General features: G+C 70.2%; 35 protein-coding genes and 3 tRNA genes. 16 read left to right on the forward strand and 22 right to left on the reverse strand.

What is annotated here, in order from left to right; translation table 11 throughout:
- Both J7E97_RS02445 and J7E97_RS02450 read right to left on the reverse strand, forming a co-directional pair.
- On the reverse strand, positions 1–633 hold a 633-nt coding region (locus tag J7E97_RS02445), incomplete at its 3' end, for a DUF2142 domain-containing protein (protein WP_215021674.1).
- 13 nt (positions 634–646) lie between these two features.
- The gene (locus J7E97_RS02450; RefSeq protein WP_215021676.1) at positions 647–2320 is read right to left on the reverse strand and encodes a hypothetical protein; all 1674 of its coding nucleotides are present in this window, start codon (positions 2318–2320) and stop codon (positions 647–649) included.
- 543 nt (positions 2321–2863) lie between these two features.
- Here J7E97_RS02450 and J7E97_RS02455 point away from each other — a divergent pair.
- Positions 2864–3598, forward strand: a complete 735-nt coding sequence (locus tag J7E97_RS02455) for a class I SAM-dependent methyltransferase (protein ID WP_215021678.1) — start codon at positions 2864–2866, stop codon at positions 3596–3598.
- Positions 3599–3670: 72 nt separating this feature from the next.
- On the opposite strand, the gene J7E97_RS02460 is transcribed toward J7E97_RS02455, so the two are convergent.
- On the reverse strand, positions 3671–4018 hold the full coding sequence (locus J7E97_RS02460; protein ID WP_215021680.1) for a helix-turn-helix domain-containing protein: 348 nt from the start codon (positions 4016–4018) through the stop codon (positions 3671–3673).
- Between the two features lie 96 nt (positions 4019–4114).
- Here J7E97_RS02460 and J7E97_RS02465 point away from each other — a divergent pair, with 96 nt between their 5' ends.
- A complete protein-coding gene (locus J7E97_RS02465) occupies positions 4115–5002 on the forward strand; it encodes an NAD(P)-dependent oxidoreductase (protein WP_215021682.1) in 888 nt (295 codons plus the stop codon).
- Positions 5003–5101: 99 nt separating this feature from the next.
- On the opposite strand, the gene J7E97_RS02470 is transcribed toward J7E97_RS02465, so the two are convergent.
- The 3 genes from J7E97_RS02470 to J7E97_RS02480 form a co-directional block, all read right to left on the reverse strand.
- Entirely contained in the window at positions 5102–5935 is an 834-nt protein-coding gene (locus J7E97_RS02470) for an EI24 domain-containing protein (RefSeq protein ID WP_215021684.1), read from the reverse strand.
- A gap of 161 nt (positions 5936–6096) precedes the next feature.
- Positions 6097–6519: an organic hydroperoxide resistance protein gene (locus tag J7E97_RS02475; RefSeq protein ID WP_215021685.1), complete on the reverse strand. Its 423-nt coding sequence runs from the start codon at positions 6517–6519 to the stop codon at positions 6097–6099.
- Positions 6520–6585: 66 nt separating this feature from the next.
- Positions 6586–7608, reverse strand: a complete 1023-nt coding sequence (locus tag J7E97_RS02480) for an NADP-dependent oxidoreductase (RefSeq protein WP_215021687.1) — start codon at positions 7606–7608, stop codon at positions 6586–6588.
- A gap of 96 nt (positions 7609–7704) precedes the next feature.
- Here J7E97_RS02480 and J7E97_RS02485 point away from each other — a divergent pair, with 96 nt between their 5' ends.
- A complete protein-coding gene (locus J7E97_RS02485) occupies positions 7705–8127 on the forward strand; it encodes a MarR family winged helix-turn-helix transcriptional regulator (protein WP_215021689.1) in 423 nt (140 codons plus the stop codon).
- Positions 8128–8136: 9 nt separating this feature from the next.
- Here the strand turns inward: J7E97_RS02485 and J7E97_RS02490 are convergent, their stop codons facing one another.
- Positions 8137–8895: a hypothetical protein gene (locus tag J7E97_RS02490; protein ID WP_215021690.1), complete on the reverse strand. Its 759-nt coding sequence runs from the start codon at positions 8893–8895 to the stop codon at positions 8137–8139.
- Positions 8896–8970: 75 nt separating this feature from the next.
- Here J7E97_RS02490 and J7E97_RS02495 point away from each other — a divergent pair, with 75 nt between their 5' ends.
- Positions 8971–9612, forward strand: coding sequence for a hypothetical protein (locus J7E97_RS02495; protein ID WP_215021691.1), 642 nt, complete (start codon positions 8971–8973; stop codon positions 9610–9612).
- On the opposite strand, the gene J7E97_RS02500 is transcribed toward J7E97_RS02495, so the two are convergent.
- Positions 9609–10349 carry a triacylglycerol lipase gene (locus tag J7E97_RS02500; protein WP_215021692.1) on the reverse strand — a complete coding sequence of 247 codons (741 nt, stop codon included), beginning with the start codon at positions 10347–10349 and terminating at the stop codon, positions 9609–9611. The two genes, J7E97_RS02495 and J7E97_RS02500, sit on opposite strands and share 4 nt — an antisense overlap.
- A 242-nt stretch (positions 10350–10591) precedes the next feature.
- Here J7E97_RS02500 and J7E97_RS02505 point away from each other — a divergent pair, with 242 nt between their 5' ends.
- The 4 genes from J7E97_RS02505 (at position 10592) to J7E97_RS02520 (ending at position 16603) form a co-directional block, all read left to right on the forward strand.
- Positions 10592–11629 carry a rod shape-determining protein gene (locus J7E97_RS02505; RefSeq protein ID WP_215021695.1) on the forward strand — a complete coding sequence of 346 codons (1038 nt, stop codon included), beginning with the start codon at positions 10592–10594 and terminating at the stop codon, positions 11627–11629.
- Positions 11626–13167, forward strand: coding sequence for a GAF domain-containing protein (locus J7E97_RS02510; RefSeq protein ID WP_215021696.1), 1542 nt, complete (start codon positions 11626–11628; stop codon positions 13165–13167). Before J7E97_RS02505 ends, J7E97_RS02510 begins: the two co-directional genes overlap by 4 nt.
- A 197-nt stretch (positions 13168–13364) precedes the next feature.
- Entirely contained in the window at positions 13365–15122 is a 1758-nt protein-coding gene (locus J7E97_RS02515) for a VCBS repeat-containing protein (RefSeq protein ID WP_215021698.1), read from the forward strand.
- Between the two features lie 104 nt (positions 15123–15226).
- Positions 15227–16603 (forward strand): carboxyl transferase domain-containing protein, encoded by a 1377-nt coding sequence (locus J7E97_RS02520; RefSeq protein ID WP_215021700.1) that lies wholly within the window; start codon positions 15227–15229, stop codon positions 16601–16603.
- A gap of 113 nt (positions 16604–16716) precedes the next feature.
- On the opposite strand, the gene J7E97_RS02525 is transcribed toward J7E97_RS02520, so the two are convergent.
- Positions 16717–17988 (reverse strand): MFS transporter, encoded by a 1272-nt coding sequence (locus J7E97_RS02525; protein WP_215021702.1) that lies wholly within the window; start codon positions 17986–17988, stop codon positions 16717–16719.
- A 227-nt stretch (positions 17989–18215) separates the two neighbouring features.
- Between J7E97_RS02525 and J7E97_RS02530 the strand changes: the two genes are divergently transcribed.
- Positions 18216–19463: a glutamate--cysteine ligase gene (locus J7E97_RS02530; RefSeq protein WP_215021704.1), complete on the forward strand. Its 1248-nt coding sequence runs from the start codon at positions 18216–18218 to the stop codon at positions 19461–19463.
- Between the two features lie 1132 nt (positions 19464–20595).
- On the opposite strand, the gene J7E97_RS02535 is transcribed toward J7E97_RS02530, so the two are convergent.
- The 4 genes from J7E97_RS02535 to J7E97_RS02550 all read right to left on the reverse strand — a co-directional run bounded on the left by J7E97_RS02535 (position 20596) and on the right by J7E97_RS02550 (position 30064).
- Complete coding sequence (locus tag J7E97_RS02535) at positions 20596–21141, reverse strand: RNA polymerase sigma factor (protein ID WP_215021707.1); 546 nt, start codon at positions 21139–21141, stop codon at positions 20596–20598.
- Between the two features lie 47 nt (positions 21142–21188).
- A complete protein-coding gene (locus J7E97_RS02540) occupies positions 21189–21635 on the reverse strand; it encodes a hypothetical protein (protein ID WP_251053658.1) in 447 nt (148 codons plus the stop codon).
- Between the two features lie 168 nt (positions 21636–21803).
- The gene (locus tag J7E97_RS02545; protein WP_215021714.1) at positions 21804–22289 is read right to left on the reverse strand and encodes a hypothetical protein; all 486 of its coding nucleotides are present in this window, start codon (positions 22287–22289) and stop codon (positions 21804–21806) included.
- Between the two features lie 119 nt (positions 22290–22408).
- Positions 22409–30064: a DNRLRE domain-containing protein gene (locus tag J7E97_RS02550; RefSeq protein WP_251053669.1), complete on the reverse strand. Its 7656-nt coding sequence runs from the start codon at positions 30062–30064 to the stop codon at positions 22409–22411.
- 1348 nt (positions 30065–31412) lie between these two features.
- Between J7E97_RS02550 and J7E97_RS02555 the strand changes: the two genes are divergently transcribed.
- The 3 genes from J7E97_RS02555 (at position 31413) to J7E97_RS02565 (ending at position 37684) form a co-directional block, all read left to right on the forward strand.
- Positions 31413–31847, forward strand: coding sequence for a hypothetical protein (locus J7E97_RS02555; protein WP_215021717.1), 435 nt, complete (start codon positions 31413–31415; stop codon positions 31845–31847).
- Positions 31848–32028: 181 nt separating this feature from the next.
- Positions 32029–32973, forward strand: a complete 945-nt coding sequence (locus J7E97_RS02560; protein WP_215021720.1) for a L,D-transpeptidase family protein — start codon at positions 32029–32031, stop codon at positions 32971–32973.
- Between the two features lie 1255 nt (positions 32974–34228).
- Positions 34229–37684, forward strand: a complete 3456-nt coding sequence (locus J7E97_RS02565; RefSeq protein WP_308346253.1) for an NACHT domain-containing protein — start codon at positions 34229–34231, stop codon at positions 37682–37684.
- Between the two features lie 254 nt (positions 37685–37938).
- On the opposite strand, the gene J7E97_RS02570 is transcribed toward J7E97_RS02565, so the two are convergent.
- The 5 genes from J7E97_RS02570 to J7E97_RS02590 form a co-directional block, all read right to left on the reverse strand.
- Complete coding sequence (locus J7E97_RS02570; protein ID WP_215021722.1) at positions 37939–38346, reverse strand: PIN domain nuclease; 408 nt, start codon at positions 38344–38346, stop codon at positions 37939–37941.
- Positions 38343–38576 (reverse strand): type II toxin-antitoxin system VapB family antitoxin, encoded by a 234-nt coding sequence (locus J7E97_RS02575; RefSeq protein WP_215021724.1) that lies wholly within the window; start codon positions 38574–38576, stop codon positions 38343–38345. Before J7E97_RS02575 ends, J7E97_RS02570 begins: the two co-directional genes overlap by 4 nt.
- Positions 38577–39006: 430 nt before the next feature.
- A tRNA-Ile gene (locus J7E97_RS02580) sits at positions 39007–39083 on the reverse strand.
- Positions 39084–39270: 187 nt separating this feature from the next.
- Positions 39271–39343: transfer RNA gene (locus tag J7E97_RS02585), tRNA-Asn, on the reverse strand.
- 5 nt (positions 39344–39348) lie between these two features.
- A tRNA-Asn gene (locus J7E97_RS02590) sits at positions 39349–39421 on the reverse strand.
- A gap of 145 nt (positions 39422–39566) precedes the next feature.
- On the opposite strand from J7E97_RS02590, the gene J7E97_RS02595 reads away from it, so the two are divergent.
- Positions 39567–39875: a YtxH domain-containing protein gene (locus J7E97_RS02595; RefSeq protein ID WP_215021726.1), complete on the forward strand. Its 309-nt coding sequence runs from the start codon at positions 39567–39569 to the stop codon at positions 39873–39875.
- A gap of 117 nt (positions 39876–39992) precedes the next feature.
- Positions 39993–41432, forward strand: a complete 1440-nt coding sequence (locus J7E97_RS02600) for an FGGY family carbohydrate kinase (RefSeq protein WP_215021729.1) — start codon at positions 39993–39995, stop codon at positions 41430–41432.
- Positions 41433–41580: 148 nt separating this feature from the next.
- Here J7E97_RS02600 and J7E97_RS02605 read toward each other — a convergent pair whose 3' ends face one another.
- Entirely contained in the window at positions 41581–41946 is a 366-nt protein-coding gene (locus J7E97_RS02605; RefSeq protein ID WP_215021731.1) for a hypothetical protein, read from the reverse strand.
- Between the two features lie 293 nt (positions 41947–42239).
- Between J7E97_RS02605 and J7E97_RS02610 the strand changes: the two genes are divergently transcribed.
- Complete coding sequence (locus J7E97_RS02610; RefSeq protein WP_215021733.1) at positions 42240–43973, forward strand: ABC transporter ATP-binding protein; 1734 nt, start codon at positions 42240–42242, stop codon at positions 43971–43973.
- Complete coding sequence (locus tag J7E97_RS02615; RefSeq protein WP_308346254.1) at positions 43970–45907, forward strand: ABC transporter ATP-binding protein; 1938 nt, start codon at positions 43970–43972, stop codon at positions 45905–45907. The genes J7E97_RS02610 and J7E97_RS02615 overlap by 4 nt, the downstream gene beginning before the upstream one ends.
- Positions 45908–46004: 97 nt before the next feature.
- Here J7E97_RS02615 and J7E97_RS02620 read toward each other — a convergent pair whose 3' ends face one another.
- From J7E97_RS02620 to J7E97_RS02630, 3 genes are all read right to left on the reverse strand, one after another.
- Positions 46005–47189 carry an RNA polymerase sigma factor gene (locus tag J7E97_RS02620; protein ID WP_374224103.1) on the reverse strand — a complete coding sequence of 395 codons (1185 nt, stop codon included), beginning with the start codon at positions 47187–47189 and terminating at the stop codon, positions 46005–46007.
- Positions 47190–47282: 93 nt separating this feature from the next.
- On the reverse strand, positions 47283–49481 hold the full coding sequence (locus tag J7E97_RS02625) for a molybdopterin oxidoreductase family protein (RefSeq protein ID WP_215021739.1): 2199 nt from the start codon (positions 49479–49481) through the stop codon (positions 47283–47285).
- Between the two features lie 111 nt (positions 49482–49592).
- Positions 49593–50113: SDR family oxidoreductase (locus J7E97_RS02630; protein WP_215021742.1), on the reverse strand; the 521-nt coding region annotated here is incomplete at its 5' end.

The raw sequence follows: 50113 nt of genomic DNA on the forward strand, positions 1-50113 counted from the left end.
CCCGGCCGCGATCTCGCCGCCGCTGGGGTTGACCATGCCCGCCATGAACAGCGCCATCGGGGTGGCCGCCGTGAACACGCCGAGCAGCGCCAGCGAGCGCCGCCGCCATTCCGCGGCGGTGACCACGGCGCTGGCCAGCAGCGCCGAGCAGAACAGTGCCGCCGCCAGACGCATGAGGTAGAGCCCGTCCGGGCCCTTGACCAGCAGGCTCGGCCAGCCGACGGCCAGGTAGTAGCCCGGGTGGTAGCGGCCGGCCGCGGTGGTGACCTGGGCGGTCTTCTCGGAGGACCCGAGCTCCGGCGAACAGGACGCCGGCACGTGGTAGTGCCCGGAGTAGCAGGTGTGCAGCGTGCGCAGCTCCCCGTACCACTGGGGCAGTTGGGCCCCCGTCTCGGCGGACTTGACCTCGGCGCCCGCCACCCTGCGCGGGACCATCACCTCGGGGCCGTTGAACTGGCCCCGGGCGACGGCCGCGGCGCGGATGTAGTGGGCGTGCTCGTCGGCGGAACCGCTGAGCGGAGTGGCGACGGACCACGAGGCGGCGAGCGTGAAGAACAGGAGGAACGCGACGGCCCAGAGCCGCTTGGGCGTCCGGGCCGACCAATCCGCCAGCCGCGTCAGTGCGGAGATCATCTTTTCCCTCTGGTCATCGGATCGAGCTCAGCCAGCTCTGGTCGCCGTCCTTGGAGCACACGTGCTCGGGAGCGAACTTGGGGCACTTCCCGTCCTGCTTGCGGATGGTGTGCGACACCCAGGGCAGAACCCGGTAGGTGCCGTCCTTGGCCGGCATGTAGCGGTCGGCCATCGAGGAGGAGGCCGTACCGAGCAGCAGCAGGAGGGCGCACAGGGCGCCGATCACGGCGCCCTCGCGGCCGGGGAATCCGGAACGGACCGCGGTCGGGGACGGGGAGGTGGGCACGGACACGGAGGCGGACGCGGAGGGGATCACGGACGGCGCGTCCTCGCCCGCGGACGCCTCGGCGCCGCGTGCGGCCAGCCGCTGCGCGACCAGGTGCGCCACCAGCGCGCACAGGATCATGCCGCAGTAGAGCAGTTGGTTGTTGGTGCGCGTGTAGAGCTGGACGGTCTGCGTCTCGTACATGTGCGAGGCGATGTACATGCGCATCAGCCACGCGCTGATGAACATCGCGGCGATGGTGACCACCATCGGCTTGCGCAGGCCCAGCCAGATCGCGATGCCCAGGCACACGAAGGTCACCACGGCGAACAGCCCGACACCGGCGTACTCGCCGGGCAGCGGCCATTCGCCCACCTTGCCCGGCATGTCGGTGCGCCACATCAGGTAGTAGGCCGGGTCGGTGAAGTTGTCGAAGCGGAAGACGTAGTCCTTGGTGTTCTGCCCGTCGACCAGCATGACCTTCAGGTAGCTGCCGGCCACCACGAGGAACCCGGCCAGCGTGGCGCCCAGGAAGGACAGCCCCTTGAGCGGGCCGGTCTTCCACGGGAAGTACAGGAGCACCGCGAACAGCACGCCCGCCGCACTCCACAGGAACCAGCCCGAGTAGGTGAGGAAGAGGACGCCCAGCGCCACGCCCAGCCCGGCCCCCTTGAGGAGCAGCAGCCTCCAGCTGCCCTTGGCGCTGCGGCGCAGTGCCACCACCATGGCGGCCAGCACCGGCACGAGCAGCACCAGCACGGTCTGGCTGTACGGCTTGTAGGCGTCGATCAGCGCGAACGCCGGTACGACGCCGAAGGCGAGCGCCCGCATCGGACTGAGCAGCAGGCGCCAGGCGAAGTAGACCAGCGGTCCGAAGGCGGCGGCGCCGAGGATCTGGAGGTCCTTGAAGGCGTACGCGGTGTTGCCGCCGTGGAACCATTCGGCGTAGTAGCCGAGCGTGTACAGCGGCATCGGCGGGTACACCGGCGAGCCCGAGGGCTGACCGTTGGCGACCGCGTGGGCCCACTCGACGATCCGGCCGCTGTCGCCGTTGAGGCCGAACATCGGCCACGGCGTGCCCAGCAGCGAGACCACGGCGCCCGCGGCGACGAAGCCGCTGGCCAGGCCGGCGACGGCGGCGCAGGCTATCCGGGTGGCCAGGTCGAAGTGGCGGCCGCCGCGCAGCCGCATCGCCAGCACCACGGCGCCGACGCACACCAGGCCGAGCAGCGCGAACCGCAGCTGGATCGCGGCCAGGCCGCTGACCTGGGCGATCCGGTCCAGCGGGTTGAGCTTGAAGCCGCGTGCCAGATAAGGGAGGACCAGCGCGGCGCCGAACGCCACGACACCTTCGAGCAGCAGCAGCCCCCCGCGGGAACGCAGGGCGCGACCCGGGGCGGAACGCTCCGACCGGTCGGGCACGGCTGATCCGCTCGCAGGGCCCGGGCGCACGGCTGCCGACCCCTCGGTACTGACTGTCACTGAAGATGTCCCTACTGCTGGTCGGTGCCCGGCGCCGCGGCCGGTCGCTGCTCAGCAAGTCACTGTCCGGCTCGGGCCCCGGATGACCGGTTGCTCCGGACAAGGACGCGGACTCAAGGACGGCACGGGACAGCTTCGACTCTTGCCGCGCTCATACTATCGGGTGGCCCAGAGGCCGAACGGGTCCCGATCGCTCCCCCGGCCTTCGGCCGCCAGGTCGCCGGACCGCCGGCCGCCCGGGCAGCCGCGGACACCGTACGGCTCCTGTAACTGCCCCCGAAAGTCAGCCCGGCGCGGCCGTGGAAGGCCCCGCCGCGGCCTTCCATGGGGGCTGCGGGCGCCCGGCACGCAGGCCCGCGAGGGGTCGGGCCGACCGGTGTGCCGCAGCCCGCCAGCCGACCGCCCACCCCTCCCCGCACCCATCCTGACCTGGGGTTTCATCATTTCTGCCGGTAAGATCGGGACCACGGGAAAGGGGTTCGGATGGACCGGAACATACGCAGTGTCGACGATGTGCTCGCCCTCATGGACGGGCTCTTCGCCCCCGAGGCCGACCGCTGGACGACCGGCGGCGCCTCTTGGTGGGACGGCTTCTACGCGGACCGCGACCGGCCGGTGCCGTTCTTCGCGGCGAAGCCCGACGAGAACCTCGTCTCCTACCTCGACCGCGGCCTGATCACCCCCGGCGGCCGCGCCCTCGACCTGGGCTGCGGTCCCGGCCGCAACGCCCTGCACCTCGCCTCGGCGGGCTTCGAGGTGGACGCCGTCGACCTCTCCCCCGCCGCCCTCGCCTGGGCCGGGGAGCGCGCCCGCGCGGCGGGCGCGGCCGTCCGCTTCCACCACGGGGACGCCTTCGGCGAAGCGGGCGCCGCGCTCGTGGGCCCGTACGACCTGATCTACGACTCCGGCTGCTTCCACCACCTGCCGCCGCACCGCCGCATCAGCTACCTGGCCCTGCTGGAGCGGCTCCTGGCGCCCGGCGGCCGCTTCGCCCTGACCTGTTTCGCCTCGGGCGCGATGGGGTCGGAACTGTCCGACGCCGACTTCTACGGCCGGGCCCGCCTCGAAGGCGGTCTCGCGTACACCCCGGAATCGCTGCGGTGGATCTTCTCCGGTCTCGCGGAGGTCGAGCTGCGCCGGATGAACGACGAACCGCCCGCGTCCGCCTCCTTCGGCGAAGCGTTCCTCTGGACGGGGCTGTTCCGCCGCCCGGCGTGATCCGGGACAGGGGCCAGGATCGGGATCGGGCCGGGACCGGCTCCGCCGGCCCGGTCCCGGCTTCCCGCGCCCTCAGGCCGGCTGCCTCGATTCATCGGAGAGCAGGTGTTTCGTCCCCCACGCACCGAGTGCGGCCAGGGCGCCGCTCAGGTCCTGGCCCAGCGGGGTCAGGGAGTACTCGACGCGCGGCGGGACCTCGTCGTAGACCTCGCGGTGGACGATGCCGTCCACCTCCAGTTCGCGCAGCTGGGCCGCGAGCACCTTCTCCGAGACGCCCGGGACCAGCCGGCGCAGTTCGCCGAAGCGGCGCGGGCGCTGCTCCAGCTCCCACAGGATCGATACCTTCCACTTGCCGTCGATCACGGACATCGCCGCGGCGATCCCGCAGTGATCCGCCCCCGGCCGCTGTGCCACCGCCATCACGCACCCCTCCCACCTGTTCCCTCACCTCGGGGTAACCACCCACTCCGAAGTGCGTACTTGAGTACCTGTCAGCCTGCCACCAGGCTAAACGGCATGACCGACACCAGCACGAAGACCCCGCTCACCCTCCTCGGCCTCGGCTCGATGGGGACCGCCCTCGCCCGCACCTGGCTCGCCGCCGGGCACCCCCTCACCGTCTGGAACCGCACCCCCGCCAAGGCCGAGGCCCTCGCGGCCGAAGGCGCCGTCGTCGCCGCGAGCCCCGCCGAGGCGGTGGCCGCGAACGGCCTGGTCGTCCTGTGCCTGCTGGACGACGCCAGCGTCGGCTCGGCCCTGGAGGGCCTGGACCTCGCCGGCAAGGACCTCGTCGACCTGACCACCGGCACCCCCGCCGACGGCCGCGCCCGGGCCGCGTGGGCCAAGGAGCGCGGGGCCCGTTTCCTGGACGGCGGGATCATGGCCACCCCGTCGATGATCGGCGTCCCCGAAGCCGGCGGGTACGTCTTCTACAGCGGCTCCCCCGACCTCTTCGAGGCCCACCGGAGCGCGCTGGAGGCCCCGGCCGGCGCCCGCTTCGTCGGCGCGGACCCCGGGCACGCGGCCCTGTACGACGTGGCCCTGCTGAGCGCGATGACCGGTCTCTTCGCCGGGATCTCGCACGCCTACGCCCTGATCGAGGGCGAGGACGTCTCCCCGAAGGAGCTGGCTCCGCTGCTGACCGAGTGGCTGGGGGCGATGGGCTTCTTCGCGGGCGCCGCCGCCGAACGGCTGGTCTCGGGGGACTTCACCACGGGGGTCGAGTCGAACCTGGCCATGCAGGTCACGGCGAGCGGCACCCTGCTGCGGACGGCCGCGGAGCAAGGGGTCAGCACCGAGCTGATCAGCCCGTACCTGGACCTGATGCGGGAGCGGCTGACGGCCGATCCGGCGGCCCACGGCGCCGAGGACACGGCCGGGGCGATCACCCTGCTGAGGCGTTGAAGCCACCGCCGCGAGGTCTCCGGCCACGGGGTGGCCGAGTTCGACGAGTTCCTGCGAAGTTCATACGAGCGCTACGAGTCCTACGAGCGCCACGCGTTGCTACGCGTACGAGGGCGGCGGGCCGAAGCTGCCGGCCGGGCTCTCCCCCGGGGTCACGGCGCCGCCGTCCCGGTCCTCGGCCCCGTCCTGCTCCTCGTCCGCGCCCACCAGGTCCCTGGCCATGAGCGTCGCCCCGGCCACCGCGCCCGGCATCAGGAACACGGCGACGAGCGGCACCAGGAAGGCGAGCACCAGCGGCACGCCGAAGCCCAGCGCGAGCATCCGCCGCGAGCGCAGCAGCCCCAGCTGCTCGGTGAGCCGCACCCGGCGCCGCATCAGGGCGACGGAGGTGAGCTCCTGGGTCAGGAAGTAGCCGGAGACGCAGAACCCGACGGCCGGGACCACGGTCTGGCCGACCACCGGAACGAAGCCGAGGGCGAAGAGCAGGATCCCGTAGAGCAGTACCCGGCCGAGGATCTTCAGGCTGTCCCGGGCGGAGATCCAGAGCTCCTGCCAGAGCGTGAGGCCCGACTCGGGGACCTCTCCGCCCTCGCTCCGGTCGACCTGCTCCGAGAGCGACTCGTAGAACGGCTGGCCCACGAGCAGGGTCACGGCGGTGAAGGTGATCACCGCGACGAAGAGCCCGAAGGCGTAGAGCAGGGCGGTCAGGAAGCCCCGGAAGAGGCCGAGCCACGGGGAAGACCACCCGTCGGCGAAGGGGGTCGCCCAGGCGGTCAGGTCGTCGGCGCCGTAGCCGAGGCCGATGAGGGCGCCGGCGTAGAGCACCAGGGAGACCAGTCCCGGCAGCAGTCCGAAGCCCAGCCACCGGCCGTGCCGGAACACCCACCGCTGGCCGGCCAGCAGATAGCCGAATCCCCCCGCAAGATCACGCATGCGGCCAGTCTAGTGCCGTGCCCGGTGAACCTTCCCGGTCACGGCACTGGCCGGGCCCCGCGGACGGCGAAGGCCGCACCCCGGTCCCGGGGTGCGGCCTTCGGCGCTCACTCCGGATCCGGGATCCGAAGATCCGGGATCCGGGATCCGGGATCCGGGGATCAGACCGCGAGCTCGACGGTGATGTTGCCGCGGGTCGCCTTGGAGTACGGGCAGACCTGGTGGGCCTTCTCGAGGAGGTCCTTGGCGGTGGCGGCGTCCACGTTCGGGATGGAGGCCGAGATCTTGACGATGATGCCGAAACCGTCGTCGTTCTTGCCGATGCCGACCTCGGCGGTGACGGTGGAGCCGGAGATGTCGGCGTTCTCATTGCGGGCGACGACGCCGAGCGCACCCTGGAAGCAGGCGCTGTAGCCGGCGGCGAAGAGCTGCTCCGGGTTGGTGCCCTCACCGCTGCCTCCGAGCGCCTTCGGCGGGTTCACGACGACGTCGAGCTGGCCGTCGTCGGTGGCGACGCGGCCGTCACGGCCGTTCTCGGCGGTGGCAACGGCGGTGTACGCGACATCGGAATACTGGATGGACATGTAAGGAGATCCTCCTGGTGAATCGCCGCGACTCGCGCCCACGCGTCGCGGCGGTGTGGAGTGAGCCTAACCGGTGAAAGAAACGATCATCTTTCCGGTGTTCTCACCGCGCAGCATTCCCAGGAAGGCCTCGGTGGCGTTCTCCACGCCCTCGACGACCGTTTCGTCGGCGACGAGCTGCCCCGAGCGCAGCCAGCCGGCCACGTCCTGGACGAACTGCGGCTGCAGCGCGGCGTGGTCGCTGACGAGGACGCCCTGCAGGCGCAGGCGCTTGCCGATGACGTTCATCAGGTTGCGCGGGCCGGGGGCGGCCTCGGTGTCGTTGTAGTGCGCGATCGCGCCGCACAGGGTGGCCCGGCCGAACGGGTTGAGGGCGGTGATGGCCGCCTCCAGGTGGTCGCCGCCGACGTTGTCGAAGTAGACGTCGATGCCGTCGGGGGCCGCCTTCGGCAGCTGCTCGCCGACGGGGGCGTTCTTGTAGTTGAAGGCGGTGTCGAAACCGTACTTCTCCGTGAGGAGCGTCACCTTCTCGTCGGAGCCGGCGGAGCCGATGACGCGCGAGGCGCCCTTGATCTTCGCGAACTGGCCGACGAGGCTGCCGACGGCGCCGGCCGCGCCGGAGACGAAGACGGAGTCGCCCTCCTTGAAGGAGGCGACCTCGAAGAGGCCGGCGTAGGCGGTCAGGCCGGGCATGCCGAGCACGCCGAGGTAGGCGGAGAGCGGGGCGAGCGAGGCGTCGACCTTGGTGGCGTGCGCGGCGTCGAGCTCCGCGTACTCGCGCCAGCCGAGCGGGTGCAGGACGTGGTCGCCCACGGCGAAGCCCTCGGCGGCGGAGGCGACGATCTCGCCGACCGCACCGCCCTGCATGGGCTGGTCGAGCTGGAAGGGCGGCACGTACGACTTCGCGTCGTTCATCCGGCCGCGCATGTACGGGTCCACGGACATGTGGAGGTTGCGCACCAGAATCCGGCCGACGGCGGGCTCGGCGTTCACGGGGGCTTCGCGCAGGGCGAAGTCCTCGGCGACGGGCCAGCCCTGCGGGCGGCGGACGAGGTGCCACTCGCGGCTCACGGCGGGGATCTCAGACATGCGGCGCTCCTGAAAAGGGGAGAGGATGCTTCACAACGTGAAACAACCATGCGCCTAGATATTTCATGTTGTCAAGTAAATGGGTACGCTGGATTCATGCCCAGTCGTCGCGTAGACCCCCTGACCCTCGAGGTCGTCGAGCTCATCGGCACCGTCGTGGCCCGCTACCACGAGGAGTACGAGCACGCGGCCGCCAGCCACCAGCTCACGGGGGCCCAGGCCCGTGTACTGAACCTGCTCTCCCTGGAGCCGACGGCGATGCGGAAGATCGCGCAGAAGCTGAAGTGCGAGCCGTCGAACGTCACCGGCATCGTGGACCGCCTGGAGGCCCGGGGGCTCGTCGAGCGCCGCCCCGACCCGGCCGACCGCCGGGTGAAACTGGCCGCGACCACCGAGGAGGGCCTGCGGACAGCGGACCGGCTGCGCGCATCGCTGGACTTCGCGCGCGAACCGCTGGCCGGACTCTCCACCGAGGAGCGGACGGCCCTGCGGGACCTGCTCAAGCGCATGCTGGACTGAGCGGGCGCCTCACTCCCAGCAGAGCAGGTTCCACCACGGGCAGGCCGGGCGCTTCGGCGGGGTCGGCTGCGGAGCCGGACCCGTGGGCGTGACGGACCCGCTGGGGGTCGGCGCGCCGCTGGAGGCCGCAGTGGCCGGACCCGACGGCGTGGGCTGTACGCCGCCTCCTGTCGCGGTGGCGCTCCGCGTCGGCCCCGCCGCCTGCGAGCCGGAGGCCGACGCCGCCGGTCCGGGCACCGCGCTCCCCCCGGCGGTGCGGCCGGGCCCTGCCTGCTTCGTCCCCCCGGCGGTGGCCTTCGCGGAGCCGGCGGCAACGGTCGCGGTCCTGCCCGAAGGCACCGCCGACGGCTGAGCCGGAGCACCCGTCAGGCCCGGGAGCGGAGCCGGTTCCTCGGGACCCGCGTCGTCGGTCAGCACCACCGTGGCCGCCCGGTCGGTGCGCTCGCCGTCCGTCACCATCCGGGCCAGCCCCAGCATGGTCCCGACGGCGAGCAGGAACCCCGCGCCAACGGCGAGCAGGGTCCGCCGCCGTCTGCGGTGCGTGGTGCGGCGGCGGGCACCGGCCCGGCCCTGCCGCCCGGCTCCGGACAGCACGACGAGCGAGTCGGCGTACACGTCGGCGAGCGCGGCCGGGCCGCTCTCCGGAGCGGAGGAGGCGGCGGCCGGTCGGGGAGGCGCGCCCGGTATCAGGTGCTCGGCCGGAGTTCCGCACCCGGCGCACGCGAGCGCGCCGTTGAGGTGCCTGTGACAGGCGATGCAATAGTCCATGGCGCCCCGCAGGTTACGCGTTCACCTGCAACATCCGGATCGCGAGATGGTAAGGATCCTGTGTGGAATGGTGGAATGCGTGACAGGACGCCGAGGAACGCAGTGACACCGCCGCCCGCCCGTAGCCCCTTCGGCCCCGAGGCCTTCCAGCTGGTGCTGCTGCGCCGGATGGCCGATTTCCAGCCGGGCCTGGCCGAGGAGGCCCGCCACCGGCTCGGCGCCTCGCTCGCGCAGCAACGGGAGGCGAACAAGCGCTGGCAGGCCATGGTCCGCTCGCCCCGCTCCCGGGGCGCGCTGGCCCGCTACCGCTCGGCGCTCGGCCCACCGGAGTCCACCGGGTCCCGCGCGATCGGCGACCTGCGGTGCGAGGCCCTGCTGTGGCCGGTGCCGCTCTGGCCCGATCTGCGCTTCGAGGTGCTCGCCGCGCCGGACGGGGCCGTCTGGAACGAATGGCTGGTGCGGGCTCCGGGGGCGCGGGGCCCCGTACTGGAGTCGCCGCGGGACCTGCGGCCCTGGTCGGCGACGGTGGACGAGGTGGCGCGGGCCTTCGCGCCGGTGCGCCCGATGGAGGGGACCGCGCCGACGCGGTGGCGCCTCGCGTTCACCGCGTCGGGGCGGGCCTGCGTCGCGGAGTTCACGTACGGCCTGCTCCAGCGCGTGGAGCAGGCCGCCGAGAACGGCGACTTGAACGACGACGGGAACGACGGCGTGAACTAGGACCGCAGGAAGGTCCGGACGCCCGCCGAGGTCGGGTCGTCGCCGAGCAGGTCGTTGTGCTTGAGGCAGCCGACCGGGGTGTTGGCGGCCCCGGCGAGCGGGACGCTGGAGTCGGGGTTGATGACCTCGTCGCAGTTCGACCAGAAGGTCGCGTACTTCGCCGCGCCGGGGGTCTCGTCGCCGGAGTTCAGGTTCGAGACGACGTACGAGCCGGGGGTCATGTCGCGGCAGGCCTGGTCCCACATGGCGCAGGCCCACGCGGTGGAGGTGCCGTGGTTCGGGCCGGCCAGGGAGACCCAGTGGTCCACGGTGGCGCCGCCGCCGCCGAACTTCACGTACCAGCGGGTGACGAGCGAGCCGAAGGAGTGGGCGACCAGGTCCACGCGGGCCGCGCCGGTCTGGCGGCGGACGTCCTCGACGTAGGCGGCGAGCCTTCCGGAGAGGACCTCGTTGACGGACTGGTGCGTGTCGTAGCCGAAGGAGAAGAGCTCGGAGTCGGCGTACCCGTCGGCGCGCAGGTCCTCGCGCAGGGAGCCCCAGACGCCGGGGTCGGCGTTGTAGCCGTGCACGAAGACCACCGGATTGCGCGCGGACACGGCGGCGGGGACCTCGCCCGCGGCCCGGGCCCCATCCGCCGCCGGGGCTCCACCGGCGGCCCGGGCCGGGAGCGTGGGCGCCACGAGGAGCGCCATGCAGAGCGTCAGAAGCGCGAGCAGTCCCTGTCGGGCCGTCAGCATCGGGTCCCCTTTACCTTGTTACGCACCAGTAGCGCGATCGGTGCGGGCATGGTCGCGCCTGGCGTCGCAGAATTCCACCCCCGTGCAGCACCCACCGGCGCCCCTCGCACCCCTCCCGTACCTCATGGCACCCCCCAGCCGGAGCATCAAATCGGGCAATACGAGCAATTCACCCGAGAAGATACGAAGTGTGACCGGCACCCGCCGGCCTTCTTGCGCCAGTGCTCTCGGGAGGATCTGCCATGACCGTCAGTCTTGAGCAGTTGCGCCGCTGCCACGTCGCCGTCGACCTCGGAGCGGCCCGGACCCGCGTGTACGTCAAGGGCGCCGGGCTGGTCGTGGACGAACCGAGCGTCGCCGCGGTGAACACGCGGACCGGTGCCCTCATCGCCGTCGGTACCTTCGCCGAGCGGATGACCGGCCGCACGCCCGACTACATCCGGGTCGTCCGCCCCGTCTCCGGCGGCACCGTCGTGGACATCGAGATGGCCCAGCGCATGCTGCGCCACCTCCTCGGCGAGAAGCTGCGGCGCGCCCTGCGCCGCAAGCCCCGGCTGCGGGCCGCCGCCTGCACCCCGCACGACGCCGACCCGCTCGCCCAGCGGGCCACCGTCGAAACCCTCGTCGGGCTCGGCGCCCGCCGCGTCGAACTCGTCGACACCCTGATCGCGGCGGCCGTCGGCTGCGGACTGCCCGTGGAGCAGCCGACCGCGACGATGATCATGGTGTGCGGGGCCGCCGCCACCCAGGTCGCCGTCCTCTCCCTCGGCTCGATCGTCACCGCCGTACGGATCCCGGTCGGCGGCGAGGCCATCGACCACGCGGTGGTCCAGCACCTGCGCCACGCGCACGAGCTGATGCTGCCCAGCCAGGCCGTGCGCCCGCTCCAGCTGGCCCTGCACGGGAACGGCATCACCGCCGAGGGCCCGGCCTCCACCCTGATCCACGGCCGGGACGTGTCCACCGGACTGGCCCGCTCCGTCCACGTGGACACCGCCGCCGTCCGGGACGCCATCTACACCCCGCTGACCGCCGTGCTCGACGGCATCGGCAAGGTCCTGCGCGACTGCCCGCCGGACCTGGTCGCCGATCTGACGGACCGGGGGATCATGATGGTGGGTGGCAGCGCCCTGCTGCCGGGCCTGGACCAGATGCTCCGCGACGCGACCGGCATGCCCGTGGCCATCGCGGAACGGCCGGACGTCTGCGCCGTACTGGGCCTCGGCATGATGCTCGAAGGGAAGATCTCCCCCATGGTGTTGAACCCGCTGGCCGGATGACGGAGCCCTCCAGCCTGCCCGTCCTCCTGGAGGCGGTCCTCAACGTCGGCTCCGATCTGGAGCTGCGGACCACCCTCCAGCACATCGTGAAGTCCGCGACCGGACTGTGCTCGGCCCGGTACGGTGCGCTCGGGGTCGTCGACCCCGAGCGCAAGCGGCTGACCGGACTGTTCACCGCCGGCCTGACCGAGGCCGAGCGGGCCGCGATCCCCCACCTGCCCGACGGCCGGTCCGGCCTGCTCGGCGCCCTGATCACCGACCCGCGCCCGCTCGTACTGGAGGACCTCTCCCAGGACCCCCGCAGGGCCGGCTTCCCACCGGGCCACCCGCCGATGCGCAGCTTCCTCGGCGTCCCGATCCGGGTCCACACCGAGGTCTTCGGCAACCTCTACCTCACGGAGAAGCGGGGCGGCGGACCCTTCACGGACGAGGACCTCGCACTGCTGCGGGTCCTGGCCGCGCAGGCGGGGATAGCGATCGGCAACGCCCGGCTGTACGAGACCGCGCGCCGCCGGGAGCGCTGGATCGAGGGCGCCGCCGCCGTGACCACCACCCTGCTGGCGGGCCGGCCGGCGGCGGACGCGCTGATGTGCGTGGCCGAACGGGCCCGGCTGCTCGCGGACGCGGCGGCCGGGGTGGTCCTCCAGCCGACCCCGGCGGGCGGGATGGAAATCGTGGCCGCCTCCACCCAGGGGGATCCCGGGGACCTGGTCGGCACGGCCATCGAGCCGGGTTCGCCGGTCCTGGAACAACTCCTCGGCGGCGAACCGGTCTTCATCGAGGACTCGGCGACGGATCCCCGGATGACCACGCACGTACGGGAGCGCTTCGGCCCCAGCATGATGCTCCCACTGCAGAGCGGCGGCCAGCTCATCGGCACCCTCGCCCTGCCGCGCCCCCACGGCGGTCCCCCGTACGACGCGGTGGACCGGCTGCTGGCCTCGCAGTTCGCCTCGCAGGCCGCGCTGGCGCTGGTCCTCGCGGACGCGCAGCACGACCGCGAGCAGCTGGCCGTCTACGAGGACCGCGACCGCATCGCGCGGGACCTGCACGACCTGGTGGTGCAGCGGCTGTTCGCGACCGAGATGATGCTGGAGAGCACGAAGAAGCGTTCCGCGGCGTCTGCGGCGGACGCCACGGTCGGCGAGGAACTGGGCCGGGCGGTGGACGAGCTCGACTCCACCATCCAGGAGGTCCGCACGGCCATCTTCGCCCTCCAGCAACCTCCGACGGACGCCCCGACCACCTTCCGCGGCCGGGTCCTGCGGGAGACCGGCGGCGCGGCGGTCCTGCTGGGCTTCCAGCCGTCGGTCCACTTCGCGGGCCCGGTGGACGCGCTGCTCCCGGAGCCGGTGGCGGCCGACCTCCTCGCCGCGCTGCGCGGCGCACTGGCGGCCGCACACCGCCGCAGCGAGGTCACCTCCATCGAGGTCGACGTGAACGCGGACCCGGACCGCGTGCGCCTGACGGTGGTGGACGACGGCCGCACGGAGTCGGGCACCCGCGGCACGACACTGACCTGGCAATCGGCCCTCTGACGACGCCGCGGATCAGCGCGTCTGAACATGATCAAAATCGCCGGGGAAATCACTTCTGCAACCCATGCCCCAGGGGTACTCTTCGGGGACACCCGGGGGGGTACCGGCAGCCTCAGTGCACCATGCCGCGCATCAGCGCGCCGTGCGCGAGCGCCTTCAACCCGGTTTCGCACGCATTTCTCACAGGGGGACCTCTCTTGTCTTTCACGCGCTCCCAGCGCTCCGGCCGCATCGCGGCCTGCACCGCCGTCGCCGTTGCGGCCGGCATGCTCCTCGCCGGCCCGGCCGCGGCCGACGGTGCCCCGAAGCCGCCGACGAAGGTGGTGAAGCCCGCGGACAAGCGGGCCGGCGGGACCCTGCCGAAGTCCGCACCCGTGGCAGGCACCCAGAAGCTGCAGCGCAGCGGCCAGGCCACCGAGGGCTCGGCCGCCGTCAACCGGCCCCGCTTCGACGTGGACAGTGACGGCGCCGACGACATCCTCTACCGGGGGAACAGCGGCAGCTACTACCTCAAGGCATCGTCGGCCACGGGCGCCGACACGGACTTCTTCATGGAGCGGTCCGACCCGAACGAGGACTTCAAGGACGTCATCCCGGCGGGCGACCTGAACGGCAACGGTCGTCCGGAGCTGCTCCAGCTCTCGATCACCGGCAAGCTGTCCATGGTCGAGGCCACCAGCGCCTATTACACGAGCACCGCCCAGTGGTCGAGCGGTGGCTGGAACGCGTACAACAAGCTGATCGCCGCGGGCGACTTGAACGGTGACGGCCGACCCGACCTGCTGGCGCGCGCTCACAACGGCACCCTGTACCTGTACCCGGGCAATGGCCGCGCCGGCGCGGACACCCCGTACGGCGACCGGATCGAGATCGGCACCGGCTGGGCCAAGTTCGACCAGATCACGGCCGGCGCCGACTTCAGCGGCGACGGCATCCCGGACGTCATGGCCACGCTGCCGAACGGCGAGCTCTACATCTACAACGGCACGGGCGGCGTCAACAGCTTTCTGTACGATGGCGAGCACATCGGCAACGGCTGGACGACGTACAACCAGATCAGCACGCTGGTCTCCAACAACGGCAGCTCCTACGTCTTCGGACGCGACCTGAGCGGTCAGGCCTACCTCTACCAGGGCCTCGGCGCCGGCCGGCTGGCCGACCGTTTCGACTTCGGCAAGAACTGGAACCACCAGGCGCTGATCGTCGGCCAGGGCGGTATCCCCGCCCACGGCAAGAGCGAGCTGTGGGGCCGCACCGGTGAGGGCACCCTGTTCGCCTACGCGGGCCAGAACAACGGCAACTTCACCGACCGCCAGCAGATCAGCGACGACGGCGGCTTCCCGGCGAACGAGGTCGGCATCTCCCTCGCCTCGTCGGTGAACACCTCGTCGTTCCCGAGCATGCTGTGGACGTACGGCGGCGGCCTGTACCAGGAGGGCAACTACGTCGGCGGCGGCTGGGGCATCTACAAGTCCCTCGTCGGAGTGGGCGACCTCAACAACGACGGCTACGGCGACCTGCTGGCCCTCGACGGGTCGAACGTCCTGTGGTTCTACGAGAGCAAGGGCACGGTGGTCGGATTCTTCGACCGTGTCCGTGTCGGTGGCGGCTGGGGCATCTACAACAAGCTCCTCGGCGCCGGTGACATCACCGGTGACGGCCGCGCGGACCTGGTGGCCCGCGGCACCGACGGCGCCCTGTACGTCTACCCCGGCACCGGATCCGGCACCGCACCGTTCTCGAACCGCGTGCAGATCGGCAGCGGCGGCTGGAACGGCTTCACCAAGCTCGCCGCGCCGGGTGACATCACCGGTGACGGCCTGGGTGACATCGTCGGCACCGACTCCTCCGGTACCGCATACCGCTACGAGCCGACCGGCCTTCAGGGCCTGAACACCTTCTCCGGCCGCGGCACCATCGGCACCGGCTGGAACACGTACAAGGAACTCTTCTAGCCGGATCGGATCCGGCGCCGCGATCATGCGCCGCCGGATCCGTCACCGCTGCGAACACAAGACATCGCCGCTTCGGCCAAGGGAGCGGGGTCTAGGGTGACGGCGTGACGACGACCCGCCTTTCGGCCCGCGCGGCCCTCGCCTCCGTGACCGACCCCGGCAGCTTCGCCGAACTCCCCGCCCCCCGCCGGCAGTCACCGGCCGACGGCCCCCTGGGCTGGACCGGCTACGACGACTCCCGCGACCGGGCCCGCGACCGGACCGGCGAGCAGGAGTCCGTCGTCATCGGGACCGCCCTGATCGGCGGCCGCGAAGCCACCCTGATCTCCTTCGAGTTCGGATTCCTCGGCGGTTCGCTGGGCGAGCGCACCGGAGACCGGCTCGAAGCCGCGTACACGCACGCGCGCGAGCACCGCCTCCCCCTGGTCTCCCTGATCGCCACCGGCGGCTCCCGCATGCAGGAGGGCATGCCGGCGCTCACCCAGCTCCAGCGGGTGGCCCGCCAGTGCGTGCTGACCCGGGCCGCCGGGCTGCCGCAGATCGCCGTGCTGCGCGACCCCGCCACCGGCGGCGGCTGGGCCACCCTCGGGGCGGGGGCCGACGTGGTCCTCGCGCTGCCCGGGGCGCAGGTCGGGTTCGCCGGGTCCCGGGTGCGGCCGCCGGACGCGGATCCGGCCGCCTACACCGCCGAGGGGCAGTGCGCCGCCGGACACGTGGACGCCGTCGTCGCCGCCGCGGAACTTCCCGCGACCCTGGCGGCCTGGCTCCGGGTGCTCGCCGCGCCCCGCTCCGCCGGGCACGTGGCACCTCCCGCCGCACTGGCCGCCGACGTAGAGCTGCCACCCACCGGGTGGCACGCCGTCCGCCGGGCCCGCCGCCCCGAGCGGCCTCGCGCCCCGCAGTACCTCGACGCGTACTTCGACCTCCGCCTCCCCCTCAGCGGCGACCGCGCCGGCGGCACCGACCCGGGCATGCTGTGCGGATTCGGGCTCCGGGAGGGCCAGGCCGTGGCCTACGCCGCCCAGTGCGGCACCGCCACCCGACCGGCGGGCTACCGTACGGCGGCCCGTGTCATCCGGCTCGCGGACCGGCTCGGCATCCCGGTGCTCACCCTGGTGGACACCCCGGGCGCGGCCAACGACGCCGCCGCCGAGCACGCGGGCGCCGGCGCAGCCATCGCCGACACCTTCGTGGCGCTCGCCTCCGTCACGGTTCCCGTGACCACCCTCCTCATCGGCGAGGGCGGTTCGGGCGGCGCCCTCGCCCTGGCCGCGCCGGGCCACACCTGGGTCACCCCGGACAGCTACTTCTCGGTGATCGCCCCCGAACTGGCGGCGGCCATCCTCAAGCGGCCCCCGGAGGCCGCCCCGGCGACGGCGGACCAGCTGCGCATCCGCCCCCAGGACCTGGTCTCCCTCGGCGTCGCCCGCGGGATCGTTTCCCCGCCGACGCCGAAGACGCCGGAGGAGCCGAAGCCCTAGCCGGTCGAGGGAGTCCGATTAACCGGCGACGGACAACGAACCCGCCGCCCCCCCTCTCGCCCGACCGGACCGCGGCGGACTCCGCCGTCGGCCCGATCGCCCCGGCCCCCGGCTCAGGCCTGCGGCGACAGGGCGTCGTACCGGGCGAACCCCCGCCACCGCAGGGCGAGCAGTACCAGGACGAGTACGCACGCGAGCCCGCCGCCCGCGATCGCCACGCCCGGAGAGGTGAGGTCGGCGGCGGCACCGGCGACGAAGTCCCCGAGCCGGGGGCCGCCCGCGACCACCACGATGAACACGCCCTGGAGCCGGCCCCGCATGTCGTCGGGGGTCGCTGCCTGGAGCATGGTGGTGCGGAACACCATCGAGGTGGCGTCCGAGGCACCGGCCAGGGCGAGGAAGAACAGCCCGGCCCAAAGGTTGCGGCTCAGCCCGAACGCCGCGATGGCCGCCCCCCATCCGCCCACGGAGAGCAGGATCGCCACCCCGTGCCGGCGGATCCGGCTCTGCCAGCCGGAGAACAGTCCGCCGAGCAGCGCGCCCACGGCGGGAGCGGCCACGAGCAGGCCGACCGTCTTCGCGTCGCCGCCGTACCAGAGCACGGCGATGGCCGGGAACAGCGCCTTCGGCGAGGCCAGCACCATGGCGGCCATGTCGGTGAAGAAGGTCATCCGGATGTTGGGCCGGGTCCCGAGGAAGCGCAGTCCGTCGAGTACGGACGCCCGCCCCTTCGCGCCCTCCTCCCGGTCGGGCTTCATCGACGGCAGCCGCCACATCGCGTAGAGGGCGGCGCTGAAGGTGACGGCGTCGATCAGGTAGGCGGCCTGGTAGCCCCACCAGCCGACGATGACCCCGCCCAGCATCGGGCCGGCCGTCATGCCGAAGGTCATGGTCACGGTGTTCAGCGCGTTGGCGGCGGGCAGCTGCCCGACGGGAAGCAGCCGCGGGATCATCGCGGAGCGGGCCGGGCCGTTGAGCGCCGCGCACACGGCCTGGAGCGCGACGACGCAGTACAGCAGCCAGACCCGGTGGTAGTCGAGGAGCGCGGCGCCGGCCAGCCCGATCGACAGGGCGGCCAGGCCGAGCGAGCTGAACAGCCCGAGCTTGCGGCGGTCGACGGTGTCGGCGATGGCGCCGCCGTAGAGGCCGAAGACGACGAGCGGCACGAGCGAGAAGAGCCCGACCAGTCCGACGGAGAAGGTGGAGCCGGTGATCTCGTAAACCTGGAGTGAGATCGCGAGGGCCGTCATCGCCTGGCCGAGCCAGGAAATGGTTCCGCCGACCCAGAGCCGCCGGTAGTCGGCGGAGCTCCTCAGCGGGGTGAGGTCGGCGAATATGCGGCGCTTGAGGGGAGTGGTCGGTGATGGAGCCGTCGTACGAGTCACATCGGATCTTAACCAGCCGCCCCCCGAGACCCGATCGGATTTTCGGCGGACCGGACTCCCTCTGCCCGCACCCGCAACAGTCTCCCCACCGGAATCCGGGGTCCCCGCGGCCGGTCGCGCCCTACCGCTAACTCGCCACCCGCACCGGACATTTGACCGAATAGACGTGCGCTCCTCGCCTTGAGTTCGGCTCATGATGAAAAGACTCGTATGTCCAGGGAGGCGCAGTGATCGAACCTGGCACCAGCACCACGAGCACCGGTACCGGCACCGCGGACACAAACACCGACACCGGCACCGACACCGCGAGGACGAGTACCGGCGCCACGAGAACGAGCACCGGCACGGGCACGGGCACCGCGAGCGCGACCGGTACCGTCCTCCCGCTCACCGTGGGGGTCGAGGAGGAGTTCCTCCTCGTCGACGCCCGCACCCTGCGGGTGGTCCCGGCCGCCCCGCTCGTCCTCTCCACCGCCGCCGGACTGCCCCACGAACTGCACCCCGAGGGCACCCGGTACCAGGTGGAGATCTCCACCCCGGTCGCCCACTCGGCCGTGACCCTGCGCAGGGAACTCGCCGGCTTGCGGCGCACCCTCGCGCGGGCGGCCCGCGCGCACGGCTGCCGGCTGCTGGCGGCGCCCTCGCCGGTGATCGCCGTGGAGGGCCCGCTCCACCTGACCGACGACGAGCCGCGTCAGCGCGAGCAGCACCGGCGCTTCGGCGCGCTCACCGACACCCTCGTCAGCTGCGGCCGGCACATCCACATCGGCACCCTCGACGTGGACACGGCGGTCGCGGTGTCGAACCGGGTCAGACCCTGGCTGCCCACGCTGATCGCGCTGGCCGCCAACTCGCCGTTCTGGGGCGGCCGTGACACCGGCCACGCCAGCTGGCGTGCGATGGCCTGGTCGGGCTGGCCGTCGGCCGGCCTCCCTCCGCACTTCACCTCGACGGCCCACTTCCACCGCTCGGTGCAGACCCTGCTCGGCTCCGGCGCGGCCCTCGACACCAAGATGGTCTATTGGGACCTCCGCCCGTCCGGGAACTGGCCGACGCTCGAATTCCGGGCGCCCGACATGTCACCGGACATCGACACGGCCGTCCTACAGGCCGAATTGGCCCGCGCCCTCGTCACGACGGCCCTGCACGAGATCGCCGAGCGGCGGCCCGATCCGCCCGTACGGGAGGACGTACTGCGCCTCGCGCGCTGGCGGGCGGCCCACGACGGCCTGGAGGGCTTCGGCCTGGACCCGTACACGGGCACCGAACTCCCCGCCGCCGACCTGGCGGAGGCCCTGCTCGATCTGGTGGCTCCCGAACTGGCTGCCTCCGGCGACCTCGACCACGCGGCGAAGACCATGGCCGGTCTGCTGCGCGACGGCTCGGGCGCCCACCGCCAGCGCGCGGCCTTCGCCCGCCGCGGGGACCTCATGGACGTCCTGCGTCACCTGGCGGACGAAACGGAGGCCTTCTAACCGGCGCCGCCCCGAACCCACCCGGCCCGCAGGTGCGAGCGCACGCGCACCTGCGGCCACCGGGTCCGCACACGTACCGCGCCCCAGCCGCCCATCCGGAACTCCCGGGCCCAGAACACGAACACGCCCAGAACACGCCCAGAACACGCCAAAGCCGCAGGCGCTATCGTTTCTGCACCTGCGGCTCGCAGTGGGGCGGGTGGGACTCAAACCCATTTCAGTGACGCGTCTCACCTGCGAAGACGCCGAAGAAACGGACATATCCGCCTGTTTCCGTCTGGCTGCATCCCACTCGATCCTGCTCGATCGGGGGTCGTTAGGCGTTCGCCACACCGCTTCTTCTGCGTGGCCCATGTTCGCCCCTCATCTCCACTGCCGAACTGCGGTCAGCGACCGCGCCCGTCAGCCGTCGCATCCCCAACAGGCGCAGGCGGCTGGTGGGCCGAATTACCCGCTTCGGGCTTTGAGTGGGTACCGAAGGGACTCTTGGCGGGGGCGGAGTGTCCGTTCCCGAAGGCCGGGGGCGAGTCTGCGGCTGCGGGCGCCAGGAGGGAGTCACAGTAGGCCGCGGCATCCTTGCCATCAGCCGCAGCGACCAGACGCTCCCAGGCTGCGGCTTCCATGGCTTTGCCCTTGTCCAGGGATTTCTCATACGCATGGCAGAGGGACTCGCTCGTCAAGGGCAGGGGGGCCGGATTGCCGGGAATACGCGGCGTGGTGGGGACTCCGTGAGGAGCCGGCGAACTTGGGCCCGGGGACTCGAACGACGAGATCGCGGGTCCCCGTGGCGGTAGCGGAGCAGAGGTGCTGCGGCGGGGTTCAGGTTCGCGGGCCTCAGTCTCGTCGAAGGGGTCATGCGACGCAGCTGCGGCGAACGCCACGCCGCCCAGGGTCAGGCTCGCGGCCAGGGCTGCGAGTGCGGTTTTCAGCGAGCGTCCCATGCCGCGTTCCGGTTCGGGACGCCAGTCCTCGCGACGTCTGGTGCGCCGAGGGGTGTGCAGACCTGCGTCGCGGGCCACACGGAACGCGACGACGGCCGCTCGGGCCGAGGCATCGTCCACCTCCCTGGGGCGCAGGGCAGCGGCCAGGGCTGCCTCGACGTCGTCAGGTTTCCACATACCGCCTTCACCACTCATCCCAGCATTTCCTTCGCGAGTCGCTTCAGTCCGCGGTGCGCGGCGGAGCGTACCGCTCCTACCCGCTTGCCCAGCACCCGGGCTGCCACGGGTCCGTCCAGCCCGACAACCACCCGCAGCAGCACCGCCTCGGCCTGGTCCGGGGGGAGCCCGGCGACCAGGGCCAAGGCCTTGGCGGTGGATATCGCCTCCAGAGCCTCGCGTGCCGTCTCCCGCGGCGAGGGCAGGTCGAGAATCTCCTGCTCGAACGGGGCCGTCTGCGGTCGGGAGCGCAGGCGCCGCAGGTGGTCCAGCGCGCGGTGGCGGGCAATGGTCGCGGTCCAGCCGCGGAACCCCGCACCGTCTCCGCGGAACCGCGCCAGGTCACGGGCTATCTCGAGCCACGCGTCGGAGGCCACGTCCTCGGCGGACTCGCCGACGAGCCCCCTCAGATATCCCAGAAGCCCAGGCTGCACGATCCGGTACGCATCGGCGAACGCCTCGTCGTCACCGTTCTGCGCACGTTCCACCGCATGCTGCAGAGTGGCGTCGTCCGCCCTCAAATGATCTTCCCTTGGTCTTCCCGCGTCACGCTGTCCAACGCATCACCCTACGCGGCTGTCAGTCGCCGGCTGTCAGTCGCCGGCTGTGACAGCGGCAGGGGCTTCGCACGACGCGGAACCAGCAGGAAGAGCTCGTAGACGGATTCGTCGGGGCCCAGCTTGAAACGGTTGACCACCTTGCCGAGCGGGTTCCACGCCTGTCCGTCGGGTGTCCGGACGCCGACCGGCTGCCGGAACAGTTCGGACGTCACGCCGTCGAAGTCGACCCAACGGGCTCGGGCCTGCCGGACGAGTACTTCGCCGACGTACGCACCGAGCTCTTGGAGGATCGGTGCGACGCCGGCCGGGTCGCCGGCCCCCTGCCGCAGACCGTCCACCACGCGGTCGACGATGCGCAGGCTGGCCGCGGAGAAGTCGAGGGGGAGCCGCGCTTTCGCGGTCGTGCGGGATGCGAACGCGGAGGCATGCCGGCTCATGTCGGCGGCCTGCAGCATGCGGCTGACTCGGTCCATCGGTCCACCCCTCGTGAATGAACCGGTGCGGCTGCCCCGGTCCCCCTGGGGGCCGCAGGTTTCCCACGCCCCCCAGGAACCCAGCGGAACCTGGCGCCGGATCATCACGGGTTCGTACTGTGATCACCGTCACATTTTCAAGCAGGCCCGCTATCGCCCGAAGTCGGGGTCGGCAGAAGTGCGCTTGTAGTGACACGGGTAGGAATGGCCGGGCTCCCCATCCACCGGGACACTCCGACTCATCCACAGCTCTCCATTCTCCAAATAGAATGGCAGGAACTTGCTGTCTTTCTCATTCTCGAAATTAAGCACCAGATAGGGTGTCAGGCCAGGGTCCTTGTTGACCGCATGCCATTTCCCGTCGGTTGAACGGCGTGTCACCTGCGCGTCCGGCACGGGGCCGTCCCACCCGACCGGAAAATCCTTGACGGAAAAGGTGTAATCGTCACGCAATCGAATGACCGGAAGCGGCGATCTACATTCCCGCCCACCGTCCCATCGACCGACCAATTCGGAATGTTGCACGGCCTCCGGATAGACGTGGGCCGGTTTGCTTGTCCCGCAAGCGGTCGAGGCGAGTAGCGTCAAGGTGGCAGTCGCAAGGCTTGCGCTGATGCGAAATACGTCGAATCTCACGCCATCTACTTCCAGTCGTTCCGGGCGGCGGGGCCGCCCCCAGGGATCCCTGGGGGCGGCCCCGCCGTTTTTCAAGGCGCATCCCGACCGGACAACCGGCGGGAGCACGCCAGACTGCATCAGAAGAGGCTACTCACCCAATCCGTGATGCTGTCCAGTAGGCCGCTCGACGAGCCCGAAGACCCCGATGACGCCGACGGAGCCTTGGGATCGTCGAGATCCACCGTCTCCGTCCACGTTATGTCCTGCGTTTTCTTGCTGAAACGCCCCGCACCGTAATACTCATTGAGGGGTTGGGCGATGTTTTCATCCCACCACGGGCTGTACCCGCCGGCCCCCGGGCCAATATGCGTTCCAGAGTTCATGGTGCTGTTGTTGTGCACATGGAATTGGATGGTCGCCGTCCCAGCCTTCTTGTCGATCGAATTGACCGTGTAGTCCATGGTGTAGGAACCGAGGAACGCCGCGGACATGTTCGACGTGAAGTCTTTCACGAGAGTCTTGGTGTTCAGCGACTGATCCAGGCCGTTGTTGTATGTGATACCTGTATCGTCGTCTGTCCACTGGCCAATCTTTTGGCCCATCTTGATGTTTCCGCTGTTGATGTTATCGGCCGCGATCTCCCGCACGCGCTGGACGTGGTAATGGTCCATGAGCGTCTGCGTGAAGGCGTCGTTTCCGCCGAAGTCTCGATCCTTGGGGCCGCTTCCTGTGACCCATTCGAATCCCAGATCCACTCCATTGGGATTACCGGGAGTTCCGAAGCATGAGGGGCACTTCTCTCGAAGGATCGGCTCTGCGGCAATCGCGGGGCTGGCAAGTGTGTCGGCGACAGTCGTAACGGTGCCGACCCAGGCAGAGGCGAAGGTGTCGTTGTAGGGGCAGAAGCCCCCGTCTTCGCACCAGTTGTGCCCATCGATTTCGACGTTGCTGATCGGGTTGCCGCCGGTGAAGGCGTAGCGGTTCCCTGTGAAGGGATCCGATCCCAGCCGCATGTCGGCGAGGGCGCCGTTGTACATGTCCCGGCTGGTGAAGCGGTTCAGGCCGGGGTCGTAGTCACGGAAGCCCATGTCGTAGGTGCCGCTGGCGGCATCCCAGCGCTTGGCGCTGAAGCGGTAGGGGTTGTACGCCTCTTTGTCGGGCTGGGCGGCGTCGGGCTTGTCGATGCCGGTGAATTCGGCGTCGTTGTTGGTGCCGTAGGCGGTGTAGCCGTAGGTGGACTTGGTGTCGCCGCTGGTGTCGGTGAGGGTTTCGACGTCGGTGTGGCCGTTGTAGCCGTAGACGCCGAGTTCCTCGGTGCCGTCGGTGTTGTGCTTCAGCTGCGTCAGCCGTTCGCCCCACGGGCTGTACTGGTAGGACTTGGTGACCGCGCCGGCAACGGCCTCGTTGAGAACCTCGCTGGAGGTACCGAGGTAGTTGAAGTCGGTGGTCTTGCCGGCCTCCGTCTTGGATGCCGTGCGGTCCAGGGGGTCGAAGATGTAGGTGCTGGTCTTCGTCGTGACCCCGTCAGCCTGCAGCTTGGCGTTCTTGACCACGTGGTCGAAGCCGTCGTAGTCCCTGTCCTCGACCACCTTGCCGCCCGCGGTGACCGTGTCCAGTCGGCCGTACGGGTCGTAGTTGTAACTGTTGCTCGCGGCGCCGATGCTTGAGCTGAGGAGCCGGTTGCGGTCGTAGGTGTAGTTGGTGGTGACGTTCTTGATGGTCTGGGTGACGACGTTGGCGTTGTCGTCGTGGACGTAGGTCTCGGTGCCCGCGGCGGTTCCCGTCTTCACGGACTTGGCGAGCCGGTTGACCGGGTCGTAGGTGTAGTCGGTGGTGGAGGGCAGGTACGCGCCGTGGTTGTCGGCGTTCATCTTGGACGCGACGTCCTGCGCCTTGTTGCCGTTGGCGTCGTAGGCGTAGGTGTGCGAGGAGACCAGGGTGGCGTTCGGCTTCTTCTCGCTCTGGGTCTTCAGCGCTCCGTTCAGGTAGTAGGCGTAGTCGACCGTGTTGCCGTTGGCCTTGGTCTCCTTCAGCCGCTGGCCGCGGTCGGTGTAGGTGAATGCGGTGGTCTCCGGCGAGGCGTCCGAGGCGGACTTGCCGACCTTCACCGTCTTGGTCAGCTCACGCAGGTCGTAGAAGTACTGGGAGTACTGGTCGGGGTGGGTCACCGTCTCCGGCTGGCCGTTGGCGTCGTAGGTGAACGACGTGGCCTTCTTCTCGGTGCCGGAAAGCGACTCGCTGGCCTTCTGGAGCTGGTTCAGCGCCGTGTAGGTCATCGTGTACGCGTCGATCTTGGCACCCGAGGAAGTGTCCGTGATCGAGGTGAGGTTGCCGTTGAGGTCGTAGGAGTACGTGAAGTTCTTCTTCTCGTTGTCCGTCTCGGTGACCTGGCGGACGATCTTCACCGCGTCGGCGACGACCTTGCCGGAGGCATCGGTCGCCAGGGTGATCTTGGACGTGTTCCCCTGCTTGAAGGTGAATGAGCCCAGCGAGACCCAGCTGCCGCCACCGGTGGTCTGGTTGACCGCCTTGTCGGTGGTGCCACCGTCGTGGGTGACGGTGTACTTCGCCGCCGTGGAGGCACCCGAGGTCGTCGGGTACTTCGCGTAGGCGGTGTAGGTGCCGTCCTGCGGAACGTTCAGGGTCCAGGTGAACGTGTCCGTCGACGTCCCCGCCGCGTGGGTGCGGTGGTTGTAGCCCTGCTGGCCGGTGGCCGAAGCGGTGTCCCAGGTGCCGGTGGCCGCGGTGCTCTGGGTGTCGGAGTTGTCCGCCACCACCACGTGGGCGCCCACCGGCACGCCGTCATCGGAGCGGGCCTGGAGGCTGCCGTCGGGGTAGTAAGCCCAGCCCATGGTCCGCGAGCTGGAGCCGCCTGCGGAGGTGAGGGTGCGCGATACCTGCTGGCCGCTCTGGTTGTAGCCGTAGGAGGTGACGATGTCCCACGGGTCGGTGACCGTCTTGGTCCAACCGTTGTCGAAGTAGGTGTTCTCGCTGTCGTTGCGGACCGTCTGCCCCTCCGACGGCGGCGCGGAGACCCGCGAGGTGCGGCCGACCGCGTCGTAGATCGTCTGGGTGTAGACGTTGGGGTTGTTGTAGCGGGCGTCCGCCGGGTCGTAGGGCTGGAACTGCTTGACCGGCCGGTTGAGCTTGTCGTACTCGGTGCGGCTGGTGAAGTCGTCCGCGGCCGCGGTGGCGGTGCCGCGCGGGCTGATCACCTTGGTGGTGTTGCCCATCTGGTCGTACTCGATCTTGGTCGACCGGACCGTGGTGCCCTCATAGGGAACCTTCTGCTCGGTGACTTTGCCGCGCTCGTCGTAGACGACCTGGGACTTGTTGCCCTCCTTGTCGGTGGTCTCAAGGACCAGGGAGTCCTTGTCGTAGGTGGTGGTGGTGTACTTGCCGGCCGCGTCGGTGGCCTTGGTCACACGGTGGTTGAGGTCGTAGGCGGTCTTGCTGGTGTAGTCGGTGGTGTCGGCGGTGGCGTTCTTCTTCGGGTCGATGACCGTGACCGCGTTGCCGACGTTGTCGTACTCGTAGGAGACCTTGTCACCCTTGGCGTTCACCACCGACATGAGCTGGTAGATCTCGTTGTAGGTGTTGGTGGTGACGTAGTCGTCCGGGACGGAGGTCGTCGCTGCGCCCTTGGGCTCGGTCGTGGTCTTGAGGTTGCCGACCTTGTCGTAGGCGTAGGTGGACTTGCGTCCGCTCAGGTTGTTGTCCGGGCCGGTCGCCTCCGTCACCTGGTCCGCCGAGTCATAGACCGCGGTGGACACCGCGCCGTTCGGGACGGTGCTGGAGGTGACGTTGTCGTTGGCGTCGTACACCGGGGCCGGGGTGGTGATGAACACCCCCTGCGCCTGGTCCTTGGGCATCTTGTTGACCAGCGGACGCTTGAAGGCGTCGTAGGTCTGGGTGGTGGTGGTGCCCAGCGCGTCGGTCACCGAGGTGACCTGGCCGCGCTCGTCGTAGACGAACGAGGTGGCGTGGCTCTCCGCGTCGGTGATCGTCTTGGGGTAGCCCATGACCTCGAAGTCGGAGTTGACGGTGGCATTGCCGTTGGCGTCGGTGGCCTTGGTCAACTGCCCGTAGGCGTCGTAGTCGTACTTGGTGGTGTAGTCGTCGGGCACCGACGTGGTGGCGACGCCCTTGGGGTCGGTCGTGGTCTTGAGGTTGCCGAAGGCGTCATAGCCGAACTGCCACTTTCGGCCCTCCGCAGAGGCCTTGGTGAACAGATCGGCCGAGTAGCCGTCCAGGCGGGTCTGATACGTGTAGACCGACGCCGCGGTGCCGTTCTTGTTGGCCTCCGCGTCCTTCATCGTCAGCGGGTAGCCGGTCTTCTGGTCATACGTCCAGGTGGTCTGGGCGCCGTTCGCGTCCTTCAGGAGCGTGACGTTGTTGTCCGCGTCCCAGGAAATGTCCGTGGACTGGGACTTGGCGTCGGTGGCCTTCACCTGGCGGGCGAAGTCGTCCAGGACGTAGTCCGTGGCGTGCGACTCGGCGTCGGTGACCTTGGTGTCGGTGAACTTCGTGTTCGTCGTGTTCGCCTTGTAGGCGAACGTCGTGTTGCTGTTCAGCCGGTCCGTGATGGTCTTGGTCCACCAGTGGTACTTCGGGTCGTCGCCGGTCTGCGGGGCGTAGTAGTCCAGCTTGGTGGCATTGCCCCGGGGGTCGGTGGCCGTCACCAGCTTGACGTTCTTGTTGCCCTGCGTGGCGTCGTAGGCGAACTTGAACACCTTCGGCTGCGAAGAGCCCACGCCGTCGGTGAACTGGCCGAGCAGACCCTTGTCGGTGTACCAGAAGTTGATCTTACGGCCGGAGACGTCGGTGACCGACTTGATGTGGTCGTAGATCTTGGAGTTGGTCAGGTTCGAGCCCGTGGCGATGGTGCCGGTGCTCGAGACGTACTCGTAGGAGGCGTCGCCCTTCTTGAAGTAGTCCACCGTCAGCGTCTGCCGCGACGCCGGGTCGGTGATGTACGTCAGGAACTTGGTCGGCTTGTTGTTGGACTTCCGCTCCTCGTAGGTGAACAGCATGGTGTTGCCGTTCTTGTCCACCGTGGAGGTCAGGTAGCCGTCACAGCCGAACAGGAAGCGGGTACCGTCCGGCCGGGTCATGGTCCAGGCGTCCGGGACCGGGTCCTTGGTGGGCTTGCAGTCCAGGGCCGCCTTCATCGTCAGCTTGTAGTGGACACCGGCCGGCGCCTTCCACGAGCTCGTGGCCGAGTCCCAACGGAACACGTGGGTGGTGCCGTCGCCATCGGGCAGGCGCACCTCGGTGGGGTTGGGGTTGGGGTGGAAGTCCAGCGGTGCCCCGAGCCGGATCGGCCCTGATGCCTGCATGGACCAGCCGTGACCGGAGACCGTGTCGGAGGTGTCCAGGCTGTTGTAGGCCAGCCGGAAGAACGTGTTCAGACCCCGACCCGGGTTGTTGAACGCGTTGTACGACCACACCGAGTTACCGGAGGCCAGGTTGTTCATCACGCTGGCGCCGGCGCCGGTGTTCTTGCCGGTGTAGCCGTAGAACTTCTCCAGACCGATCTGGTTGGAGGTCGGGTCCTCCACCGCCACGTTCTGCTTCAGCGACGGGATGGCGCCCGTGCCGACGGACAGCCAGGTGCCGTCGGCGACCTTCTTGATGTCCCAGCCGAGCACGTAGTCCAGGCGCTTGTTGCCCTCATCGGAGTTGATGGGGGTCTTGACCTGCGCCTGGATGGTGGCCGACTTGCCCGGCAGGAGGGCCGGGATAGCGGTGGACAGCTGGTTGCCGCCCGTGGTGACGTCCGTGCCGTCAGGCAGCTTCCAGGTGTAGGAGAGCACCCGCTCACCGGCCGCCCACGCCGTGGACGTGGTGTTGGTGACCGTGAACTCGACCGCGTACTGCGAGTTCGGCGTCATACGGGCCGGAGTCGTCGGCGCGTAGTACGTGTCCTCGGTCGTCGAGTCGACGTAGATGACCTGCATGTACGGCCGCAGTTGCGGGTCGGACGCCTCGGACGACAGGAACAGCGTGCGCTCCTGCGGGCCGGTGGTGGTCTCGTCCTTCAGCTTGACCAGGACGCCCTTGTTGTTGGTGGGCGTCTTGACCCAGGACTGCATCAGTCCGGTGGCGTCCCACCAATGACGGCCGACCTCGTCGGTGATCTGCGGAACGGTGTCGGAGACGGTGGCGGAGAAGTCACCGCCGGCAGTGGTCCACGGGGTCGTGGAGTTCGCGTTGTTCCACGTGGCCTGGGTCTCGGTGAAGTCCCGGGTCAATGAGTGGAGTTCGTAGATCGCGCCGTTGGTGGTGCTGGTGGTCTCCGCGCCCCACATGTACATCTTGTTCTCCAGCACCGTGGCGGTGGTGGGGATGTCCGTGGTGGGGAACTTGATGGCCGCGCGGGTCTTGCCGTACGTGCCGGAGTTGTTGCCGACGCTCAGCCAGGTCTGCGCCTTGCCGGAGACGAGACCGTCGTGGTTGACGGTCGGCTGCTGCGAGGAGAGCGTGGTGTCGGTCTGGCCCGCCTGGATGATCTTCATCGTCCGGCCGGCCTTGGGGATGCCCACGATGCGGGTCGGCGACCCGAGCAGCTGCCCGTTCTTGGCCTTGACCGCGAGCTGGTAGTAGTACGACTTCCCGATCTCGCTGGAGCTGGAGTCCGGAGTCGGCACCGTCGTGGTGTCCGTGTACGTCGTCGCGGTCGAGGCGATCGGGGCGATCAGCGTCGCCGCGGACGGCGTGAAGACCTGCTGCGTGGAGCGGTGCAGCTGGTACTCCACGATGTCCAGACCGGTGTCACCGCTGCCGTTGGCGTACGCCGGCCACGAAAGCTCCGGGCCGGTGGAGTGGACCACGGTCGGCGAGTTCAGCGAGGTGCCGACAGCGCCGTAGGTCACCGTCAGGCGCGGGTAGGTGGACGTCTCGTCGCCGTAGGTGTTGCCGTCGGCCGCCTCATAGCGCGGGCCGCCGGTCGGCGCGGTGCCCGACTCGTCCTTGGCCTTGAGCACGAAGCCGTAGTTGGTCGCCGTACCGGAGACCCACTTCTGGACCGTGTCGGCGACCGGGAAGTCGTGCCACTGGTTGTAGTCCCAGGCGGCCTTGGTGATCTCGGACGGGTTCACCAGCCGAACCGAGTCGGCGAGGGTGCGGGTCGTTGCCGAGCCCGTGTCGCCGAGGGCGATCTTCCCGGCGTTGCCCTTGGCGAAGCTCAGCTCCGCCGCGTCGAGGGTCTTCCAGACGCCGCCGGTGCCGGTCTGGTTGACCGTGTAGTTCTTGGTGCCGCCGTTGTGGGTGACGGTGTACGGGGCGGCCGTGGCCGCGTCCGCCGCGGCCGGGTAGTGCACGTCCACCCGGTACGTGTCGGTCTCCGGGACCCTCGGCTGCCAAGTGTACGACTCGCCCGTGAGCGCGTTCTTGTTGTAGGCGTAGTCGTCGTTGGTCGCCGCGCCGCCGGTCGTGGTGGATCGCGGCCACTCGCCGACCGCCGCCGTACCGGCATCGCCTTCGTCCAGCTCTACGGTGGTGCCGGACAGTTCGCCCACCAGCGTGCTGGTGTTGGACCAGGTCGCGGGCGTCGCGCCCGCCTCGCTCCACGCCCCGGTGGCCCGGTGCGCTTCGAGGGCGACAGCGTTGGCGTTGCTGGTGTGCGACTGGTCGTAGTACAGACTCAGCCGGGCCGCGTCGACCTTCACTCCCGCCGGGACCTCGTTCAGCGGGAACTTGATCAACGAACGGGCGATGCCGGTGTCCGTCTTGCCGACCGACAGCTTCCAGGTGTTGTTGAAGTTGGTCGTCGGCTGATCCGACAGGACCATCGTGTCCTCGGAGACCGACGCGATCGGGGTGATCGTGATCGTCGGGTCGATGACGACCGGGTACTGGCGCTCCTTGGCCGCAAGCCACTCGGCGTCGGGCGTGACAGTCAGCTTCCAGCCCTTGCCATCGGCGTCCCGGATCAGCTTCTGGGTGACCTTGGTGCTGTACGTACCGCCGGTGACCGACTGCGGATCCTTCTTGGCATCCGTCATGTACGGAGCCGGGATCACCATGACCGGAGTGCCCGGAGCCTCGCCGAAGAAGGCGATCGAGCCGTCCTTGCGGGTCTCCGGCGTCAGGCCGCCCTCGGTGTCCAGGGTGAAGGTGAACGACACCGGACCGGCCGGGCGTTCGGAGAGGACGATGTCCTCCTTCACCTGACCGTTGCCGACCCGGTACGACAGGTCCGCACCGGCAACGGCGTCCTTGTAGACGACCTGGTCGCCCTTCGCCTCCGGCTTGAGCGCGCCGGCACCGGACAGGCCGAAGGTGACAGCCCCGCCGCCCTCCGCCTCGAAGCGCATGAACTTGCCGGCGTCGGAGCCGAACCAGCTCTTGCCGGTGTTCGCGGTGTTGGCGAAGTCGAAGCCGTTGTCCTGGGTGGCGCGGACCGTGGTCTCGACCGGCTTCCAGGACTGCCCGGACCTGTACGACGTCGGCACGGCCGTCAGCTCGGCCTCGATCCGGCCGTCCGACAACTGCCAGAAGCGCGCCTGCGACGTGCGCCTGTCGGTCAGCTCCTTGACCCGCTTCGCCTTCGGGAGCTTCTCGCCCTTCGGCAGCTTCTCCCGGCTGGGTATCGCCAGCTTCCCACCGACCGGGGGCTTCGTCTCGCCCTCGTCGTCGTCCGAGAACCAGCCCGCAATCGTGTCGAAGACGCCCTTGTCGTCGTCCTTCGCCGGTGGTTGCGGAGCCGCATAGGCGACCTGCGGCAATAGTGTGCCCGCTACCGCCGAGACGACAAGACAGGAGAGATATCTCCTGTACGGAACTTTCACCTCAATACCTTTCGGTATCGACGCACCCGCATCGCTGCGCGCGAAATGGGCAAGCCGAACGAGCTGGTGCGGAGGTTTCCGCCCAGCTTGGAGCAATACGGAGTGATCGCGCGGGAGATAGGAACCACGAGCTCACGGGCTTGCAGCGGGCTTTCTAATCCCTCTTGCGAGGCCCGGTCAACCCCGGCGACATAAAGGACAATTGATTAGTCGAAGGGGGTAGGGTTTGCCCGATTCTTCCGCTCGCTCGCACTCGGCCGGTGGCGTGGTGTATAACGACCCGGTTCCCCTGCCAACCAACCGAAAGCCGGGCTCTCTCATGTCATCCAATGAACTTGCGGAAAACGCAGTGCGGGAGGAGAACGAACACGAGAGCACTGGGGGCTCCCCGGACCGGCGGGGGCTGCTGATCGCCGGCATCGCCCTGCTCGCCTGCTTCGGGCTCGTCGGCTACGGCATCCTCAACGCCGACGAGCAGCCGAAGCCGCGCGCCGCGCCGACTGCCGAGGTGACGTACGAGGTCACGGGGACGGGAATTGCCGAGATCTCGTATCTCGCCCGCAGCGAGGCCGGTACGGCCACGGTCGAGAGAGGCGTCACACTTCCCTGGACCAAGTCGGTTCAGGTACCCCTCGACAAGGCCCCGACCGTCGCCATCATCCTCGACAGCAAGGGCGGGCAGGCGTCCTGCACGCTCGCAATCCGCAACAAGCACGTCCAGCGCGCCACCGCGATGGGCGAATTCGGGCGTGCCACGTGCACGGGAGAGGCTCAGGCCCGGTAGGGATGATTCTCGCCGACCGGATTCCAGGTCGGCGATTCGCCCGAAATCTTACTGTGGTTGCGATCTGGTGGCGCGCTGTCGTATAACGGCGCCGATTCGCCGGGGAAATCGCCTTCTTGGGCCTATATCGGCCAACGTTCGTTCTCTGGCTTTGTTCTCGTACTCGACGAAGGGTTCCTTCGTGCTTCCCGGAAACACTCTCCTGCCCCTGCGTATCCGCCGAGTCCTTGTCACCACGGCCGCCGGCGGGGCGCTGCTGCTGTCCTCCGGTTGCGGAAGCGGGGGTGACAGCGCCACGGTCGAAGACGTGGCGGCGGAGCAGGGCGGTGTCGCTGCCCCGCCGAGCGCCTCGCCCAGCGGGCCGCCGAGCGCCTCGCCCAGCGGGCCGGCGAGTGCGTCGCCTAGCGGGCCGGCGAGTGCGTCCGCTCCCGCCTCGGCGTCCGCCTCGGCTACCGCGTCCAACACGCCGAGCAGCAGCGCCTCACCAAGCTCGGGCGTTACGGCGAGCAAGAGCCCGGCCGGCGCAAGCGCCCCCGACTTCCCCGTCCCGGTACAGGTCGGCGACGCCACGCAGCTGATCACCGTCAAGGCCAACGGCTCCTATGCCACGGTGACCGCCTGGGCCAAGGGGTCCTCCGGCTGGAAGGCGCAGCTCAGCACAAGCGCTGGACGCGTCGGGTCCAACGGCGTGACGGACGGGACGACCCGTCAGCAGAGCACCTGGACCACACCGTCCGGGACGTACACCATCACCGAGGGGTTCGGTGTGGAGACGGGCGGCACGAGCATGCCGTACCGCGTCGTCACCTCGGACGACTGGTGGGTGGAGGACCCCGAGTCGAAGTTCTACAACTCGATGCACGGTGAGGCGGGCGCAGACTTCCCCCTCACCGAGGCGGGTGAACGGGGCAGCGAACACCTGATCAACTACCCCACCCAGTACGCCAAGGCGCTGGTCATCAACTTCAACCGATGGCCCGCCGTACCCGGCCGCGGCGCCGGCATCTTCCTGCACGTCAACGGGTCCGGCGCAACGGCCGGATGCGTGTCCGTGCCACGCGCCACGATGGACCGGATCATGTCCTGGATCAAGCCAGGAGCCCACCCCCGCATCGCCATCGGATAGATCGAAGCAGAGCGACTGGCGGCCGAGTGGGTAGCGACGCGGAAGCTGTAGCACGGACCATCTGCAATGCCGGGCTGGTCCGACCTGGAGCTACCCATCCCGGTCAGGTCGGCTACGACGACGGCGTCCACGTGCAGCACCCGGACCTCGGCGTCCCGGAGGATGTCGATCGAGCGCTCGATCGGCCCCGGCCACTCGACCCGCGAAGCCCTTACCGTCGCTGGCCGACTTCACCTCGGCGGCTCCGTATTGGCCAGGCCCGGAGGACGCGAGCACGGCCACCGACCACATCGCTCGGTTCCGCGAGGAGCGGGGCGGGTCGGCGACGCAAGCGATGGCCCCGGCAGCCTCGTTCATGTGCTCCTACCCGATGGATCGGTGTGGGGCAGGCAACCGAGCCCAGCGACTGGTATCCGCTCTTCCCGAACCGGGTCGTCACGAGTCTCGACAAGGCCAAAGATTTCGGCACGACGTGCGGCGTGCCACACGCAAGGGCCGTGGGATCGCCGTGGGATCATCGTCCGGGCTCCGGACCCACGTTCGACACAAAACCCCAGGTCGACAAGGTCAGGGCCCAGTGCAGACCAGGGTCGCCCGCCTCGCCTCCCCGCCGAGAGGCAAGCGCCGCACGCGAAAACACCCCTCCAGGGGCGTTTCGCAGGTCAGAACGTTTTTCTATGGTGGGGCGGGTGGGACTCGAACCCATTTTCCATCCGGCTACATCCCGCTCGATCCCGCACCATCGGGGGGCGTTAGGCGTTCGCCACACCGCTCTTCTCCGTCCTGCCTTCCCTGCCGCATCTGCGGGCCGCAGAAGACGCTGCCCACCCGCGTCCCCGAAACCAGTGCGCAAGCAGCCGTCGGCTCCCCGCGTCCTGACGCATGTGCGCCCACTGCGCACAGTTGCATTCCGTAGCCCGCGCCTGTGGGCTCGGGACATCCACACCTGGTCGGCGGTAACGATCCGGGCGGACGCTGATCACACTCGGACCGTCCCGCAGCCGAGCCCAAGAGGGCTCATGCCCCGGATGCGAACCGTCCTCGTCCCGCCCCCGCCTCTCGGTGTGACGCCTTACCATGGGGCGGCGCTCTGCCGGAGGTCCAGGATAAGCAGGGTGAGTGGGGAGGCGAGCGGGGTGCGGTCGGGGTGAGCGGGGCGGGGCGGGCTGGGGAGATCGGCAGTGTCTTCCGGTGCGAGCTGGCAGTGCACCTGGCCGTGCACGGGCTTCGTGGCCGCCCTGTGTCGGGGTTGGACGTGCCCGCAGGGGTGTGGCCCGTCCGGCTGGACTTCGAGACCAGCGACCCCACCGACGACATCCGTGTCACCTTCTCCGACGGGCGTCGCGCCTACGTGTCCGCGAAGCGGAAGATCGACAAGGGGCGCCCGCTCGAAGAGACGCTGACGGGATGGGTGGGACAGGTGCCGACGCTCGGCACCGATGATCTTCTGGTCATCGCCGGCGAGGAACTCGTCGGGCCGGTGAAGAACCTTGACCGGGCCCTGCGGCGCCATCGTGCGGGCCTGCGCATGGAGACCGGTGACGAGTCCACGGCTTTCGCTGTCCTCACCGACCGGCTTCCGTCGCGGGTCCGCAGGCTCGTCCTCGAGCGGGCGCGTGTACTGCACCTACCCGGTGCGACCGGCCCGGCACCGCACCGGGACCTCCTGGCCGCCTTGATGGACCTCGTCGTCGCGGACGCGCGGGGAAACCGTGCCGTGAGCGCCCTGGCCGACTTCTTCCACCGGCAGGCGGGCGAGGCGCTCGGGAGTTCCATCGAGGAATGGGGCGCCGCCCTTGCCGACGCAGAGATCACCGTGCTCCCGGACCAGGAGGGTCCGGTGGCAATGCGCCTGGCCTCCCGTCGGAACGCCGTCGACGCGTACCGCACCCGGTTCAGGGCGGAGGCCGGACGGATCGACCTCAGCCTGCTCGCCGATGACCTCCCGCCCCTCGTCGTCGACAACCTCGTCGGCGGCCTCCGGATCGACGTGGAGGGCGAGCGCACCTCCTCCTTCCTCCTCTCCCGCCTGAGGCGTTGGCGCCGCATGCTCATCGTGGGGCAACCGGGCTCGGGAAAGTCGGTGGCGGTGCGGGAGATCGCGGCCCACTGCGCCAGCCACGCCGATGCCCCCGTCCCGATCCCCGTGTCGCTGCCGCGCCTGCTGAAGGGACAGCCGGGGCGCCTGACCCTCGACGGCCTGGTCGACGACGCCGTGGCGGGCACCGTGCAGGACGCGGACCGGGCACCGATCGCCGCCTACCTCAAGGAGGAAATCGGCCGCGGGCGCGCGCTCGTCCTCTGCGACGGGCTCGACGAATGCGGGGCGCGCGCCCCTTGGGTCGCACAGCAACTCGAAGAGATTCTCGCGTCCTTGGCCCCCTCCTGCGGGTTCGTGGTGACGACCCGGGCGAATGCGCAAGGGGCCGCGGCCCGGCTCAGCCTGCCCCGCGTGGAGCTCGCGTCTCCACGGGATCTCGGCGCGACGGTCGACAGCATCCTCGTCGCCTGTGCCGAAGCGCGGATTCCCGGACCGGACCGAGCGGCATTCCTGGCAACGCGACGCTCCTGGATCGGGGACGCGAAGGAGGAGCACGCGCATCTGCTCGCGGTACCGCTGCTCGCCGCTCTGCTCGCTCTCGTCTGCGCGAACGCGCCGGATGCCGACCTCCCCAGGGGGCGTGCAGCGCTGTTGCACCGCGCGGTGGAACAGTCCGTACACCGGTGGGAGCGGCTGCGAGAGGCGCTCACCCCAGCCCGGCCCTGGGCACCCGCGTTGACAACAGGCATGCTCCTCGACGGGTTTGTCACGCTCGGACGGCTCCTCGACGGCGAGGCGACCCCGCTGGCCGGACGCGCCCTGGCGTCACTGACCGGCATGCTGAGCGACCCCCTGCGGTGGGCCATGCCGCCCGCTGCGGCCGACGAGGTGGCGGAGCATGTGCTTCGGTTCTGGGATGAGCACGTCGCGGTGTTCGTGGTGAACGGCGCGGGCGAACTCACCGCCCGCAGCAAAGTCTTCGCCGAGATCGCCACGGCCATGTGGGCGCGGTCGTGTGGGGCCGAGGAGCTGCGGGACTGGCTGGGCCACGCCCTCAACCACACGGATTCTGACGGAGCGATCGCACTTGCCGCCGGGCTCGACCCTCGTACGGCCGAGGCCCTGCTCGACGTCGGCGAGACACGGCGGGAGGCCACCCTGATGGTGGCCGATCTCGCGGAGCGCGGTGTCGTGACTCTTTCCGACAGCGAGGCAGAACGGGCCCTGGGCCAGCTGACGGACGGAGCCCTTGGCGCGATCAAGGGCGAACCGCTCCTCCCGCGCGGCCCCGGCAAGCCCCCAAAGTTCTTGCCGGCGCTGTGGGACAAGACACGCGACACGGGACCTTGGCCCTTCGTGGAGGCCGCGTGTCTGCTGACCCTGCCGCCGGTGTCGCGGCGGCGCCGGGCGGACCTCGTGGACCTGTCCGAGCTCGACAGCACCGCCAAGTCGATCGCCCACATCCTGTGCGCACTGACGGATGCGCGCACGGACGCGTCCCCTTTGAGTAGGGCGGAGATCGATGCGCTCCGCGCGCTGCTGGCGCTTCCCCTGCCGCAAGACCCCGAGATGGTCCGGAGAGGGCGACGCGGCTGGGAGATGGTCGGCGGAGGCCCCCTCACCCCAGGACTGGAACAGGTCGCCCTGGGCGCGGCCGAACATCTCGGTGAGCTTCCCGACGATGCAGGTGAGCGCGTGTTCGCCCTCGCGATGCTCGCGGTGGGGCGCGTCGCCGAGAGGATCTACGTCGCACTCGCGCGCACGGGATTCGACACGAATCGGCGTTGGGGGAACGTCGCTGCCGGGCTGCGGAACTTGGCGTCCAGCGCGCGGGACAACAGGAAGGCCCTCCTCTCCAACCTCGTGTCGCTCCACGGCCCGTGCCCGGGGTCCACGGACGGCGACTTCTGGTCGCTTACCGCCCTCGGCGACCTTCTCGCGGCGACCGGATATTCCGATTCTTCGGCGATCGAGATCGATCGCGCCTTCGCCGACGCCAGCACGGCGGAGCGCCGGGCGTGGCTCGACGCGATGGCGGACGCGTATGGCATCGACAAGGTTGCCGTGGCCGCCCAAGCCCGTCGCCTCCAGCAGATCACCGCGCCCGGTTCCCTGCTGGACGAATGGCTCGTCGCGGGCACATCCCCCCTGGTGAAGCCGTCGCCGCTCCCCGGTGTCGGGCAGGTCCTCACGGACGCCCAACAGATGGCGTTGCTGGCGTGCCTGGAGGCGGACTCCTCATGGATGGCGTGGTCGGCGGCGAACGTGCTGATGAACCTGAAGGGAGGTCGCGTTCCGTGGAACGGTCAGGAGCTGTTCGATAGGGACATGACCTATTGGCCCCGCGACCGTGCGGGCCTCTTCCACGCCGTCGCCGTCATGACCTCGGGCGATCAGCGGCCTTCACTCCTGGCACGGGCCGCTTCCTCGGAGTCGGCGGACCACCGATGGGCGGCGAGAATACTGATCTCCGCCGTGCCGCATCTCGACCCCAATGGTTCGATCGCGGAGGCGCTGCGCCGGGACGCCGATCTGTCGGTCCGTCCCAGGGACGCACATCAGGTCACGCCCGCCCCGACGCACTGGAGTTGCAACCACTGCCGAACGGTCCAAGCCCTCGACACCGAGGACTGTCCAGGATGTGACGACGGTGTACGCCCTGAGCCCTAAGAGGTTGGCCCAGGAGCGATGCCGCGCGCGTCGGGCGGAGCGGCCAGTCGCCAGAGAAAGAGTGCGGTCGCGCGAAGCCCACCGTTCATGAGGCGATGCCCGATGATCCGAGGGCCCAACGCTTTGCCTCTGCGGCACAGGATTTCGCCCCTTGGGTCCGTGTGCGAAGGGGCCTCCACAGACACAGGAGACCCTCGGCAGCGCCCGGCAGTCCTGCTCATCCAACTCGGAGAAGCGCCCCAGGTCGACAGGCATCAGGCGCGTGCGTCCCTCTGCTGCACTTCCTTGAGAACGGCCGCCACCGTGGCGAAGTCGTTGTCCACGTGCAGGACCGTGTGACCGTGATGGACCGCCGTCGCACACACCAGCAGATCGATGGCGCCGGCAGCACGGTGCTGCCCCTGCTGGGTGAGCTTGTACTGCGCGGTGTCGACCCAGCGCCACGCGTTCTTGGGCACCGGCGAGAGATGGCAGAGGTCGTCCAGCTCTTCAGCCAGCTCATCCCGATGGGCAGGGCCGGTCGCCGAGTAGAGGAACTCCGTCCGCGTGGGCTCGCAGATGCAGAAGACCCCGGCGGCAATATGCCCCTCCCAGGGGCGCAACGCCCCCGGCGTACGGAAGAGGTGCCACAGGGCGGAGGTGTCCAGGAGGTAAGTGATCACTCGAAGGCAGCCCGTCGCGCCCGCTTCGCGGCCACGTGTGCCGCAGCCGCAGCCTCGAACTCGCCCCGCTCGCCTCGCGCAGCCAGCTTCTCGGCGGCCTCCAAGCGTTTGATCCGAGCGACATAGTCCCGCAGAGCGGCGTTGACGGTCTCCTTCTTCGTCGTCACGCCCATGAGCCGCATCGCCTCGGCCAGTGCCTCGTCGTCGAGATCGATCTGTGTGACGGACATCCCGACCCCCTTCCGAATCGCGAGTACGCAATGTACATAGCCAAGATACATCGCCCACATTCCTCGCGTCAGCTCATCGACACAGAGAGTGCACCTCAAGATCGAACACGGCCGCTTGGGCGCCGGGCAACTTAGCACGTTGGAAGATTCCCGGGGGCGACAGCCACATATCGAACAGCGGCACGGTTGCGCGAGGGCAGCAGGGGTGTGGGTGGTTCGACGTGCGAGGCGGGCCGCACCCAGCAGCCGTGGGAGCGTTCCTCACCCCTCCCACGACAAGGAGCCGAAAAAGCCCAGGCCGCAGGGACTTGAGGGGGCATCCCGGTGCCCGAAGAAGCGCTTTCGCCACACGCCGTTAGGCAAACGCCACACGCGAAGCAACCCGAGAAAAACGTTTCCGCAGGTCAGAACGCTTCTCCTGACCTGCGACTGGTGGGGCGGGTGGGACTCGAACCCACGGCCGACGGATTATGAGTCCGCTGCTCTAACCGGCTGAGCTACCGCCCCTTCACGGCGTGGCGCGTACATGTGTGCGCGCTGTCTGCCGCAGCATAGCCGCTCATACGATCTCCTGCCTCGGATGCCTCGCATGATCGGCTTCGCCTGCCCAGAGAGACCGTATCGAGCCCTGTCCGGTTCCGGACCGGGGTCATAAAAAGAAAAAGGACCCACATGGGGTCCTCGTTCTCACTTGCTCCCCCGACTGGACTCGAACCAGTAACCTGCCGATTAACAGTCGGCTGCTCTGCCAATTGAGCTACAGGGGACCGCGCTCCCCCGACTGGACTCGAACCAGTAACCTGCCGATTAACAGTCGGCTGCTCTGCCAATTGAGCTACAGGGGATTGCTGCGTTGCACCGAACAGCCCACCTCCGGCCTGGCCGGGGGGCGACTGCCCGTTGCGAGTCATAGATTAGCGCAAGCAGGGGGGTGCTCCGCCAATCGGTATCGCCAGCAGGCCGGGCACCACACGACGAAGGGTGACAGGCATGCGGTACAAGGTCACGTTCGCGGTCGGACTGGCCCTCGGGTACGTGCTCGGCACGCGGGCCGGGCGCGAACGTTATGAACAGTTGAAGAAGTCCGCGCGCGAGCTCGCGGAGAACCCGGCGGTGCGCAACGCCGCCGAGAGCGCTGGTCAGACCGGCCGGGAGTTCGCGGGCAAGGCCTTCGCCGCGGTGAGCGACAAGGTGGGCGGCGCCGTGCCCGACGCACTGGCCGGGCGGGTACGGGGGCTGCGCGCCCGGGTCAGCCGCGGCGCCGGCGGCGAGGACGAGTGGGGCACCACCAACACCTGACGGTCACCCGGGCGAGGTCCTTCGCGCGCCTCACCCGGGCCCGTCCCGGGCCCCGCCCGGGGCCGCGCGGCGCTCGGGGCGGCGGAGTTCGCTCAGACGTGCGGCAGAATTCCCCCCATGGGGATAGTCGCCGGGCTGGACAGTTCTTCCGCCTTCACTCGCATCGTCGTCTGTGACACCGAGACGGGCGCCGTGCTGCGCCAGGGGTACGCCCCCCATCCGCAGCCCACCGGCGAAGCCGTCCCGCACGAGACCGATCCACAGGCCTGGCTGCTCTCCCTCGGCGAAGCCGCCGGCGGCGGGCTCCTCGAAGGCGTTGAGGCCATCGGCGTCTCCGCCCAGCAGCACGGCGTGCTGCCGCTGGACGCGCAGGGGGCCCTCGTCCGCTCCGCCCTGATCGGCAACGACAAGCGCGGCCAGGTCGCCGCCGCCGACCTGGTCGAATCGCTCGGCGGCCGACAGGCCTGGGTCGAGGCCGTCGGCTCGGTCCCCCATTCGGCGCAGCCGATCGCGAAGCTGGCCTGGCTGGCCCGCACCGAGCCCGACGCCGCCCGCCGGGTCGCCGTGGTGATGGCGCCCCACGACTGGCTGGTGTGGCAGCTGCTGGGCCGCCCGGCCCGGCGGACCACCGACCGCGGCGGCGCGTCGGGCACCGGCTACTGGTCGGCGGCCACCGGCTCCTACCGCCCCGATCTCGTCGAGCTCGCGCTCGGCCACCGGGCGCTGCTGCCCGAGGTGCTCGGCCCCTCCGAAGCCGCCGGGACGACGCCCGAGGGGCTGCTGATCTCCGCCGGGACCGGCGAGACCATGGCCGCCGCGCTCGGGCTGGGCATGGGCCCCGGCGACGCGGTGGTCTCCCTGGGCGCCTCCGGGTCGGTGATGGCGGTGCACCACGAGGCGCTGTCGGAGCCGGGCGGGCTGATCACCTCGCTCGCCGACGCCGCCGGGATGCACCTGCCGGTGGTGAACACCTCCAACGCCGTACGGGCCCTGCGCGGCACCGCCGAGATGCTGGGCACCGACCTGGACGGGCTGAGCGAGCTCGCGCTGAAGTCGACCCCGGGCGCACACGGCCTCGTACTCCTGCCGTACCTGGAGGGTGAGCGGACGCCGAACCTGCCGCACACCGCCGGAACCCTGTCGGGGCTGCGCCGGGACTCCATGAAGCCGGAGCACCTCGCGCGGGCCGCCTTCGAGGGGATGCTGTGCGGGCTGGTGGACGCGCTCGACGTGCTGCGCAGCCGCGGGGCGGAGATCCGCCGGGTGTTCCTGCTGGGCGCGGCGGCCGAACTGCCCGCCGTACAGGCCTTCGCGCCGGGCCTGTTCGGCACGCAGGTCGTCGTGCCGGCGCCGGCGGACTACGCGGCGCTGGGCGCGGCCCGGCAGGCCGCGTGGGCGCTCGGCGTGGCACGGGGCACGCTGGCCCCCCACACCCCGCCGGTGTGGCCGGCCCCGGCGGCGCAGGTCTTCGAGCCGGACGAGGAGTACCCGGCCTGGCAGGGCGTGCGCCAGCAGTACATCGCGACCCGGGAGCAGATCCACCCCGGCGCGTTCTGAGCCCGGCCGCTTCCGGCGACGCCGGCGGCTTCCGGCCCGTCGGCGGCGTCCGGCCCGTCGGCGGCGTCCGAGCCGCTGCCGCCTTCCGGGCCCGGGGCCTTGCGGCCCGGGCCGACCGACCCCGACCCCGGGCCCGCCGGAACGACGCTCAGCCCATCGCGGCCTTGACGTGGTCGACCACGTCCTGGAACTCCCGCGTCGGCGAGAAGTCCAGGTACTCGGTGTCCTCCAGGGCCTCGGGGGCGTGTCCGGGCTCCCAGTAGCAGGCCTCGCCGGCCGAGTAGGTCTGGTCCCCGTCCTTCGTGTGCATCAGGAGGCGGCCCTTGAGTACGTACGCGTAGTGCGGGCACGGGCACAGGTCGTCGGGCAACCCCTTGAACGCGGGGGTCATGTCCACGCCCTTGGCGAACCGCCCGAACGCGACGGAGAAGCCTCCGCCGAGCTCCCTCACGCGCAGTTCCGCTCCCGGGGCTTCCAGGACGACGGGTGCCTGGTCCCGTGTGGTTGCCGTCATGACTCCTCCACCGCCGATCGTCATCGCCATCGTCATCGCCATCGCCATCGTCCCGAGACTCCCCCTTGACGCCCGGTCCTCCTCCCAGCGTCCCCCCGGCAGCCGGTGTCGGCGCGGCGACCGGGGACGCGTGCGGGGCGCGCGGGGCGTAAGGGGCGTGCCGGGCGTAGGACGCTGTTCCTACGCCCGGGTACTCCTTTTGACCGGGCTTTGCGAAAACCGTTGGGGTTGGGGCATCCGGTTGGCCGAAGATGGGGTGAACCCCCCTCGATCATGCCGACCGGAGCCTGCGCGTGCTCATACGACTTCTGCGGACCCACCTCCGTCCGTACCGGAAACCGATCGCCGTGCTGGTGCTGCTGCAACTGCTGCAGACCAGTGCGAGCCTCTACTTGCCCACGCTGAACGCCGACATCATCGACAACGGTGTCGTCAACGGCGACACGGGCTACATCCTGCGCTTCGGCGCGCTGATGCTCGGCGTCTCGCTGGTGCAGCTCGTCTGCAACGTCGGCGCCGTCTACTACGGCGCCCGCACCGCCGCCGCCTTCGGCCGCGACGTCCGGGCCTCCGTCTTCGACCGCGTGCAGAGCTTCTCGGCGCGCGAGCTCGGCCACTTCGGCGCACCCTCGCTGATCACCCGCACGACGAACGACGTGCAGCAGATCCAGATGCTCGTGCTGATGACCTTCACCTTGATGGTCTCGGCTCCGATCATGTGCGTCGGCGGCATCTTCATGGCGCTCTCGCTCGACGTGAAGCTGTCGGGCGTGCTCCTCGCCGTCGTCCCCGTGCTCGGCCTGTCGGTCGGCGCGATCGTCCTGAAGACGCGGCCGCTCTTCCGGGCGATGCAGACGCGCCTGGACACCGTGAACCGGGTCCTGCGCGAGCAGATCACGGGCAACCGGGTGATCCGCGCCTTCATCCGCGACGACTACGAGAAGGACCGCTTCCGCGAGGCCAACGCCGACCTCACCGGCGTCTCGCTGGCGGCCGGCAAGCTGCTCGCGCTGATGTTCCCGACGGTGATCGTGGTCGTGAACATCTCCAGCGTCGCCGTCATCTGGTTCGGCGCCATGCGCATCGACAGCGGCGGCATGGAGATCGGCCAGCTGACGGCCTTCCTCGCCTACCTGATGCAGATCGTCATGGCCGTGATGATGGCCACCTTCATGTTCATGATGGTGCCGCGCGCCGAGGTCTGCGCGGAGCGCGTCCAGGAGGTCCTGGACACCGACTCCAGCGTGGTCCCGCCCACCGATCCCGTCCGCAAGCTGCTCCGCCACGGCCGCCTCGAGCTGCGCGGCGCCGACTTCCGCTACCCGGGCGCCGAGGCCCCCGTACTGCGCGGGGTCGACCTGGTGGCCCGCCCCGGCGAGACCACCGCCGTGATCGGCTCCACCGGCAGCGGCAAGTCCACGCTGCTGGGCCTGGTCCCCCGGCTGTTCGACGCGACGGGCGGGGAGGTGCTCGTGGACGGCGAGGACGTACGCCGTCTCGACCCCGAGCTGCTCGCCAAGACGGTCGGCATGGTCCCGCAGAAGCCGTACCTGTTCTCCGGGACGGTCGCGACGAACCTGCGCTACGGGCGCCCCGACGCCACCGACGAAGAGCTGTGGCACGCGCTGGAGGTGGCGCAGGCCAAGGGCTTCGTCTCCGAGCTGGAGGGCGGGCTCGACGCGCCCATCGCCCAGGGCGGGACCAACGTCTCCGGCGGCCAGCGCCAGCGGCTCGCGATCGCGCGCACGCTCGTACAGCGCCCGGAGATCTACCTCTTCGACGACTCCTTCTCGGCCCTGGACTACGCGACGGACGCGGCGCTGCGCTCCGCGCTCGCCCGCGAGACCGAGGACGCGACCGTGGTCATCGTCGCCCAGCGGGTCTCCACGATCCGCGACGCCGACCGGATCGTGGTCCTGGACGAAGGACAGGTCGTGGGCGAAGGACGCCATCACGAACTGATGGCCGGCAATGAGACCTACCGGGAGATCGTGCTCTCCCAGCTGACGGAGGCGGAGGCGGCGTGAGCGGTCCCGGAGGACGCATGATGATGGGACCGCCGACGACGCGGTCCATGAACTTCAAGGACTCGGGCAAGCGGTTGCTGCGCGAGCTGGCGCACGACCGGGCCAAGCTGTGGGGCATGGTCCTCGCGGTCGTCGGCAGCGTCGCCGCTTCGGTGACCGGCCCGAAGATCCTCGGCGAGGCCACCGACCTCGTCTTCGCGGGGATCGTCGGCCGGGAAGTGGGGCAGCAGCTGCCGCCCGGCGCCACCAAGGAGCAGGCGCTGGAGGCGATGCGCGCCAAGGGCCAGGGCGGGATGGCGGACATGCTGTCCGGCACCGACTTCACCCCGGGCAAGGGCATCGACTTCGGGGCCGTCGGGATGGTGGCGCTGTGGGCGCTGGCCGTCTTCACGCTCGCCGGTCTGCTGATGCTGGTCGCGACGCGGCTGTCGAACCACATCATGAACGGCACCGTGTACCGGATGCGCGAGGCGCTCCAGGCGAAGCTGTCGCGGCTGCCGCTGTCGTACTTCGACTCGCAGAAGCGCGGCGAGGTGCTCAGCCGGGCCACGAACGACATCGACAACATCGGGCAGACGCTCCAGCAGACGATGGGTCAGCTGCTCAACTCGCTGCTGACGATCGTCGGCGTGCTCGCGATGATGTTCTGGATCTCGCCGCTGCTCGCGCTGGTGGCGCTCGTGACCATCCCGGTCTCGGCTTACGTGGCCGCGAAGATCGGCAAGAAGTCGCAGCCGCAGTTCGTGGCGCAGTGGAAGTCCACGGGCGCCCTGAACGCGCACGTCGAGGAGATGTACTCGGGCCACACCCTGGTCAAGGTCTTCGGCCGGCAGAAGGAGTCCGCGGAGCTCTTCGCCGAGCAGAACGAGGCGCTGTACCGGGCCTCGTTCAAGGCGCAGCTGGTCAGCGGGATCATGCAGCCGGTGATGCTGTTCATCTCGAACATCAACTACGTGCTCGTCGCGGTCGTCGGCGGTCTGCGGGTGGCGTCCGGCACCCTGTCGATCGGTGACGTCCAGGCCTTCATCCAGTACTCGCGCCAGTTCTCGATGCCGCTGACCCAGGTCGCCTCCATGGCGAACCTGGTGCAGTCCGGCGTCGCGTCGGCCGAGCGCGTGTACGAGCTGCTGGACGCCGAGGAGCAGGAGCCGGACGCCGAGGTTCCGGAGCGTCCCGAAGCGCTGGTCGGACAGGTCACCTTCGACAAGGTCGCCTTCCGCTACGAGCGCGACAAGCCGCTGATCGAGAACCTCTCGCTCACGGTCGAGCCGGGGCAGACGGTCGCGATCGTCGGCCCGACCGGGGCCGGCAAGACCACGCTGGTCAACCTGCTGATGCGGTTCTACGAAGTCACGGGCGGCGAGATCGCCCTCGACGGCGTGGACATCGCGAAGATGACCCGCGAGGAACTGCGCGGCGGCATCGGCATGGTGCTCCAGGACACCTGGCTGTTCGGCGGCACCATCGCGGAGAACATCGCCTACGGCGCTTCGCGCGAGGTGACGCGCGAGGAGGTCGAGGCGGCCGCGCGGGCGGCGCACGCGGACCGGTTCATCCGCACCCTGCCCGACGGCTACGACACGGTGCTGGACGACGAGGGCGCGGGCGTCAGCGCGGGCGAGAAGCAGCTGATCACCATCGCGCGGGCGTTCCTGTCCGACCCGGTGATCCTGGTGCTCGACGAGGCGACGAGCTCGGTGGACACCCGTACCGAGGTGCTGATCCAGAAGGCGATGGCGCGCCTCGCGCACGGCCGTACGTCCTTCGTGATCGCGCACCGGCTGTCCACGATCCGCGACGCGGACCTGATCCTGGTCATGGAGAGCGGCTCGATCGTGGAGCAGGGCACGCACGAGGAGCTGCTGGGGTCGGCGGGCGCGTACGCGCGGCTGTACGCGGCGCAGTTCGCGCAGGCGGTGGCCGAGGTCGACTAGCGGGACGAGTGGGTCGGGGGGCGCCTTTCGGGCGCCCCCTTTCCCGTGCTCGCGTACGCCCGTGCTCGCGTACGCCCGTACGCCCGTACGCCCGTACTCAGTCGAGATAGCCGCGGAGCTGGTCAGCGAAGGCGTGGTCGCGCAGTTTGCCGAGGGTCTTGGACTCGATCTGCCGGATCCGCTCGCGGGTCACCCCGAAGATCCGCCCGATCTCCTCCAGCGTGCGCGGCCGCCCGTCGGCGAGCCCGTAGCGCAGCTGCACGACCTTGCGCTCGCGTTCGCCGAGGGTCGAGAGGACCGCCTCCAGGTGCTCGCGGAGCAGGAAGAAGGCGGCCGACTCCATCGGCGAGGTGGCATCGCCGTCCTCGATGAGGTCGCCGAGCGCGACGTCGTCCTCCTCGCCGACGGGGGCGTGCAGCGAGACCGGTTCCTGGGCCAGGCGCAGCACTTCCAGGACCCGCTCGGGGGTCAGCTCAAGGTGCGCGGCGACCTCTTCGGCGGTGGGCTCGTACCCGCGCTCCTGGAGCATGCGGCGCTGGACGCGCACGACGCGGTTGATCAGCTCGACGACGTGGACGGGTACGCGGATGGTCCGGGCCTGGTCGGCGAGGGCCCGGGACATGGCCTGGCGGATCCACCAGGTGGCGTAGGTGGAGAACTTGTAGCCGCGGGCGTAGTCGAACTTCTCGACGGCCCGGATCAGTCCGAGGTTCCCCTCCTGGACCAGGTCGAGCATGGTGAGCCCGCGGCCCACGTAGCGCTTGGCGACGGAGACGACGAGGCGCAGGTTCGACTCGATGAGGCGGCGCTTGGCCATGCGGCCCATGACGACGAGCTTGTCCAGGTCGAGGGTGAGCTGCAGATCGAGCGCGGCCCCGCTGCCGAGCTTCTCCTCGGCGAACAGCCCCGCTTCCACGCGCCGCGCGAGTTCGACTTCCTCGGCCGCGGTGAGCAGCGGGATCCGGCCTATCTCGCGCAGGTACTGCCGGAAGAGGTCGGCGGACGGCCCCGCCCCTCCGGAGCCGGCACCAGCGCGTTTGCGCTGCGCGGGCACCTGCAGGATCAGCTCCGGGGGCGGCGGTTCCTCCTCGTCCACGGCGTCGGCCTCCGGCTCTTCGCCGGCTGCGGCTTCGGCCCGCGCGGCGGCGTTCCGGGGCGGGCTGACGCTGACGGTCAAGCTCTGGGTCTGCACGGGGGCGACCTCCACAGGGCTCCGAGGACGGGGGCACCGCACCTCAGTGTGGGGTACGACACATCGCTGCCACGAGGGGCGTGCGAGCACTTTCTGAGTCCGGTGCGTGACCCATGGTTACCCCCTGACGAGAACCCCGATGCGGATCGGACGCATGTCCGACGCCCCCGACTCCGGGACCGGCTAAGCCGGTTCCACGCGGACCGCGCAGACCTTGAACTCCGGCATCCGGGACACCGGGTCCAGGGCCGGGTTGGTCAGGGTGTTCGCGCGGCCCTCGCCCGGCCAGTGGAAGGGCATGAAGACCGTGTCCGCGCGGATGGTGTCGGTGATGCGGGCCGGGGCCACCGCGCGGCCGCGGCGGGAGGTGACCGCGAGGGGGGCGCCGTCGACCGCGCCGATGCGGGCCGCGAGGCGGGGGTGGAGTTCCACGAAGGGGCCCGGGGCGGCTTCGTTCAGCTCGTCCACCCGGCGGGTCTGCGCGCCCGACTGGTACTGGGCGACGACCCGGCCGGTGGTGAGCAGCAACGGGTACTCGGCGTCCGGCATCTCGGCGGCGTCGCGGTGGGCGACGGGGACGAAGCGGGCCCGGCCGTCCTCGGTGGCGAAGCGGTCGAGGAAGAGGCGCGGGGTGCCGGGGTGGGTCTCCCCGGGGTCGGCCTTCCCCGGGTGGCTCTCCCCCGGGGAGGTCTCCCCCGGCGGCGGGTCCGCCGGGCAGGGCCAGAAGACTCCCTGTTCGGCTTCGATGCGGGCGTAGCTGATGCCCGAGTAGTCCGCCGGGCCGCCCGCGGAGGCACGGCGCAGTTCGTCGAAGACCTCTTCGGGCGCGGTCGGGAAGGCCTTCGGCATGCCCAGCCGGGAGGCCAGGCCGTGCAGGACCTCCAGGTCGGTGCGGACGCCCGGCGGCGGGGTCAGGGCCCTGCGGCGCAGCAGGACGCGGCCCTCCAGGTTGGTGGTGGTGCCGGTCTCCTCGGCCCACTGGGTGACGGGCAGGACCACGTCCGCGAGCGCCGCGGTCTCGGACAGGACGACGTCGGCGACGGCCAGGAAGTCCAGGGAGCGGATGCGCTCCTCGACATGGGCGGCCCGGGGGGCGGAGACCACCGGGTTGGAGCCCATCAGGAGGAGCGCCTTCACGTCGGAACCCAGCGCGTCGAGGAGTTCGTAGGCGCTGCGGCCCGGTCCGGGGAGGTCGTCGGGGTCGATGCCCCAGACCTCGGCCACGTGGGCCCGCGCCGCCGGGTCGGTCAGCTTGCGGTAGCCGGGGAGCTGGTCGGCCTTCTGGCCGTGTTCGCGGCCGCCCTGGCCGTTGCCCTGGCCGGTGAGGCACCCGTAGCCGGAGAGCGGGCGGCCGGCGCGGCCGGTGGCGAGGCAGAGGTTGATCCAGGCGCCGACGGTGTCGGTGCCCTTGGACTGCTGCTCGGGGCCGCGCGCGGTGAGCACCATCGCGGACTCCGGGGCGCAGAACATCCGTACCGCTTCGCGGAGTTTGGGCACCGGCACGCCGGTGATGCGCTCGACCAGCTCCGGCCAGTGGGCCATGGCCCCCGCGCGGGCCTCCTCCCAGCCACTGGTGCGCCCGGCGATGAACTCCTCGTCCGTGTGCCCGCCCGCCACCACGAGGTGGAGCAGGCCGAGGGCGAGCGCCAGGTCCGTGCCGGGGCGGGGGGCGAGGTGCAGGTCGGCCTGCTCGGCGGTCCGCGTGCGGCGCGGGTCCACCACGATCAGCGTGCCGCCGTTCTCGCGCAGTTCCCGGAAGAAGCGCAGGGCGGGCGGCATGGTCTCGGCCGGGTTGGAGCCGACGAGGATGACGCAGCCGGTCCGGGGGATGTCCTCCAGCGGGAAGGGCAGCCCCCGGTCGAGTCCGAAGGCCCGCTGGTGCGCGGCGGCGGCCGAGGACATGCAGAACCGGCCGTTGTAGTCGATCTGCGAGGTCCGAAGGGCGACGCGGGCGAACTTCCCGAGGGCGTAGGCCTTCTCGTTCGTCAGCCCGCCGCCGCCGAACACCCCGACCGCGTCGGCCCCGTGCGTACGCCGCGTACGCGCGAGCCCCTCGGCGACGGCGTCGAGGGCCTCCTCCCAGGTGGCCGGCTCCAGCCGCCCGGCGTGGGTGCGGACGAGCGGCTCGGTCAGGCGCACCCGGGAGGAGAGCACGGCGGGGGCGCTGCGGCCCTTGCCGCACAGCGCGCCCCGGTTCACGGGAAAGTCGGCCCGCTCCTCCACCACCACGCCGGCTCCGCCCGGTTCGGGGCGCAGGTTCATCCCGCATTGCAGCGCGCAGTACGGGCAGTGCGTGGCGGTGACGGCGTCGGAAGCGGCGCCGTCGGAGGGGGCGGTGTCGGAGGAGGCTGTGTCGGCCGGTGCGGCTCCCGGGGTGTGCATGCGCCCCACCATGCGACGCGGGTGTTACGGCGGCCGCCGCCCCGCGTTACGGCCGGGGGTGCTCTGCCTCAGCGCCGCCGGGCGCCGCCGGTGAGGGCCGGGTGCCCGGTGCTACTGCCCGGTGAGGTGCTTCACCGTGAGGCCCGCCGTCCAGCCGCCGTCCACGGCCAGTTCCGCGCCGGTGATGTAGCCGGCGGCGTCCGAGAGGAGGAAGGCGACGGCGGCGGCGATCTCCTCGGGGAGGCCGACGCGGCCCATCGGGGCGCCGGGGTAGTTGCCCTCGCCCGCCTGGATACCGACCGGGGCGGTCATCGGGGTGAGCGTCATGCCGGGGTGGACGGAGTTGACGCGGATCCGGGATTCGGCGAGCTCGACCGCGCCGATCTTCGACAGTCCGCGCACGCCCCACTTCGAGGCCCCGTAGCCGGCGGTCAGGGCGAGGCCGGTGAGGCCGGCGGCGGAGGAGATGTTGACGATGGAGCCGCCGCCGCCCGCGCGCAGCAGCGGGATCGCGGTCTTGATGCCGATGAAGACGCCGACCAGGTTGATCTCGACGACCCGGCGGAAGTGCTCGACGCTCTCGTGCTCCAGGAACTGGCCGGTGGCGATGCCCGCGTTGTTGACCAGGCCGT

The sequence above is a fragment of the Streptomyces sp. ISL-66 genome (assembly GCF_018614135.1).
Classification (GTDB): Bacteria; Actinomycetota; Actinomycetes; order Streptomycetales; family Streptomycetaceae; genus Streptomyces.

Bases quoted from the DNA above. Each gene is read 5' to 3' on its own strand.
- J7E97_RS02455 (WP_215021678.1), top strand. From the start codon at position 2,864: ATGGACCGGAACATACGCAGTGTCGACGATGTGCTCGCCCTCATGGAC.
- J7E97_RS02460 (WP_215021680.1), bottom strand. From the start codon at position 4,018: ATGGCGGTGGCACAGCGGCCGGGGGCGGATCACTGCGGGATCGCCGCG.
- J7E97_RS02465 (WP_215021682.1), top strand. From the start codon at position 4,115: ATGACCGACACCAGCACGAAGACCCCGCTCACCCTCCTCGGCCTCGGC.
- J7E97_RS02470 (WP_215021684.1), bottom strand. From the start codon at position 5,935: ATGCGTGATCTTGCGGGGGGATTCGGCTATCTGCTGGCCGGCCAGCGG.
- J7E97_RS02475 (WP_215021685.1), bottom strand. From the start codon at position 6,519: ATGTCCATCCAGTATTCCGATGTCGCGTACACCGCCGTTGCCACCGCC.
- J7E97_RS02480 (WP_215021687.1), bottom strand. From the start codon at position 7,608: ATGTCTGAGATCCCCGCCGTGAGCCGCGAGTGGCACCTCGTCCGCCGC.
- J7E97_RS02485 (WP_215021689.1), top strand. From the start codon at position 7,705: ATGCCCAGTCGTCGCGTAGACCCCCTGACCCTCGAGGTCGTCGAGCTC.
- J7E97_RS02490 (WP_215021690.1), bottom strand. From the start codon at position 8,895: ATGGACTATTGCATCGCCTGTCACAGGCACCTCAACGGCGCGCTCGCG.
- J7E97_RS02495 (WP_215021691.1), top strand. From the start codon at position 8,971: ATGCGTGACAGGACGCCGAGGAACGCAGTGACACCGCCGCCCGCCCGT.
- J7E97_RS02500 (WP_215021692.1), bottom strand. From the start codon at position 10,349: ATGCTGACGGCCCGACAGGGACTGCTCGCGCTTCTGACGCTCTGCATG.
- J7E97_RS02505 (WP_215021695.1), top strand. From the start codon at position 10,592: ATGACCGTCAGTCTTGAGCAGTTGCGCCGCTGCCACGTCGCCGTCGAC.
- J7E97_RS02510 (WP_215021696.1), top strand. From the start codon at position 11,626: ATGACGGAGCCCTCCAGCCTGCCCGTCCTCCTGGAGGCGGTCCTCAAC.
- J7E97_RS02540 (WP_251053658.1), bottom strand. From the start codon at position 21,635: ATGCTGCAGGCCGCCGACATGAGCCGGCATGCCTCCGCGTTCGCATCC.
- J7E97_RS02550 (WP_251053669.1), bottom strand. From the start codon at position 30,064: ATGGTCCTGTCGGATCAGCCGACGACCAACTTCAACAACACCTGGAAG.
- J7E97_RS02575 (WP_215021724.1), bottom strand. From the start codon at position 38,576: ATGTCCGTCACACAGATCGATCTCGACGACGAGGCACTGGCCGAGGCG.
- J7E97_RS02595 (WP_215021726.1), top strand. From the start codon at position 39,567: ATGCGGTACAAGGTCACGTTCGCGGTCGGACTGGCCCTCGGGTACGTG.
- J7E97_RS02600 (WP_215021729.1), top strand. From the start codon at position 39,993: ATGGGGATAGTCGCCGGGCTGGACAGTTCTTCCGCCTTCACTCGCATC.
- J7E97_RS02605 (WP_215021731.1), bottom strand. From the start codon at position 41,946: ATGACGGCAACCACACGGGACCAGGCACCCGTCGTCCTGGAAGCCCCG.
- J7E97_RS02625 (WP_215021739.1), bottom strand. From the start codon at position 49,481: ATGCACACCCCGGGAGCCGCACCGGCCGACACAGCCTCCTCCGACACC.